At 66.4% G+C, this 57,671-nt stretch carries 44 protein-coding genes and 1 other RNA gene (2 of these 45 running past the window's edge); 32 read left to right on the top strand and 13 right to left on the bottom strand.

What is annotated here, in order from left to right; genetic code table 11:
- The 9 genes from IAE24_RS10190 to IAE24_RS10150 all read left to right on the top strand — a co-directional run.
- A protein-coding gene (locus tag IAE24_RS10190; protein WP_199960749.1) for a hemagglutinin repeat-containing protein crosses the window boundary here: on the top strand, window positions 1–7,845 show its 3' portion. Its footprint begins 2,529 nt before the window's first position; 7,845 of the gene's 10,374 nt are visible here — the last part of the coding sequence; its start codon lies off the left edge, out of view; the stop codon is at window positions 7,843–7,845.
- A gap of 3 nt (window positions 7,846–7,848) precedes the next feature.
- Complete coding sequence (locus tag IAE24_RS10185; protein ID WP_199960748.1) at window positions 7,849–8,238, top strand: hypothetical protein; 390 nt, start codon at window positions 7,849–7,851, stop codon at window positions 8,236–8,238.
- Window positions 8,239–8,272: 34 nt separating this feature from the next.
- Window positions 8,273–8,803: a hypothetical protein gene (locus tag IAE24_RS10180; protein ID WP_199960746.1), complete on the top strand. Its 531-nt coding sequence runs from the start codon at window positions 8,273–8,275 to the stop codon at window positions 8,801–8,803.
- 188 nt (window positions 8,804–8,991) lie between these two features.
- Window positions 8,992–9,393 (top strand): hypothetical protein, encoded by a 402-nt coding sequence (locus tag IAE24_RS10175; protein WP_199960745.1) that lies wholly within the window; start codon window positions 8,992–8,994, stop codon window positions 9,391–9,393.
- 257 nt (window positions 9,394–9,650) lie between these two features.
- A complete protein-coding gene (locus IAE24_RS10170; protein WP_199960743.1) occupies window positions 9,651–10,133 on the top strand; it encodes a hypothetical protein in 483 nt (160 codons plus the stop codon).
- A gap of 28 nt (window positions 10,134–10,161) precedes the next feature.
- Window positions 10,162–10,467 carry a hypothetical protein gene (locus IAE24_RS10165; protein WP_155294176.1) on the top strand — a complete coding sequence of 102 codons (306 nt, stop codon included), beginning with the start codon at window positions 10,162–10,164 and terminating at the stop codon, window positions 10,465–10,467.
- A gap of 64 nt (window positions 10,468–10,531) precedes the next feature.
- Window positions 10,532–10,753 carry a hypothetical protein gene (locus IAE24_RS10160; RefSeq protein WP_199960741.1) on the top strand — a complete coding sequence of 74 codons (222 nt, stop codon included), beginning with the start codon at window positions 10,532–10,534 and terminating at the stop codon, window positions 10,751–10,753.
- A gap of 233 nt (window positions 10,754–10,986) precedes the next feature.
- A complete protein-coding gene (gene ggt / locus IAE24_RS10155) occupies window positions 10,987–12,975 on the top strand; it encodes a gamma-glutamyltransferase (protein ID WP_199960740.1) in 1,989 nt (662 codons plus the stop codon).
- Window positions 12,976–13,358: 383 nt separating this feature from the next.
- A complete protein-coding gene (locus IAE24_RS10150; protein WP_012203366.1) occupies window positions 13,359–14,315 on the top strand; it encodes a tripartite tricarboxylate transporter substrate binding protein in 957 nt (318 codons plus the stop codon).
- 5 nt (window positions 14,316–14,320) lie between these two features.
- Here IAE24_RS10150 and IAE24_RS10145 read toward each other — a convergent pair whose 3' ends face one another.
- Genes IAE24_RS10145 through pcaB form a run of 3 tightly spaced genes read right to left on the bottom strand, consistent with a single transcriptional unit; the run spans window position 14,321 to window position 18,178 of the window.
- Window positions 14,321–15,754, bottom strand: a complete 1,434-nt coding sequence (locus IAE24_RS10145) for a class II fumarate hydratase (RefSeq protein WP_199960739.1) — start codon at window positions 15,752–15,754, stop codon at window positions 14,321–14,323.
- Window positions 15,755–15,758: 4 nt separating this feature from the next.
- The gene (locus IAE24_RS10140; RefSeq protein WP_099752211.1) at window positions 15,759–16,751 is read right to left on the bottom strand and encodes a tripartite tricarboxylate transporter substrate-binding protein; all 993 of its coding nucleotides are present in this window, start codon (window positions 16,749–16,751) and stop codon (window positions 15,759–15,761) included.
- A gap of 44 nt (window positions 16,752–16,795) precedes the next feature.
- Window positions 16,796–18,178, bottom strand: a complete 1,383-nt coding sequence (gene pcaB, locus IAE24_RS10135; protein ID WP_199960737.1) for a 3-carboxy-cis,cis-muconate cycloisomerase — start codon at window positions 18,176–18,178, stop codon at window positions 16,796–16,798.
- Window positions 18,179–18,275: 97 nt separating this feature from the next.
- On the opposite strand from pcaB, the gene IAE24_RS10130 reads away from it, so the two are divergent.
- Complete coding sequence (locus tag IAE24_RS10130; RefSeq protein ID WP_199960736.1) at window positions 18,276–19,022, top strand: GntR family transcriptional regulator; 747 nt, start codon at window positions 18,276–18,278, stop codon at window positions 19,020–19,022.
- Here IAE24_RS10130 and IAE24_RS10125 read toward each other — a convergent pair.
- Both IAE24_RS10125 and cysK read right to left on the bottom strand, forming a co-directional pair.
- Entirely contained in the window at window positions 19,019–20,875 is a 1,857-nt protein-coding gene (locus tag IAE24_RS10125; RefSeq protein WP_013804128.1) for an ABC transporter ATP-binding protein, read from the bottom strand. The genes IAE24_RS10130 and IAE24_RS10125 overlap by 4 nt on opposite strands.
- Window positions 20,876–21,188: 313 nt before the next feature.
- Window positions 21,189–22,106, bottom strand: coding sequence for a cysteine synthase A (gene cysK / locus IAE24_RS10120; RefSeq protein ID WP_043822008.1), 918 nt, complete (start codon window positions 22,104–22,106; stop codon window positions 21,189–21,191).
- 141 nt (window positions 22,107–22,247) lie between these two features.
- On the opposite strand from cysK, the gene IAE24_RS10115 reads away from it, so the two are divergent.
- Window positions 22,248–23,183 (top strand): LysR family transcriptional regulator, encoded by a 936-nt coding sequence (locus IAE24_RS10115; RefSeq protein WP_043822010.1) that lies wholly within the window; start codon window positions 22,248–22,250, stop codon window positions 23,181–23,183.
- Between the two features lie 20 nt (window positions 23,184–23,203).
- On the opposite strand, the gene IAE24_RS10110 is transcribed toward IAE24_RS10115, so the two are convergent.
- The 4 genes from IAE24_RS10110 to IAE24_RS10095 all read right to left on the bottom strand — a co-directional run bounded on the left by IAE24_RS10110 (window position 23,204) and on the right by IAE24_RS10095 (window position 27,882).
- Window positions 23,204–24,574, bottom strand: coding sequence for an amidase (locus IAE24_RS10110; RefSeq protein WP_199960733.1), 1,371 nt, complete (start codon window positions 24,572–24,574; stop codon window positions 23,204–23,206).
- Between the two features lie 50 nt (window positions 24,575–24,624).
- Window positions 24,625–25,302: a DUF2848 domain-containing protein gene (locus IAE24_RS10105; protein WP_199960731.1), complete on the bottom strand. Its 678-nt coding sequence runs from the start codon at window positions 25,300–25,302 to the stop codon at window positions 24,625–24,627.
- An 87-nt stretch (window positions 25,303–25,389) separates the two neighbouring features.
- Entirely contained in the window at window positions 25,390–26,709 is a 1,320-nt protein-coding gene (locus IAE24_RS10100) for an MFS transporter (protein ID WP_034390465.1), read from the bottom strand.
- Window positions 26,710–26,982: 273 nt separating this feature from the next.
- Window positions 26,983–27,882, bottom strand: coding sequence for a DMT family transporter (locus tag IAE24_RS10095; RefSeq protein ID WP_012203377.1), 900 nt, complete (start codon window positions 27,880–27,882; stop codon window positions 26,983–26,985).
- 96 nt (window positions 27,883–27,978) lie between these two features.
- Here IAE24_RS10095 and IAE24_RS10090 point away from each other — a divergent pair, with 96 nt between their 5' ends.
- Entirely contained in the window at window positions 27,979–28,773 is a 795-nt protein-coding gene (locus tag IAE24_RS10090; protein WP_043780839.1) for an AraC family transcriptional regulator, read from the top strand.
- A gap of 56 nt (window positions 28,774–28,829) precedes the next feature.
- Window positions 28,830–29,255, top strand: an RNA gene (gene rnpB / locus IAE24_RS10085) — RNase P RNA component class A.
- Window positions 29,256–29,299: 44 nt separating this feature from the next.
- Here rnpB and IAE24_RS10080 read toward each other — a convergent pair.
- The 4 genes from IAE24_RS10080 to IAE24_RS10065 form a co-directional block, all read right to left on the bottom strand.
- Complete coding sequence (locus IAE24_RS10080; protein ID WP_199960729.1) at window positions 29,300–31,774, bottom strand: TonB-dependent siderophore receptor; 2,475 nt, start codon at window positions 31,772–31,774, stop codon at window positions 29,300–29,302.
- Window positions 31,775–31,928: 154 nt separating this feature from the next.
- Window positions 31,929–33,251: a sigma-70 family RNA polymerase sigma factor gene (locus IAE24_RS10075; RefSeq protein WP_199960727.1), complete on the bottom strand. Its 1,323-nt coding sequence runs from the start codon at window positions 33,249–33,251 to the stop codon at window positions 31,929–31,931.
- 95 nt (window positions 33,252–33,346) lie between these two features.
- A complete protein-coding gene (locus IAE24_RS10070; protein WP_012203381.1) occupies window positions 33,347–34,090 on the bottom strand; it encodes a pseudouridine synthase in 744 nt (247 codons plus the stop codon).
- A gap of 43 nt (window positions 34,091–34,133) precedes the next feature.
- On the bottom strand, window positions 34,134–35,804 hold the full coding sequence (locus IAE24_RS10065; RefSeq protein ID WP_199960726.1) for an MBL fold metallo-hydrolase: 1,671 nt from the start codon (window positions 35,802–35,804) through the stop codon (window positions 34,134–34,136).
- A 115-nt stretch (window positions 35,805–35,919) separates the two neighbouring features.
- On the opposite strand from IAE24_RS10065, the gene dapF reads away from it, so the two are divergent.
- The 19 genes from dapF to murC form a co-directional block, all read left to right on the top strand.
- Complete coding sequence (gene dapF, locus IAE24_RS10060; protein WP_180318073.1) at window positions 35,920–36,780, top strand: diaminopimelate epimerase; 861 nt, start codon at window positions 35,920–35,922, stop codon at window positions 36,778–36,780.
- On the top strand, window positions 36,777–37,490 hold the full coding sequence (locus IAE24_RS10055) for a DUF484 family protein (protein ID WP_012203384.1): 714 nt from the start codon (window positions 36,777–36,779) through the stop codon (window positions 37,488–37,490). Before dapF ends, IAE24_RS10055 begins: the two co-directional genes overlap by 4 nt.
- A 14-nt stretch (window positions 37,491–37,504) precedes the next feature.
- Window positions 37,505–38,596, top strand: a complete 1,092-nt coding sequence (locus tag IAE24_RS10050; RefSeq protein WP_199960724.1) for a tyrosine recombinase XerC — start codon at window positions 37,505–37,507, stop codon at window positions 38,594–38,596.
- Window positions 38,597–38,730: 134 nt separating this feature from the next.
- Window positions 38,731–39,846, top strand: a complete 1,116-nt coding sequence (locus IAE24_RS10045) for a CobW family GTP-binding protein (RefSeq protein WP_013804115.1) — start codon at window positions 38,731–38,733, stop codon at window positions 39,844–39,846.
- Between the two features lie 531 nt (window positions 39,847–40,377).
- The gene (gene dksA / locus IAE24_RS10040; protein WP_012203387.1) at window positions 40,378–40,872 is read left to right on the top strand and encodes an RNA polymerase-binding protein DksA; all 495 of its coding nucleotides are present in this window, start codon (window positions 40,378–40,380) and stop codon (window positions 40,870–40,872) included.
- 45 nt (window positions 40,873–40,917) lie between these two features.
- Complete coding sequence (locus IAE24_RS10035) at window positions 40,918–42,699, top strand: STAS domain-containing protein (RefSeq protein WP_199960723.1); 1,782 nt, start codon at window positions 40,918–40,920, stop codon at window positions 42,697–42,699.
- 124 nt (window positions 42,700–42,823) lie between these two features.
- Complete coding sequence (gene hslV, locus IAE24_RS10030; protein WP_012203389.1) at window positions 42,824–43,369, top strand: ATP-dependent protease subunit HslV; 546 nt, start codon at window positions 42,824–42,826, stop codon at window positions 43,367–43,369.
- A 117-nt stretch (window positions 43,370–43,486) separates the two neighbouring features.
- Window positions 43,487–44,806 carry an ATP-dependent protease ATPase subunit HslU gene (gene hslU, locus IAE24_RS10025; RefSeq protein WP_199960721.1) on the top strand — a complete coding sequence of 440 codons (1,320 nt, stop codon included), beginning with the start codon at window positions 43,487–43,489 and terminating at the stop codon, window positions 44,804–44,806.
- A 368-nt stretch (window positions 44,807–45,174) separates the two neighbouring features.
- Complete coding sequence (mraZ, locus tag IAE24_RS10020; protein ID WP_012203391.1) at window positions 45,175–45,603, top strand: division/cell wall cluster transcriptional repressor MraZ; 429 nt, start codon at window positions 45,175–45,177, stop codon at window positions 45,601–45,603.
- A 15-nt stretch (window positions 45,604–45,618) separates the two neighbouring features.
- Window positions 45,619–46,548 (top strand): 16S rRNA (cytosine(1402)-N(4))-methyltransferase RsmH, encoded by a 930-nt coding sequence (gene rsmH, locus IAE24_RS10015; protein WP_012203392.1) that lies wholly within the window; start codon window positions 45,619–45,621, stop codon window positions 46,546–46,548.
- 37 nt (window positions 46,549–46,585) lie between these two features.
- Entirely contained in the window at window positions 46,586–46,870 is a 285-nt protein-coding gene (ftsL, locus tag IAE24_RS10010) for a cell division protein FtsL (RefSeq protein ID WP_012203393.1), read from the top strand.
- Window positions 46,867–48,615, top strand: coding sequence for a peptidoglycan D,D-transpeptidase FtsI family protein (locus tag IAE24_RS10005; protein WP_013804112.1), 1,749 nt, complete (start codon window positions 46,867–46,869; stop codon window positions 48,613–48,615). The genes ftsL and IAE24_RS10005 overlap by 4 nt, the downstream gene beginning before the upstream one ends.
- Window positions 48,612–50,141, top strand: a complete 1,530-nt coding sequence (locus IAE24_RS10000; RefSeq protein WP_096915172.1) for a UDP-N-acetylmuramoyl-L-alanyl-D-glutamate--2,6-diaminopimelate ligase — start codon at window positions 48,612–48,614, stop codon at window positions 50,139–50,141. The genes IAE24_RS10005 and IAE24_RS10000 overlap by 4 nt, the downstream gene beginning before the upstream one ends.
- Window positions 50,138–51,553, top strand: a complete 1,416-nt coding sequence (locus IAE24_RS09995) for a UDP-N-acetylmuramoyl-tripeptide--D-alanyl-D-alanine ligase (RefSeq protein ID WP_199960719.1) — start codon at window positions 50,138–50,140, stop codon at window positions 51,551–51,553. The genes IAE24_RS10000 and IAE24_RS09995 overlap by 4 nt, the downstream gene beginning before the upstream one ends.
- On the top strand, window positions 51,544–52,722 hold the full coding sequence (mraY, locus tag IAE24_RS09990) for a phospho-N-acetylmuramoyl-pentapeptide-transferase (protein WP_012203397.1): 1,179 nt from the start codon (window positions 51,544–51,546) through the stop codon (window positions 52,720–52,722). Before IAE24_RS09995 ends, mraY begins: the two co-directional genes overlap by 10 nt.
- Window positions 52,723–52,726: 4 nt before the next feature.
- The gene (gene murD, locus IAE24_RS09985) at window positions 52,727–54,679 is read left to right on the top strand and encodes a UDP-N-acetylmuramoyl-L-alanine--D-glutamate ligase (protein WP_199960717.1); all 1,953 of its coding nucleotides are present in this window, start codon (window positions 52,727–52,729) and stop codon (window positions 54,677–54,679) included.
- Window positions 54,676–55,941 (top strand): putative lipid II flippase FtsW, encoded by a 1,266-nt coding sequence (gene ftsW / locus IAE24_RS09980; RefSeq protein ID WP_013804108.1) that lies wholly within the window; start codon window positions 54,676–54,678, stop codon window positions 55,939–55,941. The genes murD and ftsW overlap by 4 nt, the downstream gene beginning before the upstream one ends.
- Complete coding sequence (gene murG, locus IAE24_RS09975; protein WP_199960715.1) at window positions 55,938–57,032, top strand: undecaprenyldiphospho-muramoylpentapeptide beta-N-acetylglucosaminyltransferase; 1,095 nt, start codon at window positions 55,938–55,940, stop codon at window positions 57,030–57,032. Before ftsW ends, murG begins: the two co-directional genes overlap by 4 nt.
- Window positions 57,029–57,671, top strand: the start of a protein-coding gene (murC, locus tag IAE24_RS09970; RefSeq protein WP_034390494.1) for a UDP-N-acetylmuramate--L-alanine ligase. It continues 791 nt past the right edge of the window; 643 of the gene's 1,434 nt are visible here — the first part of the coding sequence; it begins with the start codon at window positions 57,029–57,031; its stop codon lies off the right edge, out of view. The genes murG and murC overlap by 4 nt, the downstream gene beginning before the upstream one ends.

Genomic DNA, 57,671 nt, shown 5'->3' with positions numbered 1-57,671 from the left:
CAGATCGACGTCCAGGGGCCCGTGCTTTCCGGCGAGAACCTGCAACTGCGCGCAGGCCGTGACATCACGGTGGCGGGCGACATCGCGGCCATGGGCACCATGGACATCCGGTCGGCACAGGCCCTCAAGGCCGAACGCCTGCAGGCCGGCGCCGATCTTGACGTTGCGGCCGCATCCGTCCACACCCGCAGCGTCCTGGCGCAGGGCCAGGCCACGCTGCGCGCCGACGATGCCCTGCGCATCCAGGGCGACCTGATGGGCGCCGGCATCGACGCCGCGGCGCGCACGGGCGCCATCACCATCAGCGGCACGATCGCCACGCCGGGGGCGCTGAGCCTCAAGGCCGGCACCGATGCCGAGGCCGGCAAGGTGGTGGCCGGCACGGCCGACGGCCAGGCTGCAGTGATCGACGCGGGCGGCAACATCCGCCTGCAAAGCCTGGAGACCGGCGGCGCCTACCAGGCCCGTGCGGGAGGCAGCCACGAGGTGGCAGGCGCGGCCACCGTCCAGGGACCGGCCGACATCGCCGCTGGCGCGGACATCACCGTGGGTGCAGATGCAGCCTTCGGCCAGGGCCTGGCCGCGAATGCCGGCGGACGCATTGCCGTGGCCGGCGACACCCTGGTGCTGGGCGATGCACGCCTGCAAAGCGGTGCGGGCCAAAGCTACGGCGAGACTTCGGGCGGCAAGGCGGGCGGGCAGATGCGCGTCACCGGCAGGCTCGATGCCAGCGCCGGCCAGGGCTTCGCCGTGGGCAAGGAGCTGCGCGTCAACGACGGCATGGACATCGAGGCCAAGGCCGGTGCCATCGACGTGGGCGGCGGCCTCGCCACGCTGGGCGATGCGCGCCTGCAGGGCTCGGACGGCGTGCGCGTGGGCGGCGACCTGCAACTGCGCAAGGGTGAGCTTGCCAGCTCCGGCGGCGCCATCGCCATCGCAGGCAAGGTCTCTGCCGAACAGGACCTGGGACTGAAGTCCCGGGGTGACATTGCCATTGGCGGTGCCACCGTCGCGCAAGGCCGGCTCACCGCCCGCAGCGAGGCTGGCAGCATCGGCTTTGGCGGCAACCTCGACGTGGCCGGCGACTTCGACGCCCATGCGGCGCAGAACCTGGGCTTTGAAGGCAACAGCCTCTTCCTGGGCGAGGCCCGGCTCAAGGCGGACAACGGTGCCATCCGCAACCGGGGCGACATGACCTTCGCCAAGGCGGTGGACATCGACACCGGCGGCGATCTCTCCAACGAAGGCCTGATCCAGTCGCAGCAGGACATCTCCATCCGTGCGCGCAACATCGACAGCAACCTGGCCAGAGCCGGCGGCATCGTCACACCGGGCCAACTCACCGTCCAGGCCGGGGGCGCCACGCGCCTGGGCAGCCAGGGCAAACTCAGTGCCGGGCAGGACATGGCGCTGCAGGCGGCAGGCGGCACCAGCAGCCAGGGCACCATCCAGGCGGGCGGCAAGCTCACCCACACCGGCACCCTGTCGAGCAGCGGCAGCGTCGTGGCCGACGACATCACCATCAACGGCGCGCTGGGCAACCAGGGCGGCAGCGTCTATGCCCAGGGCAGCCTGGGCGTCTCGGGCAGCACCAGCAACAGCGGCAACATTGCCGCCAGCACCATCACCATGGCCGCCGTGGACAACAGCGGCCAGATCGGTGCGCAGGGCATCTCCCTGGGCGCCACCGGCAACTCGGGCAGCATCTCCGGCTCCAGCGTGGGCATAGATGGCAGCCTGAGCAACAGCGGCAGCATAGGCGCCAGCGGCTCGCTCGGCGTCTATGGCGGCTCCATCTCCAACAGCGGCTCCCTGGCGGGCGGCGACGTCACCCTCAGCGGCAGCAGCATAGGCAACGATGGACAGATCCAGTCCTCGGGCTCCCTCAGCATCTCGGGCGGCAGCTTCGACAACGGGCTGACCGAATCGCGCGGCTGTGTCTCGGCCAGCGGCTGCGGCGCGGGCTCCGCCCCCGAAGACTGGCGCTACAGCCAGGACCCGGGCACCGTGCATGCGGGCGGTGCGCTCACCGTCAACGTCGGCAGCATGACCAACAAGGGCGTGGTCAGCGCAGGCAGCAGCGTCAATATCCAGGGCAGCCTCAACAACACGCGCAGCGTCAACGACCCCTACACTTCCGCAGGCGCCAGTGGTGGCGCCAGCACCGGCATCATCTCGGCCGGTGGCGACCTCACCATCTCGGGCCCCTCCGTGCAGAACGCGGGCGGGCAGATGCAGGCAGGCGGCGCCGTCAACATCACCTCGACCGGTGCCTTCAGCAATGGCGCCCCTGCCGAAGGGGTGACCGGCCAGATCCAGGGCAGCAGCGTCACCATCAACGCCGCCAGCATCGACAACCAGGGCACGCTGCTGGCCAAGAGCGGCGATGCGAAGCTCACCGCCAGCTCCGGCGGCATTGCCAACACCGGCACGGTGGCCGCCAGCGGCGGCCTGCAACTGCAGGCCAGCGGCGCGGTCAGCAACGGCGACGGTGCCAACCTGCTGGGCCAGGACATCCGCATCAAGGGCTCGGGTTTCAGCAACCAGGGCACGGTCTATGGCCAGGGCGGCGCGCCCGGCGAGATCGACATCAACACCACGGGCGGCTTCAGCAACAGCGGCGGCACCCTTGTCGCGGGCGGAAAGCTCAACATCCAGTCCGGCGGCTACAGCAACAGCGGCGGCACCGTGGGCAGCCTGGGCGACGTCACCCTCACCATGGCCGGCGCCTATGGAGCCACCGGCAACGAACTGCTGGCCCTGGGCCACCTTCAGCTCAACGTGGGCGGCATCAACGTGGGCGCCTCGGAAAGCTGGTCCTATGGCGGCAACTCCGTGGCCTGGACCGGCACCCTGCGCAACCAGGGCAGCGTTGCCATCGCCGGCAGCGCCAGCGGCTCCATCCACAACGAAGCCACGGGCACCCGCAGCGGCAGTGGCGAGCCCGATGTGCGCGACGGCACCTACGAGGTGCCCGACTACCCGGCCGCGCTGGCCGACCTCAAGGACGTGCGCGTCGTCGGCTACACCGACGTGGCGCAGCGCGCGCAGCTGTACATCGGCGGCGGCTTCGACGGCTCCCTGGTCAATGAGGCCTCGGATGCCAGCGTGGGTGGCGGCAGCATCGAGCAGCGCAAGAAGAACCAGACCATCACCTGGGAGGGCAAGAACGCCGACGGGGACATCGTCACCGTCGAAGGCCTGGCCCGCAGCGTGCCGCGCCTGAACACCGGCAGCGGCAGCTCCACCATCACTCTGGTCGGGCCCGATACCGGCACCATCGTCGGCGATGCCATCACCGTCAATGGCGGCACCATCACCGTACGGCCCGGCATTGATCCCGCCACGGGCCTGCCCCTGGTCGTGGAAGCCCGCAACCGCGAGGTCAAGCCCGGTGACGTGGCCAAGGGCCCCGACGGCCAAGCCGTCAAGGGCGACGTCAAGACCGGCGATGCCGACAAGGCCGACGCACCCAAGGAATTCAAGGTCCTGGGCGGCGACCCCGGCAGCATCGGCGCCGGCGACACCAAGGGCCAGGGCAGCGACATCAATGGCCCGGGCGACGAAGGCCTGCCGCCCCGGACCTCCAGGCCGCTGGACCTCTCGCGCCCTGAACTGGCCACGCCAGAAGGCGGCGTGGCCGCCCTGCTGGGCGGCGGCAAGAGCGTGGCCTGGCCCGACTGGAAGCAGATGCAGATCGTGCCGGGCGGCATCAGCGCCAATGATCTGGAACTCAACCTCAACGGCCAGTTCATCAACCGGGGCCAGCTCGAAGTCACCAACAACCTGGCCATACGCGCCGCCGAAGGCATAGACAACTTCGGCGCCAGCATCCGTGCGGGCGGCTACACCAGCCTCAGCGGCGGCGGCCTCGACAACCGGGACGGCAAGATAGAGACCGGCACCCTGCTGACCTCCCTCAAGGGCGACATCGACAACAGCCGCGGCAGCATCGTCGCGCATGACGGCGGCTACCTGCAGGCCAGCGGCAATATCGCCGCCACCGATGGCCGCTTCGTCAGCGACGCGGGCAAGACCGTGCTGGACGCGGGCGGCAACATCGACCTGGTCGCCAGCAAGGTCGAGGGCAAGAAGGGCGCGGGCCTGTATGCCGACGGCGACATCCGCCTGGGCGCCACCGCCAAGGCCGAAAGCACGCACACCAAAGAGGACCAGATCCTCATCGCCCAGCACTACGACGCGGACAACAACCTCACCAACCCCGAGATCCGCATCAAGATCGGCGAAACCCAGCGGCGCACCGACACCCTGACCCACACCGGCACCACCATCGATGGCGGCGAAGGCGGTGTCACGCTGCGGGCCAAGGGCGACGTGGTGGCCCTGGGCTCGCACATAAAGGCCGGTGAGGACGTTCTGGTGCAAGGCGCCAGCGTGCGCGTCGAAGCCCTGGTGGACAAGTCCAGCAGCCTGGAGGAAGAGCACCGCAAGAACTACGACCATGCGCTGTTCCAGCGCAGCGAATCCCTGTCGGGCGGAGAAATCGAGGCAGGCCGCAACCTGAGCATCGTGGCGAACGGCAAGGCCGACGCAGGCAAGGGCGACATCACCCTCAAGGGCGCCACCGTCACCGCCAAGGGCGACGCCAGCCTCATCGCCAGCCGCGACGTCAACCTGCAGGACAAGCAGACCGAACACGGCCGCTTCGAGGAAACCTACAGCAAGAAAAGCGGCTTCCTGAGCAAGAAGAGCACGCACACCGTGGAGGAAGGCGCCAGCAGCCTCAGCGAAGGCAGCGTGCTCAGTGCCAACAACATCTACCTGCAGGCCGGGCGCGACATCAGTGTGACCGGCTCGCACGTGGTGGGCCAGGGCGACGTGGGCCTGGTGGCCGGGCGCGACGTGCAACTGCTGGCGGGCCAGGACAGCGCCGCCGCCACCAGCCACAGCCAGACCAAGAAATCGGGCCTGTTCAGCGGCGGCGGCTTCGGCATCACGCTGGGCTCCAAGTCCGTCACCATCGACCGCAGCAACGAAAGCGTGCGCGCGGCCGGCTCCAGCGTGCAGGCGCAGGGCGGCAACGCCTCCATCGTGGCCGGCAACCAGTACCGCCAGACGGGCTCGGCCGTGCTGGCGCAGGGTGATGTGAACATCGTCGGCAAGAGCGTTGAGATCAACGAGGCGCGCGAGCTCGAGCGCGACAAGTTCGAGATGCGGGCCAAACAGAGCGGGCTGAGCGTCAGCATCAGCAACCCCGTGGTCAATGTCGTGCAAGGCGGCGAGACGGTCGCCCGCATTGCCGGGGCGACCGGCAAGACCAGCGATGCCCGGATGCAGGCCCTGGGTGCGGCCGCTGCCGGCATGGCGGCCTATGAAACCTATGGCAAGGCCAGCCAGCTCATCGCAGACCCCAGCAGTGCCACCAGCGTAGGCATCAGCCTCAGCCTGGGCAAAAGCTCCAGCCGCAGCACCAGCGAATACCAGGTCAACAGCGCCGTAGGCTCCCTGGTCAAGGCCGACGGCAACGTCAGCATCACGGCCACCCAGGGTGACGTCCATGTGCGCGGCAGCAGCGTGGAAGCCGCCAAGGACGTACGCCTGGCTGCGGACAAGGGCAACATCGTCCTGGAAGCGGCAGAAAACCGCTTTGCCGAGCAAAACAGCCAAAGCAGCAGCTCGGCCAGCGTGGGCGTGGCCTTCACCCTGGGCAGCAAGAACGGCTTCAGCGTCAATGTGGGGCTCAGCCAGGGCAAGGGCAGTGGCAGCGGTGAAAGCCTCAGCCACACCAACACCCACATCAAGGCAGGTGGCACGGCCAGCGTGCAAAGCGGCGGCGACACCACGCTCAAGGGCGCCACCATCGTGGCCGACACGGTCAAGGCCGACATAGGCGGCAACCTCGCCATCGAAAGCCTGCAGGACAAGAGCACCTACAACGAGAAAAGCAGCAGCGCAGGCCTCAACGTCAGCCTGTGCGTGCCTCCCCTGTGCTACGGCCCCTCCAGCGTGGGCGGCAGCGCCGGGCGCACGCGCATCGACAGCGACTACCAGAGCGTGGTCGAGCAAAGCGGCATCCGCGCTGGCGACGGTGGCTTTGACGTCAAGGTCAAGGGCGACACCACGCTCAAGGGCGGCGCCATCACCAGCACCCAGGTGGCGATGGACGACGGCAAGAACCGCTTTGAAACCGGCGGCAAGCTGACCACCAGCGACATTGAAAACCACGCGGCCTATGACGCCAGCGGCTGGAGCGCAGGCGGCAGCGTGGGCTTCCAGGCAGGCGACCAGAGCACAGCCAAGACGGAAGAACAAAAAAAGGCCGCACTCGACACAGGCAAGGGCCTGACGGGCGGCAGTGCCGGCGTGGGCAGCGACAGCGGCAATGCCAGCAGCACCACCAAGGCAGGCATCAGCGGCGTGGCGGGTGACAGCGGTGCGCGCACGGGGGACAAGGAGACGGGCCTCAAGCCCATCTTCGACAAGGACAAGGTGCGCGAGAGCGTCAGTGCGCAGATTGAGATCACGCGGGAGTTTGGTTCACGTGCGAGCAAGGCGGTGGGGGACTTTGCCGACAGCAAGCTCAAGGAGGCGATGGCCAACGGTGATGAGGCGGAAATCGAGAAATGGAAAGAAGGTGGGGCTGGCCGAGTCGCGCTGCACGCATTGGTTGGTGCGGCGGGCGGTGGATTGGCAGGAGCTGCCGGCGCGGGTCTGAGCCAGGTGGCTGTCGCGCATCTGGACGAAACCTTGAAGGAGTTGGGCGTTGACGAAGGTGCGCGAAACACCCTGGTTGCCGTGGCTGGAACGGCCGTGGGGGTCGTGGCCGGTGGAGCAGCAGGGGCAGCGGCTTCGACCAATGCCACGCTGAACAACTTCCTCAACCACAAGGAGCTCACGGAACGGGCCAACAGCGAGAGCGCCTGCCAGAAGGGCGACAAGGCAGCGTGCGGCCGTGTGAGCGAGCTGGACAAGCTCTCCGCCGAGCGCAATGAGGTCATCCGTGATGGCTTGGCCCCAGCGACGGTGGATCAGAACCTGGTGATTCAAGAAGACCTTGGCAAAGTCGTGACGGGGCTTGCCGAGCACAAGGATCAGCTATATCAGCAACTGGGAGCGACTACTGATCCCCAGCGCAGAGCTGACCTGATGGCGCAGATCAACGCAGCAGACAACAATATCAAGCAGTTGGCTGTGCTGGGTCAGGATAATTTGCTGTACTTGTATGGCAAAACCGATGATCCAAAGTATTGGAGTGCGTACAAGCAACTGCAGGCGGCATCAAACGGAAATGAGTTTGCTGATGTTCTGATGAGCGGTACCGCCCTTATCGGAAAATTGAGAAGAACATCTGTTACCAACGGAACGGAAGGTACTGGAAATCTAGGAGGAAATGGGCAGGCTCGTAATCCTTTACTGGACGATGCACTTCCAAGAAATGGAGATCGGGCAGTATATGGTCAAGGTGAAGGAACTGTGACATGTGGGCATAACTCATGTGGTATGGTTTTGGATACCATGGGGAAGCCGGTTGATATTGATTCTGTTATCAAGGCGCATCCCCCCAAGGCCGATGGAATTGTTCCAGATGAGGTCGCTAAAATTCTTAAATCAAAAGGAGTCGAAGCAGTTTCTTTGAGAGGTAGAGATTCGGATGATTTGTCGCGGTATACCAATAATGGTACTCCGGTAATAGTGCGAATGGAGGACAAGTCTACTGGATTTTCACATTTCGTGGTAGTTGATGGGGTGACAACTACTAGTGCTGGAGCGAGAGTGGTTGCTATCAGAGATCCGATGTCAAATGGGAAGCAATATTTCAGTCCCATTGAGACTTTTAATAGATATTTTTCTGGAGATGTCGTTGTTTCGAGAAATAAGAGGTGAAATATGAAGCTATGTATTAAATTTGAGAAAAATGGTTGGTTTGAGTATTTTATTAAAAATAAAAATATTCCTTGCATTTGTAAAATAAAAGGCAATGATTTTTCTGTGGAATTTTTATCTCCATTACCTGAGGCAGTAGGTACTGTGAAAGATTTCTCTAAAGAGGAAATAAATCTTAGGGCTCCATCATATGGAGGTGGGGTACATACACATAATTCTTTTGCGGAGATTAGTTTGATAGAGGTATCGCAAGATATTTATGAAATATCTGATCTTAGATTTTTTTATCAAACATCTGGATGGCACCAAATATTGGAGAATTTTTCTTTAGTGGAGGTTGTTGATGAGGATTTGCCAGATTGGGTCAAAGATTTGGATAAAGGCAAGATTTGATTTAATTTGCTTTGAGTAAATTCGAATTAATCTCATGAAAGACGACCGTTCTTTTTTGATCCTATGTCTTTCCGTTGCGCTGGCCGGTTGCGCCATCGAACCTCGCCGCAACTACACGCCACAGCCCAAAGACGCCACATTGCATTTCCGTTCTACCGGTATGCCCATGTCGGCAGGCTTTTCCATCAGCTCCGCCAGCACGGCGTGCGAAGGCTTTGAATTCGCAGGATCGGTGCGCGATGGAGGCGAGGGCGTGCTGCTGCCCTGGATTGCAGCGTTGAGCAACAAACTCAGCGGCGTTCCCACTGTGCGAGAGGCTGCGGTGCCCGCAGATGCGCCAGTGCAGGTCAAAGGCTTTTCCTCCTGGCAAGACCAGTACAGCAGAGGTTCCTGTGGGCCGGTAACCAAGCGGTTCACTCCCACTGCCGATGGCGTCTACCGTGTGGATTTTGTCTGGGCTGGCATGCGCAAGTGCGGGTTGCGTATTGTGGATATCAGCAGGCCTGATGAGCCAAGGGAAGTACCCGGCGCGCCGCTGATCTGTCCTCGTCCGCCGGGGCTGTAGTTCATACGGTGTTCATAAGCCTTCTTCATTCCATTGTTGTAAATGGTGTGACTACTAAAGGTGCCAGGCAAAAGGTGGTGGAAATACTGGATCAGTTGTCTTCTGGATGGCAATATTTTAGCCAGATTTGTAGCTTTAATAAAATATTGTCTGGCGATTTTATTGCTGCTAGAAAAGAGTGGAGTTAAATGATTTTAAATATTGAATTTGAGGAAAATTTCTTCATGGAAAGTATTATTAAGAATAAATTTATTCCATGTGTTTGTAGGGTGAAAGGGCTTAATTTTACCGTGGAATTCTCCCGGCCGTTGAAAATGATGGCTACAGGATATATCCCAAATTTTAATCTGCAAGATATATGCGATAGATATTCTGCGGCTGCAGGTGGAGAGTATACTCACTATTGTTTTGGTGAGATTAGTTTGAATTATTTATCTGATAGTTCATTTGAGGTAATTGATCTGAAATTCTTCGATGAAATCTATGGCTGGATAAATATTATTGAGAATTCGGTGTTGGCTGAGAAATTTAAAGAAGAGGATAGATATTATCCTGATTGGGCTAGAGAGCTGGATAAAGATAGGAAATGATTATTGTGTAAATATTTTGGATCGCAGTAAATACTAAAGAATTTTTTTGATGAAAATTCTCCAGTATTTAATGCAGATCTAGATAAATATTGGATTTGGTGTGTCAAAGACGTCCAGACCACTTGGCGGTGCGGAGCGATATTTTCCAGTACCAGGGCCATCGTTTGCTAACAGAAGTCATTCTTGGCGGAAGTGGTCGTTAATCCGGTAATTGCTGTGTAATAATTTGGATTAAATGATAAATTAATGGAGGGTTTATGTTTTTCTGGAAAATAAAAGATCTCAAGAATGCTTTAATTCATCGCGAGCTATCAGAAAAACAGGTATTTATTTATATCCTGATTTTCGTGCTGCTGAGCATTGTTGCGATGGAGATTACTCGCTATCTTCATCCTGATCGAGTGGGATTTTGGGACTATGTAGACTCTTTTTTGAGTATTTCTATTGTCCTTTGTGGAACTGTTTTTTCTTACCGTGCCAATGGAGGGTCGTCTGGTGTGGATTTTTCTGCAAGATTCTTTAGTATCAGCCTTGTGGTAACTCTTAGGCACATGTTTTTTCTGATTCCCATTGCATTGATTTTCTATGCGTATACTACTTATTCATACATTAAAGGAATGGGGATAAATGCAGGGCAGGTGGTGATGACAGGAGGGGTTGAGGTTGTTTTGCTTGGAATCTGGTGTATTAATATATACCAGTCCATTGTCAAAAATATCAGCGACGTGTCTAGAGCTTGAAGTGATCTGAAAATGGGAGTGTTGATCGATGTTTGATTTAGATATTCTTGTGCCTATCGCTTTGGGTGTTTTGTATTATTCGTGGTTCCATGGGTTTCATGTAGCTTCGGAATATATGGATATCGTCCACAATTCTTCGGGCTGGAAATGCGTGTTGGTCGGTGTGATGGCTGGATTATTGCCGGGAGCCATTGTGCTTTGTATTTTTCTCTTGATTAGTTCAAAAGGAGATTCTGGCTTCCTGGCATTTGTAGTTCTCTCATGTATCTGGTTTTATTTGAGAGCGGCAATGCTCACGGCCACCAAGAAAAGTAGTGCTTCACCAAACGAGTGACTTGCGTAATGTTGGTGTGGGAGTTCGGGGAGACTGCATAACGAGCTTCGTTTGCTGCGGGCCTGTGTATCTGAGGTTTCAGCCTGAAGCAGGCAGGCGCTACCGCGTGCAGTTCGAGCAGGAGGACCGGGTCTGCGATGCCCGCGTGCTGGACGTGACCGCTGCCGGTAGTACCGCCGAGGCGGCCATGCTCGCCGGTGTTGCTTACAGCCGGTGGCTGTGCATCGAGGGCTTCACGGGCATCGGCATGAACGAGGTCATCGGCTACCGCGAGTTTGCGAGTTGACCCCAAGGGCGTTGTCATGCCCTTGCCCAGATAAATCGAAAACAGTGCACACGCTTGGTATGAAGTTTGCATGCATGCCGGGTCGCTCGGTGCTGGACGGACGTCCCGAACCCCGTGGCTGCATCTGCGCGAAGTGGTGGTGGAACGGATGTAAGCTCGCGGCAAGCCTGCGGGCGGGTGCTGCCCCAGGTGAACAAGATCAACGCATTCCACGCACCACAAGGAGACATTTCATGAAGCAACCCCCTTCCAGGCAACGCCTGCCTGCATGGCAGTGGATTGGCCTTGCGGCCGCCACGCCGCTGTTCTTCGCATCGTGCGGAGGCGGCGGCAATGGCGGATTGGGCCAGGACGACTTGGCCGCCTGTGCCATCACCTCGGGCGATGGCAGCGTGGTCGTGGGCTCGGGCCTGCCCGGTGATCCGGCCGCACCCGAACCCTCGTCGGGCTACCGCCTCGGCAAGAAGGCCCTGCACACCTCCAAGTACATGGTGGTCACGGCCAACCCGCTGGCGTCCAAGGCGGGCTGCGAGGTGCTCAAGTCCGGCGGCTCGGCCGTGGATGCGGCCGTGGCCGTGCAGATGGTGCTGGGCCTGGTGGAGCCGCAGTCCAGCGGCATCGGCGGTGGCGCCTTCATGCTCTACCGCGATGCAGCCACGGGCAAGGTCGTGGCCTATGACGGCCGCGAGACCGCGCCGGCCGCCGCCACGGAAAACTACCTGCGCTACGTGGACGACACCGCCGACCAGACCGCTCCCAAGCCCTCGGCGCGCGCCAGCGGCCGCTCCATCGGCACGCCGGGCGTGGTGCGCATGCTGGAACTCGCGCACAAGGACTACGGCAAGACCGCGTGGCCCCAACTGTTCAATTCGGGCATCGACCTGGCCAGCAAGGGCTTTCCCATCAGCGGCCGCATGGCTGCGGCGCTGGACGGCTCCAAGGTGGAACTGGCGCGCGACGCCGATGCCGCCAAGCTGTACTTCGATGCCCAGGGCAAGCCGCTGGCGCTGGGCGCCAAGTTCGTCAACCAGCCCTATGCCGACACGCTGCGCAGCATCGCCAATGGCGGCGCCGACGCCTTCTACCGTGGCGACCTGGCCCAGGCCATCGTCAGCAAGGTGGGCGTGACGCAGACCGTCTCGGACGGCGCACCCATCACCCCCGGCAAGACCACGCTGCAGGATCTGGCCAGCTACGAGGCCAAGCGCCGCGAGGCCGTCTGCACCACCTACCGCGCGCGCTACATGGTCTGCAGCATGCCGCCGCCGTCGTCGGGCGGCATCGCCGTGGCACAGGCCATGGGCATTCTGGAAAACTTCGACCTCAAGGCCTATGCGCCCACGGCCATCGATGGCGAAGGCGGCAAGCCTTCGGTGATGGGCGTGCACCTGGTCAGCGAAGCCCTGCGCCTGGCCTATGCCGACCGTGACAAGTACGTGGCCGACACCGACTTCGTGCCCCTGCCCGGCGGCTCGCCGGCGCTGATGCTGGACAAGAGCTACCTGCGCCAGCGCGCCGCCCTGATCTCCACCACCAAGAGCATGGGCACGGCCCAGGCAGGCAACTTCGGCACGCCTTCGCAGGGCGTGGTCGATGTCAAGGAGGCCGGCACCACGCACATGAGCATCGTCGATGCCAAGGGCAACGCACTGAGCATGACGACCACGGTGGAGTCCAGCATGGGCTCCTTCCACGTCACGCGCGGCTTCGTGCTCAACAACCAGCTGACCGACTTCGCGGCCATCCCCAGCACCACCGACGGACCGGTCGCCAACCGCGTGCAGCCGGGCAAGCGTCCGCGCAGCTCCATGGCGCCAACGCTGGTGTTCGACCTGAAGACCGACGGCACCGCCGGCGACTTCAAGATGGCCACCGGCTCGCCGGGCGGCAGCACCATCATCCAGTACGTGACCAAGACCCTGGTCGGCGCGCTGGACTGGGGTCTGGATGCCCAGCAGGCCACGTCGCTGGTGGACTTCGGCGCGGCCAACAGCCCGACCACCAACGTGGGCGGCGAGCACCCCAACATCAACACGGCCAATGGCGGCAACGACGATCCGCTGGTCAGCGGCCTGCGTGCCCTGGGCCATGTGGTGTCCATCAGTGCGCAGTCCAGCGGCATCGGCACCATCTTGCGGGTGCAGCGCAATGGGCAGGCGCAGCTTGAAGGTGGGGCTGATCCGCGCCGTGAAGGGCTTGTTCTGGGCGATACCGTTCGCTGATTTCGGTCTGATGATTGGCTGAGGAAGGCGCTGCTGGCAGGGATGCTGGTGGCGCTTTTCTTTTATGGGGTCCATAGCCTGCCCCCCGGCAGGGACAAAAAAACATCCCTGAATGGCAGCCGCTCTGAAGGCATACGCCCCGTAGCTGTCACGTCAAAGACATGCCCCAATCACCGCGATGCGCACAAAAAGCAGCCCACAAACTCTGCAAACCAAGTAACCACGTCACCCTCCGCTATAGAGTTCCACTCCCCGCACCCACGCTGCGCGTTTTCCCCACAAGCCCCAACGCTACGGGCTTGCCCGAATCCATGGTTGGCATGCATCCATCTAAATTGAACAGCAGCAAGTTCGATGGTCGTGAGCCTCTGAGGAAGATGGAAATGCAAAGACGAGTGTTTGGCGCATGGATGTGCGCATCGGTCCTGATGACGGGCGCAGCATGGGCGCAGGACAGCTATCCCAGCCGCCCCATCAGCCTGGTCGTGCCCTACGGCGCGGGCGGCGTGACCGACGTGGTGGCGCGTGCGCTGGCCCAGGGCATGGGCAAGCAGCTGGGGCAGACCGTGGTGATCGAGAACAAGCCCGGCGCAGGCGCGTCCATGGGCGTGATGGAGATGCGCACGGCCAAGCCCGATGGCTACCGCCTGACGCTGGCGCCCGTGAGCATCTTCCGCCAGCCCCACATCCAGAAGGTGCAGTACGACCCGGTGCGCGATCTCAGCTACATCGCCACGTACATGACCTATGACTTCGTGCTGGCCGTGCCCCAGGACTCGCCGTTCAAGACGGTGCAGGATCTGGTCGAGTTCGCCAAGAAGAATCCGGGCGCCGTGGACTACGGCACGCCGGGCAAGTTCACGGCCAACCACGTGGTGATGGCGCTGCTGGAGCAGGCCACGGGCGCACGCTTCACGCATGCGCCCTTCAAGGGCGATGCCGAGGCGCTGAACTCGTTGATGGCCGGCCACATCAAATCCGGCGTATACGCCAACACGGTGCTGCCGTACCTGAGCTCGGGCAAGCTGCGCGCGCTGGCCTCGGCCTCCGAGGTGCGGCCCGAGGCCTTTGCCAACGTGCCCACGTTCCGCGAGGCCGGTTATGCCTTCGATGTGCCCTCGCCCCTGGGCATCGCCGGGCCGCGCGGCCTGCCGCCCGAGATCGTGCGCAAGCTCGAAGCCGCCATCAAGGCCGCCATGGACGACCCGGCCTTCCGCCAGGTCGTCGGCAACTACGGCGTGCGCACGCAGTTCCGCGGCAGCCAGGAGTACACGGCGTTCGCCAGGAAGGCGTTCGAGGACGAGAAGAAGATCGTGCAGAACATAGGCCTGGAGGATTGAGGCCGCTACGCGGGCGGCAGCCCGGCCATGGCCCGCAGGTCCACCAGCCGGTCGTACTCGGCCGCCGTAACCAGCCCCAGCTCCACGGCCGCCTCGCGCGGCGCAATGCCGCGCGCCATGGCCTCGCGCGTGATGCGTGCCACGGCGTCATAGCCCAGCACCGGGTTGAGCGCGGTGGCCTGCAGCAGCGAGTGGCTGACCTGCTGCTCCAGCCGCTCGGTGTGTGCCTGCAGGCCTGCCACCAGCTTCTCGGCAAACACGCGGCTGACGTCGCCCAGCGCGCGCATGGCACGCAGCAGGTGGTGGATCAGCACGGGCTTGGCCACGTTGAGCTCGAAGTGCCCGGCCGAGCCCGCCAGCGTGACGGTGAGGTGGTGGCCCATGGCCTGGTAGGCGGCCTGCACCACGACCTCGGCCACGGTCGGGTTGCGCTTGCCCGGCATGATGGAGGAGCTCAGCCCATCGTCGGGAAACACCAGCTCCCCCAGGCCGCAGCGCGGGCCTGAACCCAGCAGGCGGATGTCATTGGCCATCTTGGCCAGCGAACCGGCCACCACGTTGAGCGCGCCCGAGACCTCGATGAGCGCATCGTGCGCGGCCATGCCTTCGAACTTGCAGGGATTGGGCGTGACCGCCAGGCCCGTGAGCGCCTGTATCTCCTCGCAGAAGACCCGGTCGAATCCGGCCGGCGCGTTGAGCCCCGTGCCTGCCGCCGTGCCGCCCTGGGCCAGGCTCCACAGCCGGGGCTGGGTGGCCTGCAGCCGGTGGATGCCGTGGCCCACCTGGTGGGCGAATGTCTCGAAGCTCTGGCCCAGCGTCATGGGCACGGCGTCCATCAGGTGCGTGCGCGCCACCTTGAGCACGCCGGCAAAGGCCAGGGCGCGTTCCTGCAGGCGCTGCTGCAGCTGTTCCAGGGCGGGCAGCAGGTGGTCGCGCAGCTCCAGCGCCGTGGCCAGGTGCATCACCGTGGGAAAGCTGTCGTTGGACGACTGCGATGCATTGGCATGGTCGTTGGGGTGGACCGGGCTGCGCGTGCCCGGGGGCTGGCCCAGCATCTGGTTGGCGCGGTTGGCGATGACCTCGTTGGCATTCATGTTGGTCTGCGTGCCCGAGCCCGTCTGCCAGATGGTCAGCGGGAAATGCGCGTCCAGCAGGCCGTCGCGCAGTTCGGTGGCCGCGGCCTCGATGGCCGCGCCGCGCTCGTCGTCCAGCACGCCCAGGCGCCGGTTGGCACGCGCTGCCGCCAGCTTCTGCAGCCCGAATGCGCGGTACAGGCCCTGCGGAAAGCGCTCCTCGCCAATGGTGAACAGCTCCAGCGCGCGCTGGGTCTGCGCGCCCCAGAGTCGGTCGGCAGGGATGTGGACGGGGCCGAAGGCATCGTGCTCGATGCGGGTATGAGCTTGGGTCGGTGCCTGGGCCTGGGTGCGTGTCTGGTCCATGGGCTCAGTCCAGCGAGATCCTCGCGTCGGCCGCCACCTTGCGCCAGCGCTCCACCTCGGCGGCCGTGTGGCGGGCCAGGGCTTCGGGGGCGTATTGATCTGCGGGCAGCAGGCGTATGCCCTGGGCGGCCATCCTGTCGGTCCAGGCCTTGTCGGCCAGCGCCTTGGTATAGGCCTGGTAGACCTTTTGCACCACGTCACGCGGCGTGCCCTTGGGCGCGTAGATGCCGTACCAGGTGGCGGTCTCGAAGCCCGGCAGCAGCTTCTGGCCCAGCGCTGCCGCGCCCGGGAACTGGGGCATGGGCTTGTCCGAGGTGAGCGCGATGGCGCGGATGCGCTCGCCCGCCAGCTGGGGCAGGGCGGTGTTGGTCTGGTCGAACATGGCATCGACCTGGCCCGAGATCACATCGGTCATGGCCGGCGCCGCGCCCTTGTAGGCCACCTGGGTGATCTCCATCTGCGCGCGGCTGGCGAACAGCGCCGCCACCAGGTGCGAGGTCGATCCCACGCCCGCGTTGCCGAAGTTCAGCCGGCCCGGGTTCTGCTTGCCGAAGGCCACCAGCTCCTCGGCCGTCTTGTACGGGGAGTTCTTGCCCACCAGCAGCACCAGCGGCGTGTCGGGGAAGCGGAACACCGCCTCGAAGTCCTTGACCGGGTCATAGGCCAGCTTCTTGTACAGCGACGGCGCCGCGCCCATGTAGCCCATGTGGCCGACCAGGAAGCTGTAGCCGTCGGGCGCCGAGCGCGCCGCCTTGGCCGCGCCGATGGTGCCGCCCGCGCCCGGAACGTTCTCGATGATGATCTGCTGGCCCAGCTGGGTGCTGGTGCGCTGGGCGATGTCGCGCGCCATGGCGTCCGTGGGGCCGCCGGCCGCGAAGGGCACGATCCAGGTCAGCGGCTTGGCGGGGTAGCCGCCCTGGGCGTGCGCGGCCAGGGCGAAGGTGGTGGCGGCCAGGGCAAGGGCCAGGCGTGGCAGGCGGGGAAGATGGAAAGGCATGGTGTTGTCTCCTGTAGTGCTGTGTTCTGTCCTGGGCCGGGGTGTCAGCGGCCGCTGGCTGTATGGGCGCGCGACAGCGCAAGGGCGCGGTCCACCATCTGCGGGGCCTCGCCCAGGTAGTTGCGCGGGTCGGTGAGGCGCTGCAGCGCCGCGCGGTCGAAATGGGCCGTGACTTCGGGCAGGCGGGCCAGCGCATCGGCCAGCGTGCCGCCCTCGGCGTTGACGCTGCGGCAGGCGGCATAGACGATGTCGTGCGCCTGCTGGCGGCCCGTGTGCGGGGCCAGGCCCATCATCACGGCCTCGGCCACGATCAGGCCGTCGGTCATGTCCAGGTTGCGGGCCATGCGTTCGGGATCGACGATGAGGCCGCCCAGCATGAAGCGCGCCTGGTGCAGGGCGCCGGCCGAGAGCACGAAGCTCTCGGGCAGGGCCACCCATTCGGCGTGCCAGGGGCCGGTGGCGCGCTCCAGGTCCTGGACCATGGCGTCCAGCATCAGGCCCGCATGCTGGCGCACGGCCTTGGAGGCGGCCAGCATCAGCTCGCTGGAGATGGCGTTGCGCTTTTGCGGCATGGTGCTGCTGGCGCCGCGCCCCGTGACGAAGGGCTCGAACACCTCGCCGAACTCGGTGGAGGACAGCAGGATCACGTCGTAGGCGATCTTGCCCAGCGAGCCGGTGACCAGTGCCAGGAAATTCACGGCCTCGGCCAGGCCGTCGCGCGCCACATGCCAGGTGGTGGCGGGCACGCCCAGGCCCAGTTCTTCCATGAGCAATTGCTGCACTTCCAGGCCCCGGCCGCTCAGTGAGGCCAGCGTGCCTGCCGCCCCCGCGAACTGGCCCACCAGCACGCGCGGGCGCAGTTCCTGCAGGCGCTGGGCATGGCGGTCGAACATGGCCAGCCAGATGGCGGCCTTGTAGCCAAAGGTGATGGGCAAAGCGTGCTGCAGGTGCGTGCGGCCGGCCATGGGCGTGTCGCGGTGGCGTTCTGCCAGGTCGGCCAGGATGGTGCGCAGCGCGGCGATGTCGGCATCGACCAGGTCCAGCGCATCGCGCACCTGCAGCACGGTGGCCGTGTCCATGATGTCCTGGGTGGTGGCGCCCCAGTGGATGTAGCGGCCTGCGTCGCCGCACTGTTTCACCAGCTGGTGCACCAGCGGCAGGATGGGGTAGCCGACAATGTCGGTTTCCTTGCGCAGCAGCTCGAAGTCCAGCGCGTCGAGGCTGCAGCGCTGCGCGATCTCGTGTGCGGCCTCGGCCGGAATCACGCCGCAGCGGCCCTGGGCGCGCGCCAGCGCGACCTCGACCTCGATGTAGCGCGACACCAGCGCGCTGTCGGCGAAGATGGCGCGCATGGCCGGGGTGCCGAAGGCGTCGCGGAACAGCAGCGAATCGATGGCGGTGCTGGAGGTGAAGGACGGAAGGGTCATGGTGCGCAATTGCGATTAAGTTCGGACATATCGATATTTTTATTTATGTACGTACATTACGAACATCCGGGTTTGCCTGGGGTGAGGGCCTGCGCCCATGGCTGAGACACGCTATGCCCAGGTGGCGCGCGACCTGTCCGAGCGCATTGCCTCGGGCGAATACGCCGTGGGCGCCCTGCTGCCCACCGAGCTGGAGCTGTGCGACCGCTATGGCGTGAGCCGCCACACCGTGCGCGCGGCGATTTCCGAGTTGCAGCAGTCGGGGCTGGTATCGCGGCGCAAGAAGGTGGGCACGCGCGTGGAGGCGGCGCAGCCCCATGCGCACTACCGCCAGGCGCTGACCTCGCTGGAGGACCTGGTGCAGTTCGGCGCCACCCATGTGCGCGAAGTGCGGCGCATCGAGGAGGTGGTGCTGGACCAGGACCTGGCCGCCGAGCTGGACTGCCCGGCCGGCAGCCGCTGGCTGGCCATCTGCAGCCTGCGCCGCGACGGCGCCGCGCCGCACCTGCCCATTGCCTGGACCGTGGTCTATGTGGATGCGCAGCGCTTTGACACGCAGGAACTGGCCGAGCGCGTGCGCGCTGCGCCCGAGTTGCTGGTCAGCAGCCTGCTGGAGCAGCAATACGGCCTGCGCATCGCGCGGGTGCGGCAGGCCGTGGTGGGAGCGCTCATTCCCGAGGCGCTGTCGGAGGAATTGCAGGCCCCGGCCGGGTCAGCGGCGCTGAAGATCGTGCGCCGCTACCTGGATACCGATGGGGAGTTGATGGACCTCAGCGTGACCTTGCACCCGGCCAGCCGCTATACCTTGCATACGCAGCTGGACCGGGATCTGGCGAGCGTCTAGCCGTTGGCGTTGGCAGCTTCCGAGCCCTGCTCTGCGAGGAAGCCGCCGCTCTGGTGCGACCACAGCTTGGCGTAGATGCCGCCCAGCTCCAGCAGTTGCTGGTGCGTGCCCTGCTCGACGATGTGGCCCTGGTCCATCACGATCAGGCGGTCCATGGCCGCGATGGTCGAGAGCCGGTGGGCGATGGCGATCACGGTCTTGCCGTGCATGAGGCTGTCCAGGCTTTGCTGGATGGCCGCCTCGACCTCGCTGTCCAGCGCGCTGGTGGCCTCGTCCAGCAGCAGGATGGGCGCGTCCTTGAGCATGACGCGCGCAATCGCCACGCGCTGGCGCTGGCCGCCCGACAGCTTGACGCCGCGCTCGCCCACCTGGGCGTCGTAGCCGCCACGGCCCTTGAGGTCGGTCAGCGTGGCGATGAAGTCCGAGGCCTCGGCCTTCTGCGCGGCGGCCAGCATCTCCTGCTCGGTCGCGTCGGGGCGGCCGTAGAGGATGTTGTCGCGCATGGAGCGGTGCAGCAGCGAGGTGTCCTGCGTGACCATGCCCACCGCGCCGCGCAGGCTGTCCTGCGTGACGGTGCGGATGTCCTGGCCGTCGATGGTGATGCGCCCGCCCTGGGCTTCATGGAAGCGCAGCAGCAGGTTCACCAGCGTGGACTTGCCCGCGCCCGAGCGGCCGATCAGGCCGATGCGCTCGCCGGCGCGGATGTGCAGGTTCAGGTGGTCGATCACCTGCTTGCCGCCGTCCTTGTAGGCAAAGCTCAGGTCCTCGAAGGCGATGGCGCCGTGCGTGACCTGCAGAGGCCTGGCGTCGGGCGCGTCCACGATGGTGCGCGGCTTGGTCAGCGTGAGGATGCCGTCCTGGATGGTGCCCACGTTCTCGAACAGGCCCGTCATCTGCCACATCACCCAGTGCGAATAGCCCATCAGGCGCAGCGCCATGGCGATGATGGCCGCCACCACGCCTGCGCTGGCCTGTCCGGCCGACCACAGGTACAGCGCCGTGCCCGCCGATCCCACCAGCAGCATCGTGATCATCAGGTGGTTGACGATCTCGAACTGGCTGACCAGCCGCATCTGCGCATAGCCCGTGGACTTGAAGGCCTCCATGGCGTTGCGCGCGTATTCGGCCTCGCGGCGCGTGTGGGCGAACAGCTTGACGGTGGCGATGTTGGTGTAGGCATCGGTCACGCGGCCCGTCATCATGGAGCGTGCATCGGCCTGCTCCTTGCCGATCTTGCCCAGGCGCGGAACGAAGTAGCAGCAGGCGCCGATATAGGCGGCCAGCCACAGCGCAAACGGAATCATCAGCCGCCACTCGAAGCTGGCCGCCAGGATCAGGATGCCGATCATGTAGACGCTCACGCCCACCAGCACATCGACCACCATGAACACCACTTCGCGCACGGAAAGCGCGGTCTGCATGATCTTGGTGGTGATGCGGCCCGCGAACTCGTCGGCATAGAACGACATGCTCTGGCCCAGCATCAGCCGGTGGAACACCCAGCGCAGCCGCATCGGGAAGTTGATGGCCAGCACCTGGTGCATCACCGCCGTGTGAAAGGCCAGCAACAGCACGCTGGACAGCAGGACGGCGGCAATGCCCCACACCGTGCCGCGCTGCTCTGCCCAGAAACCGGCTGGCGACACCGTGGACAACCAGTCCACCACATGGCCCATGAGGGCGAACAGCGCCGCCTCGTAGACGGCCAGCAGCGCCGAGGTGCAGGTCAGCAGCGCGATCCAGCCGCGCATGCCTTGCGTGCAGGCCCAGATGAAGGCAAAAAAGCCCTTGGGCGGGACCGTGGGCTCGACGCTGGGATAGGGCGGAACGCGTTTTTCAAAGAAACCGAACAAGATTTTTTTACTCCTTGGTCAGACCATCGTAGGCCAGAGTCGGGTTTGCCCGATGCGCGTTCAGCATGACCTTGGGCCGCAACATGTTTTGTAAGAAATCTCCACACAACTGTCATACGCGTGGGTTCGCGCCCGGATTTCAGTGCAGGGGGAACACGGCGCCGTGGGGAAGATTGTCCGCGTCCGGGGCCGCTTCGTTGTGCGCGAATGGGGAATGCAGCATGCCGCTGGCGGCAACAAAAAAGGCCTCTTGCGAGGCCTTGTGTTTCATGCCGCAGTGCAGTGCACTGCAGCGGGCGGGGCTTGCCGCCGGTCAGGCAGGCAGAAAGCCTTCCACCGACAGGTAGCGCTCGCCCGTGTCGTAGTTGAAGCCCAGCACCTTGGCGCCTGCGGGCAGCTCGGGCAGCTTTTGCGCAATGGCGGCCAGGGTGGCACCCGAGGAGATGCCGACCAGGATGCCTTCCTCGCGGGCTGAGCGGCGTGCGTACTCGCGCGCGGGTTCGGCCTCGACCTGGATCACGCCGTCCAGCAGGCTGGTGTCCAGGTTCTTGGGCACGAAGCCTGCGCCAATGCCCTGGATGGGGTGGGGCGAGGGCTGGCCGCCCGAGATCACGGGCGAGGCGGCAGGCTCCACGGCAAAGACCTTGAGCTGGGGAAACTTGGCCTTGAGCACCTTGGCCACGCCGGTCAGGTGGCCGCCCGTGCCCACGCCGGTGATCAGCACATCCAGGCCTTCGGGGAAGTCGGCCAGGATTTCCTGGGCCGTGGTGCGCACATGCACGTCGATGTTGGCGGGGTTCTCGAACTGCTGGGGAATCCAGGCGCCGGGCGTCTGGCTGGCCAGTTCCTGGGCGCGGGCGATGGCGCCCTTCATGCCCTTTTCCTTGGGCGTGAGGTCGAAACTGGCGCCGTAGGCCAGCATCAGGCGGCGGCGCTCGATGCTCATGCTCTCGGGCATGACCAGCACCAGCTTGTAGCCCTTGACGGCGGCCACCAGGGCCAGGCCCACGCCGGTGTTGCCGCTGGTGGGCTCGATGATGGTGCCGCCGGGCTGCAGGGCGCCGGACTTCTCGGCGTCCTCGACCATGGCCAGGGCGATGCGGTCCTTGATGGAGCCGCCGGGGTTGCCGCGCTCGGACTTGATCCACACATTGGCACCGGCGCCGAACAGGCGGTTGATGCGCACATGGGGCGTGTTGCCAATCGTTTGCAGGATGTTGTCAGCTCTCATCGGACCTCCGCGATTTTGGGGTGGTGGTTGGACAGTCGGGGGTGGCGCGCAGACACTGCGCGAAAACCAAGCATTCATTGTGCACGCAGCTGTTCTATGCATGGGCTATATCGATATGGCCTGGACGGCTAACATCGCCGCATGAATCTACGGTTCCTGGAAACCTTTGTCTTGCTGGCCGAGCTGCGCAATTTCCGCATGACGGCCGAGCGGCTGTACACCACGCAGGCCGCCGTCTCCAGCCGCATCGCCACGCTGGAGCAGGAGTTCGGCGTGCGCCTGTTCGACCGTGGCGTGCGCGAGGTCACGCTGACGGCCGACGGCGCCAAGGCCCTGGTCCATGCCGAGCGCATGCTGCGCCTCATGCGCGAGATGCGAGAGGACATGCTGGACAAGCAGGCCTATGCCGGCGTGATCCGCATCGGCGCCATCGAGTCCATCGTGCACAGCTGGTTTCCCGACTTTCTGGCGCTGCTGCAGCAGCGCTATCCGCGCTTGCAGGTGGAGATCGCCTGCGACACCACGCTGCACATGTCCGAGCAATTGGTGAAGGGCCAGCTGGACCTGTCGCTGCAGGCCAAGCCCGTGACGGCGGCCGGCGTGGGCCATCTGTCGCTGGGTGAATTTCCCATGGCCTGGGTGGGCAGCCCCAAGCTGGGCATTGGCGACGAGACCCTGAGCCTGGCCGAGCTGGCGGCCTTTCCCATCATGTGCTTTGCGCGCGGCTCCGAGCCGTATGCGGTGATCGAGCAGTTGTTCTCCACCGAAAGCAGCGCCTCGGTGCACCTGAACTGCATCGCCTCGGTGGCCACCATGATCCGCGTGGTCTGCGACGGCCTGGGCGTGGCCGCCGTGCCGCCGGCCATCATCCAGCGCGAGCTGGCCGAGCAGCGCCTGCGCCTGCTGCGCGTGGACCGTGAGTTCCCCTCGCTGCCGCTGGTGGCCTGCTTTCGCAATGACCACCAGAACCCGCTGACCGAAGTGGTGGCGCGCGCGGCCGAGGAGACCGCCGCCGCCTTTGCGCTGAACCACGGCCAGGCCGTGGCGCGGCTGCCGGGCAGCGGCCTGGGCGGCTAGGCCCGAGGCCGCCTGGTCGATCAGCCCTGCGCCGAAGCCAGCAGCTGCTCCACGGCCAGGGCCACGGACAGCAGTCGCCGGTCCTGCCCGCCGAGGCCGGCCAGGCTCAGGCCCACGGGCGCCTCGCCTGCGCGGTGGCAGGGCAGGGAGATGGCGCAGCCGTCGAGGAAGTTGATCAGCGTGGGGTTGCGCAGGATCAGGCCGTTGGCGCCGAAGTAGGCTTCGTCGCTCTGCGTGAGGTCGGCGATCTTCGGGGCGACCAAGGGCACGGTGGGCATGACGATCAGGTCATGGTCGGCCATCTGGGCGCTGACTGCGGCAATCCACTGCCTGCGGCGTGCCAGCAGGTCGATGTAGTCGGCCGCGCTGATGTCCTTGCCGCGCAGGATGCGCGTGCCCACGCGCGGGTCGTACTCGGACAGGCGCGTGGCGATGTGGTGGCGGTGCCAGGCCCAGGCCTCGGCGGCCGTGAAGCCGCCCTTGGAATTGATGTCGGCCAGCTCGCCGAAGGGCGCGACCACGGCATGGGTGATGTGGGCGCCCGCCTGCGACAGCAGGGTCAGCGTGCGCTCCCAGGCGGCGGCCACGGTGGCGTCCATGCCGTCCAGCACCACGTTGGTGGGTGCCAGCAGGCGCAGGCCCTGCAGCGGCGCGGCATGCAGCTCGCCCAGCGGCTCGCCGGAGAGGATGGCGTCCAGCGTGGCGCAGCAGCGCACGCTGGGGGCCAGCGGGCCGATGGAGTCCAGGTTGGCCGACAGCGGCAGCACGCCTTCCATGCTCACGCGGCGCGCCGTGGGCTTGAAGCCCGTGAGCCCGCACAGCGCCGAAGGAATGCGCACCGAGCCGCCTGTGTCCGAGCCGATGGCCGCCATGGCCATGCCGTCGGTGACCGAGATGGCCGCGCCCGAGGACGAGCCGCCCGGAATGCGGCCGCCGCCCTCGTCACGCTGCCAGGGATTGCGCGGCGTGCCGTAGTGCGGATTGATGCCCAGGCCCGAGTAGGCGAACTCGGTCATGTTGGTCGTGCCCACGATGACGGCGCCGGCCTGGCGCAGGCGCTGCACCACTTCGGCCGTGCGCTGTGCGGGCGGTGCGTCGGCCAGCAGGCGCGAGCCGCCCAGCGTGGGAAAGCCGGCGATGTCGAACAGGTCCTTGACCGAGACCGGCAGGCCCTCGATGGGCGAGCGCGCCAGGCCGGCCGCACGCAGCACGTCGCTGGCACGGGCCTCGGCCAGGGCCGCGCCCTGGAACACGCGCGTGAACACCTTGGGGCCTTCCCCCGACATGGTGCGGGCCAGGGCCTGCTCGGTCAGCTGCACCGAGGTGGTTTCGCCGCCATGCAGGCGCTGTGATGCCAGTTCCAGGCTGGGCAGGGGGAGGGCTTGGGTCATGTGGGAAGTCCTGTGGGTGAAGGCGGGCGTGGGCGGATCGGATTCGTGGCTCAGGCCACGACGTCCAGCAGTTCGCTGCGGTAGCTGTGGCGGATGGAACGCTGGCTGCGGGGATCGTACAGCTCCATGGAGAACTGCGTCGAGGGGCGGATGCCGCCGATGGCGCCCACCGTGCCGCAGGTCATGCCGCAGCCTGCGGGCAGCAGACCCTTGCCGCCCGTGAAGCCTGCGATCAGGTCCTGGGGCGTGCGCAGGCTGGCCAGCGTGCCTTCCTGGTAGAGCACCTCGCGGCCGTCTTCCACGATCCACGAGCGCACGACCAGCTCATCCCAGTGGCCGGCCACGTCGGCAAAGCGCCAGGCCTGGGTGGCCACGGGCTTGACGCAGGCCTGCTTGGAAAAGGCCACGCTGTAGGCCTCGAGCTTGCGGTCCGTGTGGTCGGAGGCCAGGCTCACGAACATCTCGCCTTCGTGCGTGAACACGAAGACCTCGACCTCGCCGGAGGAGTCCGGGCCCAGCACCTGCAGCGCGCTGCGCTGGCTCAGCTGGTTGCTGGAGATACGGTAGTACAGCGGCACGGCGCTGGGGCGCGGGATGCCGATGGCGGCGAGCTCCTCGATGTGGTGCTCGATGGCCTCGCGGTCGCGGCCGGCCCAGCCGGCGACGATCAGGGTGTCGAATTCAGGGGCGAAGGTCTGGCCCTCGGGGGTGGTGAACTGCAGTTGCATGGCAGGCGATCCAGGGAAAAGGCGGGGCCGCAGGCCCCGGTGGGAAAGAGGAGGGGGCAGTGGCGCGCGCGGTGCGGCGCGCAGGCATCACTGCTTCTTGACGAAGAGCACGACCAGGAAGGCGGCCATGAATTCCAGCGCGGCCACGAAGTACAGGCCCGAGGACAGCGACCCCGTGCTGGTCTTGAGCGCGCCGATCATGTAGGGCGCCACGAAGCCGGCCAGGTTGCCGATGGAGTTGATCAGCGCAATGCCGCCGGCCGCCGCCGTGCCGGCCAGGAAGGCGGCAGGAATCGACCAGAACACGGGAAAGGCCGCGAGGATGCCGATGGAGGCCAGCGTCAGCGCGCACAGGGCGAGCACGGCGTTGTGCAGGAACAGGCCCGTGAGGATCAGGCCCGCCGCCGCGATCAGCGCGGACAGGGCGCAGTGCATGCGGCGCTCGCCGGTCTTGTCCGAATGCATGCCGTTCCAGACCATGGCCAGGGTGCCGGCCAGGAAGGGAATGGCCGAGATCAGGCCGATCTGCAGCGTGTTCTGGATGCCGATCTCCTTGATGATGGACGGCGACCAGAAGGCAATGGTGGCGTTGCCGCTGACGATGCAGAAGTACACGGCAGCGCACAGCCAGACGCGGTAGTTGCGGCAGGCGTCCAGGAAGGACACATGCTTGTGGCCGCCCTGGTTCTCTGCCTCCACGGCGGCGGTCACGGCGCGCTGCTCGGACGCGCTCAGCCACTTGGCGTTGGCGGGCTTCTCGGGCAGGTACAGCAGCACGAAGAAGCCGGCGATCACCGAAGGAATGCCTTCCAGGATGAACAGCCACTGCCAGTTGGACAGATGGCCCACGCCCTGCATGCCATTCATGATGGCGCCCGCAATGGGGCCGCCCACGGCGCCTGCAATGGCGAACGAGGTCATGAACAGGCCGTTGACGCGCGCCCGATGGCGGGCCGGGAACCAGTAGGTCAGGTACAGCACCACGCCGGGGAAGAAGCCGGCCTCCACCACGCCCAAGATGAAGCGCAGCACGTAGAACATGGTGGGCGTGGTCACATAGGCCATGGCCATGGAGGCCGCGCCCCACAGGATGGTGATGCGCGCCAGCGTCTTGCGTGCGCCGATCTTCTCCAGCAGCAGGTTGCTGGGCACTTCGAACAGGAAGTAGCCGATGAAGAAGATGCCGGCACCCAGGCCGTAGATGGCCTCGCTGAACTGCAGGTCGTCCAGCATCTGCAGCTTGGCGAAGCCGACGTTGACGCGGTCTATCCACGCCAGGATGAAGAGCAGCACCAGAAAGGGAATCAGGCGCCAGGCGATCTTGCGGTAGGTGGCGTCCATGTCGGGCGGCGATGCCTGGCCGGCGCCGTGGGCGGGGGAATGTGCGGCGGATGCCGGACTGCTCATGGGGTGTCTCCTGTCTTCGACGGTGCAGCGGGCACACGGACCGGGGCGGGGCCCGTGTGTCTCAGGGGCTTCAGGCGCTGGCGGGTCTGCAGTGGGACCGGCCGGGCGTCTGGAGCTGTTCCTGTGGCGGCAGTATCGAAAGGCGGGACAGGGCTGTCCAACAAGAAATTATGAGCAGGCCTGAATGCAAATTCTTATGGGCAGAGCTGGTGCGGGCGCTGCACCGGCATGCAGCATGCGTGCACCATTTGCGCTCGGGAAAACCCTGATTTTTCAGGCGGTGGCGGCGGCACGCGGTGCGCGCAAAGGCTGCTTCCACAGCTCGGCCAGCAGCAGGCCGCCAATGGTCAGCACGCCGCCCACGGCGTGGTAGGCCGCCAGGGGCTCACCCAATGCCATGAAGGCGATCACGGCCGTGAAGATGGGCACCAGGTTGAAGAACATGCTGGAGCGGCCCGGGCCGATGCGCGCCACCGACATCATCCACAGCAGCGGCGCGGCGATGGAAGCCATGATGCCCGCAAAGCCCACCAGCGGCAGGTTGGTCGCGTTCAGCCCCGTGCGCGGCGCCATCAGGAACAGCGGCAGCTGCGCGATCACGGCCACCAGGATCTGCAGGTACAGCAGTTGCACCGTGGCCAGGCGCGGCATGGGCCAGCGCTTGAGCAGGATGTTGTAGACCGCATAAGCCAGCATGGCCACGAACATCAGCGCATCGCCGCCATTGAGGCCCTGGGTGAGCAAGGTGGCAGGCTGCCCCGAAGACACCACCAGGGCTACGCCCGCAATCGCCAGCACGCAGCCCAGCACGGCGCCCCGGCTCAACGCCTGGCCCAGCATGGCGGTGGACAGGCCCAGCACCATCATGGGCGTGAGCGAGCCGATCAGGCCCATGTGCGTGGCCGATGTCATATGGGCCGCGTAATAGGCCAGGCTCTGGTAGATCACCATGCCCAGCATCCCCAGCACGATGAGGCGCGGCAGCAGCGGCCGGATGTCGGCGCGCTGGCGCCAGATGGAGGGCAAAAGGAACGGCGTGAACAGCACGGCTGCCACCAGCCAGCGGTAGAAACCGATCTCGGCCGCGCCGATGCTGTCGGCCGCCATCTTGCTGACCACGGTATTGACCGACCAGATGAGCACGGCGATCAAAGGGAAAAGGTAAGACCCCATTGGAAGACTCCTAAGACTGGTCCTATGATCGTTCTGTCCGACTTGGAGTGCATCCCTGGTTTCGGACAATCGATAGCGCAACCCGGACCATCCGCCATGCCCCGTCCCAGCAAGCCCATGCACATCCAGAACGTCGAGGATGTGCCGGGCGAGTACTACTTCCGCTACGACGAATTCGGCGCCGACACCGAGGTGCCGCCGCACAGCCACAGCTGGGGTCACCTGAACTACACGCCCCACGGCAGCATGTGCATGGACACGGCAGGCCAGCACTGGGTCTCGCCGCCGCAGTACGGCGTCTGGGTGCCGCCCGGCGTGGTGCACAGCTGCCACGTGGCGCACGCCGTGGTCTACCGCTCGGTCTACCTGGCGCCTGCGTTGTGCAGGGAGCTGCCGGCGCAGCCGTGCTCCATGCGCATCGGCGCCATCGTCAAGGCCATCCTGGCCGACTTTGCCGTGCGCGACGTGCACATTCCCGCCACGGATGCCGACCTGCGCCTGGCCCGTGTGCTCTACGACCAGTTGCGGGCCGTTCCCGTGGAGCCCGGCTATCTGCCGGCCGCCGAACACCCGGCCCTGGTCGAAGTGCTGACCCGCATGCGCGCTGCGCCCGAGGACCACCGCAGCCTGGCCCAATGGGCCGCCAGCGTGCACATGACCGAGCGCACCCTGGCGCGCCACTGCCAGCGCGAGCTGGGCATGGGCCTGGGCGAATGGCGCCAGCGCATGCGCTACCTGCTGGCCATCGACGCGCTGGAGGCCGGCCTGAGCGTGCAGCAGATCGCCTATGACCTGGGCTACAGCACGCCCTCGGCCTTCATCGCCATGTTCCAGCGCGAGGCCGGCACCTCACCCGAACAATTCCGCCGCGAGTTCTGCATGCCGCCGTGAGGCTGTTGCGCCATCTGCCTGCAGCCCGGCCCAAGCCGCGAGATAATGCCGCCCGTGAAGCACGCCAGACCGCCGCTGGTGCAATCGTGGAAACACGGCACTGGAGGAACGTCCGGACTGCACAGGGCAGCGTAGCAGCTAACGGCTGTCCACCGTGAGGTGAGGATCAGAGCAACAGAGACGAGTTTGGACGGAACAATTCCCCCCGGGTGTTCTGTGGGTCGGCGAAAGCCGAACCGGATGGCGCAAGCCATACGGTCCATGCGCAAGCATGGAACCCACAGCCACCTTGGACGGGAACCGTCCAAGGTGAAACGGGCAATCTCTACGCGCAGCAATACCAAGTAGGCACACGTTGACGGGGCCCCCGGAGTGTGCGGGTAGGTAGCACCGAGCCGGGCGGCGACGCCCGGCCCAGATTAATGGCGGTCACATGCGGGCAACCGCGTGCACAGAATCCGGCTTATCGGCGCGCTTCACACTTTCTTCCATGCCCCGCCACCGGCGGGGCATTTTCATGGGCGGTTCAGAACTGGTATTTGGCCGTCAGCAGCAGCCTGCGCGGCACGCCGAAATAGTTGCCGCCGTTGTTCGTGCCCAGGGTCTCGAAATAGCGGCGGTCGAACAGGTTGCTGATGTTCATCTGCAGGTCCAGCTGCCGGTTCACCCGATAGCCGATGACCAGGTCGGCCACGGCATAGGCGGACTGGCGGATTGCATAGCCTTCGGCGCTGGTCAGCGACTCGGACGTGGTGCGGCTCTGGTAGCGCAGGCCACCGCCCACGCGCCATGCGCCCAGCTCGCCGCCCAGGTGGTACATGGCCGACAGCTTGAGCTGGTGGCGCGGCGTGTAGCTGGCATAGGGCGCGCCCTTGGCGCCTTCGGTGCTGTCGCTGGCGATCTTGGCCTGGGTGAAGGTATAGCCAAGGCCGGCGTTCAGGCGCGGCAGGATCTCGCCGCTGATGTCCACGTCCAGCCCCTTGCTCCTGACCTTGCCCACCGAGCGGTAGCAATTGGTCTTCACCGTGCAGGAGTTGATGTCCGCGATGGCCTGGGGCAGGTTGTCCTGCGTGGTGTTGAATACGGCAACGGCCAGGTTCACGCGCTCGTCCAGGTAGCTGCCCTTGAGGCCCAGCTCGAAGTTGCGGCCCTCCACCGGCGCCAGCATGCTGCCCGAGACATCCAGAAAATCCTGCGGCCGAAAGATGCTGGTGTAGCTGGCATAGGCCGAGTAGGTCTTGTTGATGTCATAGGTCAGCGCGGCATAGGGCGTGGCATGGGCTTTCTCGCTGAATTCGCGCTCCCGGCTCCAGCTGCCCTGGCGCTGGACGTTGGTGAAGTCGTACCAGTCCAGGCGCGCGCCGGCGATCAGGTTCAGTGGCTCGGCCAGCAGGAAGCGGCCCGTGGCGTAGGCCGAGGTCAGCGTGGTCTTCTGGCGGCGCGTCCACAGGTCTTCGGCCAGCAGGCCGGAGCGGTCCAGCGAGTCGGGGTTCCAGGTATAGGGATCGACGCCATTGGCGATCAGCCATTCCCCGGTGGGCGACAGGTAGCTGTAGCCCTGGTCGCTCCAGCGGATGGTGCGGCGGCTGAGGCCGAAGGCCAGGTCATGCTCGCGGCCGAACAGGCGCACGGGGCCCTGGGCCGAGGCATCGAGGCTGAGCTGGCGCTTGTCGTAGTCGTACAGGCCGCCGGCCACGTCGTAGCGCGTGCGGCCCTGGTCGTCCAGGCCGCCCGAGACCAGGTAGGCGCCGTCCAGCGCGGACTTGGCCTGCAGGGCGCGCGCGGCCAGCCTGGCCTTCCAGCCGTTGTCGAAGCGGTGCTCCAGGTCGGCGAACAGGCTGACCTCCTTCTTGTCCCATTTGCTCCAGGAGGGCGAGAAACGCCTGGATCGCGCAATGTCAAGGAAGGAGCCATCGAAGCCCATGGGCACGCCCATCCATTGCGAGCCGGGGTTGTCTTCGTTCACATAGGAGCCGCCCACGCTCAGCGTGGTGTCGCGGCCCAGGTCGAACTCGGCGGTGCCGTACAGCAGCTGGCGGCGGCTGCTGTAGCCATCGATGAAGTGGTCACGCGACTGGGCCGAGGCCACCACACGCCCGCGCGCCGAGCCGTCCTCGTTGAGGGCGCCGCCCACATCGACCTCGCCCACGGCCTGGTTCCAGCTGCCGCCGCGCAGGGTGACCGAGCGCTGGGTGGTGCGCGGCGCGCGCTTGCGCACGAAGTTGATGGTGCCCGAAGGGTCGCCCACGCCCGTCATCAGCCCCGTGGGGCCGCGCACCACTTCCACGTGGTCGTACATGGCCATGGTGTCGTAGGTGGAGGTGTCGGTTTCATACGAGACGGGCACGCCGTCCTGCAGGAACGAACCGATCACGAACCCGCGCGAGAAATAGCGCGCCCGGTCGTCGCTCCAGCGGTTGATGGTGATGCCGGTGGTGCTGTTGGCCACGTCGTCGATGGACAGCATGCCCTGGTCGTCCATCTTCTGGCGGGTGACCACGGTGAGGGACTGGGGCGTCTCGCGGATGGACAGCGGCAGCTTGGTCGAGGTGCTCATCAGCCCCGTGGTGTAGGAGCCCGAGCCCTCGGTGGTCGTGGTCTCGCCCACGGCGGAGACCGTGACTTCGGGCAGGGCCACGGTGCCGGCGGGCTTTTCCACCACCAGCGTGCCCTGGCTCACATGGCCTTCCAGCCCGCTGCCGCGCAGCAGCCGGGCCACGGCGGCGGCGGTGCTCAGGCGCCCTTCCACGGCGGGCGCACGGCGGCCCTGCACCAGTTCAGGCGCGGCCAGCAGCTGCAGGCCAGCCTGGCGGGCCAGTTGGGCCAGCGCCTGGTCCAGCGGCTGGGCGGGAATGTGGAAGTCGGTGCTGGCGGCCGTGGCTGTGGCCGGTGCCGCCTGGGCCAGAGCGGCTGGAGACAGCTGCAGGGCCAGCAGCGCGATGCCCGCGGCAACGGCATGGTGGCGGGCAAGGCGGGAAGGCTTGGAGGGGAAGGAAGACATGGAAGGTCCCGTGGCGGATCTGGGCAATGGCGATTTCCGGGCTGCGAATGCGTCGCGTTCCCGGGTCCTCATGCCTATACGAACGGGCGCAGACATTCCCTCACGCCTGGTGTGCATGTGCCGTGCATTCCGGGGCCATGGGCGCATCGGCGCATCAGCTGCGGCGGCGGATGACCAGGGTGCGCCCGGTTCCCGGGCCCTGCTCCTTTTCCTGCACCTCTTCCTGCACGCTGACCGGCAGGGTGCGCGGGAGCATGCGCAGCCAGCCCTGGGCGGCCGCAATGCGCACGCGCCCCAGCACGGGCAGGGCGGCGGCGTCGGGCTCCACGCGCAGTGGCTGCAGGCTGTAGCGCTCCAGGCGGCGAGCGACCTCGGCCAGCGGCGTGTTCTGGAAGTCCAGCCAGCCTTCGCGCCAGGCGGCCACAGCCGCAACCGTTTGCACGGCGGCCGTCTGGCCTGGCGCCAGGCGCAGCATCTGGCCTGCACCCAGTTCATGCCGGGCGCCGCTGCCGTCGCGCACCTGCACGCGGCCCGCATCGACGGCGACCAGCACCGCATCGTCCTCCAGCGCCACCTCGAAGCGCGTGCCCAGCACGGTGACCTGTACGTCCGCCGCCTGGACCATGAAGGGCCGTTCCGTGTCGCGCGCCACGGCGAAGAAGGCGCTGCCGGCCAGCAGCCGCACCTGGCGGCGCGTGGCGTAGAAGTCCACCTCGGCGCGGCTGGCGGCGTCCAGCGTCAAGCTGCTGCCGTCGGGCAGGGGCTGGTTCAGCAGGCGGCCGGTGGCCGTGGCCAGTCGCACCTGGTACTGCGGCATCCACTGGCGCCAGGCCAGCCAGATCGCCGGGCTGCCGACACCCAGGCCCGCCATCCCCAGCAGGGTGGACAGGGCGCGGCGGCGGCCCGTGCGTGGTGCGGGTGCGGCGGTGTCTCCGCGCCAGCGGCGCAGCGAGGCTTCCACGCTGTCCATGGCGCGCATGACCTCGCGTTCCACGGTTTTGACCGAGACGCCGTGGCGCTCGGCCAGCTCGGCATGCGAGGCGCCCTCGATGCGGTCGGCCAGGAAGATGTCGCGGCAGCGCGCGGGCAACTGCGCCAGGGCGCCTTCGACCCCGGCCAGGGCCTGGCGGTAGGAATGGGTGTCGGCCACATCGGGGCTGAGGAGGGAGGGCGGCTCGCCTTCCCTCGCGCTGGTGTCAAAGCGCTCGGCCGTGCGCTGGCCATGGCGCAGGTGGTCGATGGCGATGTTCTCCATCACCGCGTAGAGATAGGCGCGGCTGGCGCCTGGCGGACTGTCCGAAGCGGCGGGCGCATCGCTTTCGCCGCGCTGGCGTTCGGCCAGGCGTATCCAGGCGTCATGCACCAGGTCACGCGCGGCCTGCGGGCCGGCGCGGCGCGCCACGAAGCGCACCAGCTCGTGGTAGCTGTCCTGGAAGGTGCTCAGCAGGGAAGAAGAGGAAGAGGCGGGCGCAGGCATGCGGGAGGCCCGAAGGCAGCACGGGAATCCCGCATTCTATGAAATGATTCTCATTTGCCGAATGTGCTGCCCGCCGCGCACCCGGCAATGCCGGCCTAGAACCGCTCCCAGGGCATCAGGTAGCGCCACTGGCCTTCGGGCACCTTGGCCAGAGAGAGGCGGCCAATGCGCAGGCGGCGCAGGCTGACCACGCGCAGGCCCACTTCGGTGCACATGGCGTCGATCTCGTCGGGGGCGATGCCCTTGAGCGCAAAGCGCAGATGGTTCTCGTTCTGCCAGCTCACGCGGCAGGGCGGCAACTGGCGCTTGCCGATCGGCAGGCCGGCCTTCATCAGCTCCAGGCCGTCCTCGTGGATCTGGCCCTCGACGCCGACGATGCATTCCTGCTCCAGCCACATGCCTTCCTCGCCCAGCTTGCGCGCCACGCGCTTGTCCTGGGTGTAGACGATGAGGCCGCTGGCCGGCAGCGGCAGGGGCAGGAAGGATTCCAGGTTCTTGAAGTGCTGGGCCAGCACCAGCAGCGGCATGGGCGTGTCCACCTGGGCCATGCTGGCTTCGCCCAGCAGGGAGTGGGCGCTGCGCACCCGGCCATAGGGCCGGCCCTGGGTGTAGCCCGCAGGCTTGTTCATCAGCAGGGTGACGGGCGGCACGGCCTCGGGCTGGGCGCCGCTGCGCAGCGTGACCTGCTGCTCGGGGCGCACGCGCGTCTCGGGCAGTTGCACGACCTTGCCGTCCACCTGGACGTTGCCGGCGGTGATATGCAGTTCGGCCTCGCGGCGCGAGCATTGTTCCTGTTCGGCCAGGCGCTTGGCCAGGCGAACGCTTTCAGATTCAGACATGCGCGCAGCTTAACCAGATACCAGGCCCCGCGCGCGTCGTCGGTCATTGCCGCCCGCACAGCGCACGGATGCGCTCCACATGCGCCAGCAGCGAGCGCTCGGCAATCGGCCACAGCTGGGGCGGGGCGTCGTCATAGGCCAGCCGCACCCAGTCCTGCACGCTGCCGTCAGGCTGTTTTTGCATGGCGGCCAGCACCTTGGCCTCGCGCGCCAGCCGGTGGGCCTTGAGCTTGGCGATCGCCTGGCGCGCAAAGCCCAGCACATAGCCATGGGCCGGCAGGATGAAGCGCGCATCGTGCGCGGCGCACAGCGCGTCGAGCCTGTCCAGCGAATCGATGTAGTCGCGCATGTTGCCGTCAGGCGGATCAATGATGGTGGTGCTGCCATTGAGGATGTGGTCGCCGCTGAACAGCAGGGCGTCTTCCTCCAGCACAAAGCACACATGGTTGGCCGCATGGCCGGGCGTGAACACGGCCTGCAGGGTGTGGGTGGTGCCGCCTTGCGCATCCTGCAGCACGATGCGCTGGCCGTCGGTCAGTGCGTAGTCGGGCGTGAAGCGGCTGGCCGGCCGGGCCGTGGGCGCCGAGGGCAGGCCGCCAATGGCGGGCCTGGGCCTGCCGGCCTGCACCGCCAGCGCCTGCAGCAGCGCGGCGCCCGGCGAGTGGTCGGCATGGGAGTGCGTGCACAGGATGTGGCGTATGTCGCCGCCCGCCGCATCGAACAGGCGCTGCACATGGGCGGCATCGGCCGGGCCGGGGTCGATGGCGGCGTAGCCCGTGGCGGCATCGCCCACCAGATAGCTGTTGGTGCCGGGGCCGGTCATCACGCCGGGGTTGGGTGCCGTCAGGCGCAGCAGGTTCTTGCGCAGTGGCACGGCGCGCTCGCTCTGCCAGTCCAGCGTGTGCAGGATCTGGCCGTCCGGGCAGACCATTTCCAGCTCGCCGAAGGGGGCCTCGTCTTCCATGTGGCGGGCTTCCTTGCCATTGAGAAAGCCGGTGCGCGGGCAGCACTGCCACAGCGGCTGCTCGCCTTGCAGGGCGGCGAACACGGCATCGGTGCCCGCGAAGCGGCTGAGCCGGTCCAGCGTGCGGATGGTGGGGAAGATCATGGGGAAGCTGCCCGCGCGGTGGCGCTCCAGCGCTTCCTGCGGGCGCACCCAGATGGGCTCGAACTGTTCCGACCCGTCGGCGTCGGGTTCCTGGTCTTCGGGCATGCGCGCCACGAAGAAGGGCACATCGAAGCGCCGGGGCTGGTCGCGGTCGGCCGTCCAGTGGGCCAGGTACCACAGCGCATCCACGGCCAGGCGCAGGCCGCGTGCCTCGCACTGGGGCACCAGCGGCGCCTTGCGGTCCAGCGTGGCCAGCTCGGCGGCAGATACCGGTCGGCCCTGGACGTCGTGGGCCAGCAAAATGCCGAGCTCCTCGAAGGTCTCGCGCAGGCCGGCGATGGCCTGGGTGATTCGCAGTGCGTTGCCGGCCTGGGCCGGACGGGTGCTGGCGCAGGCATGGGCGGCCTCGGCCGCGTCCTGGGCCTCGATGCCGCCGCCCGGGAAGACATAGGCGCTGGGCACGAAGCTGGCCTTGGGCGAGCGCCTTGTCATCAGCACCTCCAGCCCCTGGCCATCGGCGCGGTCGCGCAGCAGCAGGACGGTGGAGGCCTTGAGCGTGTCTACGGGCTGGCGCTGGGGGTGCAGGAGCTGGCTGGGGCGGGTCATGGGGGCATTATGCGGATTGGCCCGCCCGCCGCTGTTGCGCAAGAGACGCAAGTACTGCTGCGGGGCATGGCCCCGGATTGCGCCATGAGGCTGCCGTGCAGGGGATAATCGCCGGATGCAGATCCGCTTTACCAAGATGCAGGGCGCTGGCAACGATTTCGTGGTTCTCGACGAAACCGCCGGCCCGCTGGGCCTGAGCGCAGCCCAGTACCGCTTCCTCGCCCATCGCCAATTCGGCGTGGGCGCCGACCAGATCCTCACGGTGCGGCCCTCGCCCGCCGAAGGCATCGATTTCGAATATGTGATCCACAACGCCGACGGCGGCGAGGTCGAGCAGTGCGGCAACGGCGCGCGCTGCTTTGCGCGCTATGTGCACGACAAGGGCCTGACCGGCAAGTCCGTCATCCGCGTGCAGACTCTGGCCGGCCTCATCGCCCCCGAGCTGCATGCCGATGGCCGCGTCACCGTGGACATGGGCCAGCCCGTGCTGGAGCCCTCCCTGGTGCCCTTCAATAGTGCAGACCTTGTGCCTCGCCCGCTGGGTGCGGCGCAGCAATGGCCCCTGCAGCTGGGCGACGAGGCCACGGTCTGGATCGCCCCCGTTTCCATGGGCAACCCGCATGCGGTGCAACTGGTGGACGATGTGGACCACGCCCCCGTGGCCACCTGGGGCCCGCTGATCGAGCGCCATGTGCGCTTTCCCCAGCGCGTCAATGCGGGATTCATGCAGATCGTCGATCGCGGCCAGATCCGGCTGCGTGTTTACGAGCGCGGTGCCGGCGAGACGCTGGCCTGCGGCACGGGCGCCTGCGCGGCCGTGGTGGCCGGCATTCGCTGGGGGCTGCTCGACGCGCGCGTCGATGTGCACACCCGCGGCGGCCGGCTGACCATCGAGTGGGACGGCGGCGCAGTGCGCATGACCGGCCCCGCAGAGTTTGTTTTTGAAGGACAGATCGAGGTTCCCGACCAGCCATGAACAGCACTACCGATATCGCCGTCACCGAAGAGACGATTGCCGACTACCTGCTGAACCATCCGGAATTCTTCGAGCGCCACGCCGAGATGCTCGCGCGTGTGCAGCTGGTCAGCAGCCACAGCCCGCGCACCGTCAGCCTGCAGGAACGCCAGGCCGAGATGCTGCGCGAGAAGATCAAGGGCCTGGAGCACCGCATCATGGACATGATGCGCCACAGCAGCGAGAACGCCTCCATCGGCGACAAGCTGCATGCCTGGAGCTGCGCCCTGGCCAAGGTCCAGGACCTGCGCGAGCTGCCCCACGCGCTCACGGCCAGCCTGCAGCATGTCTTCGAGGTGCCCCAGGTGGCCCTGCGCCTGTGGAACGTCTCCGGCGCCCAGACCAGCAGCATCTACACCATGGGCGTCAGCGAGGACGCCAAGTCCTTCGCGGCATCGCTGACCATGCCGTTTTGCGGCCCCAACATGGGCTTCGAGCCCGGCGGCTGGCTGGTCGATCCCGATGCGGCCCAGTCCCTGGCCCTGCTCACGCTGCATGACGGCGACAGCATCAACCCGGCCAATGCCTTCGGCATGCTGGTGCTGGGGTCTCCCGATCCGCTGCGCTTTGAGGCCACCATGGGCACGGAATTCCTCTCGCGCATCTCGGCCCTGGCCAGCGCGGCCCTGTCGCGCATGCGGCCCGTGCCGCTGACCCTGGCGCGCGGCTGACCGGCTGAAAGCCCATGCCGGGAGCATCGGACAGGGACGGGCTCCCGGAAGGCGATCTTCCGGCAGAGGATCTGGCGGCAGAAAACCTGGCGATGCTCCCCGCCGCCGTCCATGCCTATCTGGAACATGTGCGCGTGCAAAAGCGCCTGGCCGACCGCACCTGCGCACTCTATGCGCTGGACATGGCCCGGCTTTGCACCATGGCCCGCGACGCCGGCCAGGAGCTACTGGCGCTGCAGCCCGCCCACATCCGCCGCTTCGTGGCCCAGATGCATTCCCGGGGCCGCAGTCCGCGCGGCATTGCGCTCATCCTGTCTGGCTGGCGCAGCTTCTTCCGCTGGGCGGCCCAGCAATCGCTGGTGCCCTTCAATCCCGTCGAGGGCGTGCGCGGTCCCAAGGCCCCCAAACCCCTGCCCAAGGCATTGGGCGTGGATGACGCCGTGCAGCTGGCCGCCTTCAGCAACGCCCACGCCGACCCCTGGATCGAGGCACGTGACGCCGCCATCACCGAACTGCTCTACAGCTGCGGCCTGCGCGTGGGCGAGCTGGTGGGCCTGGACGTGGCGCCCGGCCAGGACACGCAGCGCCAGGGCCGTGGCTGGATAGATTTGCAGGCCGCCGACGCCCATGTGCAGGGCAAGGGCGGCAAGCGGCGCACCGTGCCCGTGGGCGCCGCCGCGCTGCAGGCGCTGCAGCGCTGGCTGGCCTTGCGGGACACGGGCCTGGCTGGCGCGGCGGCCCAGGCGGCGCGGCAGGAGCCGGCGCTGTTCATTGGCCGGCGCGGCGAACGCCTGGGCGCGCAGTCGGTCTGGGCGCGGCTGCGCCAGCGCGGCCAGCAGGCCGGGCTGTCGGCCGGTGTCCATCCCCATGTGCTGCGGCATTCGTTTGCCAGCCACATGCTGCAGTCCAGCGGCGACCTGCGCGCCGTGCAGGAATTGCTGGGCCACGCCAGCATCTCGACCACGCAGATCTACACGCGCCTGGATTTCCAGCATCTGGCCCAGGCCTACGAGAGCGCCCATCCGCGCGCGCGGCGCCAGAGTGGGGACGGCAGCGACAGTGGCAATGGCAATGGCGATAGCGATGAAAAGGGCGGCCTCCGATAAAAAAGGCCAAGCCCTCTGTCAAAACGGCACTTGACAGGCTCGCTAAACTTATTCGGAACGTCTTTTCGACAAGGCCCGTCCGTGGTGGACGGGCCTTGCCGCTTCCCCTTGCTGAATTTTCTGAAAGCAATCCCATGGCACTGATTCCCGTCACCATCCTCACCGGCTTCCTGGGCTCGGGCAAGACCACGCTGCTCAAGCGCGTGCTCAGCGAGTCCCACGGCATGAAGATCGCCGTGATCGAGAACGAGTTCGGCGAAGAGAACATCGACACCGACATCCTCAGGACGGAGTCCAAGGAGCAGATCCTGCAGATGAGCAACGGCTGCATCTGCTGCACCATCCGCGAAGACCTGCGCGAAACCCTGCAGCTGCTGGCCGCCAAGCGCCGCAAGGGCCTGGTGGAGTTCGACCGCATCGTGATCGAGACCACGGGCCTGGCCGATCCCGGCCCCGTCGCCCAGACCTTCTTCATGGACGACGAGATCGCCGAGACCTATCTGATCGACTCCATCCTCACCCTGGTCGATGCCAAGCACGCCAACCAGCAGCTGGATGATCGCCAGGAGGCGCGCCGCCAGGTCGGCTTTGCCGACCAGCTGTTCCTGTCCAAGACCGACCTGGTCAGCGAGGACGAGAAGAACGCGCTCATCCACCGCCTCAAGCACATGAACCCGCGCGCGCCCATCCGCGCCGTGCATTTCGGCGAAGTGCCCCTGAACGAAGTCTTCGACCTGCGCGGCTTCAACCTCAATGCCAAGCTGGACATCGATCCAGACTTCCTCAAGGAAGACGACCACGACCACGGACATGACCATGGCCACAAGCATGAGCATGACGAGCACTGCGGCCACGACCATGGCCATGAGCACGACGAGAACTGCGGGCACGACCACGCCCATGACCACGAGCACGGCGAGCACTGCAAGCATCCGCACCACCATCACCACGATGACGACGTCAAGAGCTTCGTCTACCGTGCCGACCGTGCCTTTGACCCTGCCCGCCTGGAGGACTTCCTGGGCGCCATCGTCAACATCTACGGCCCGCGCATGCTGCGCTACAAGGGCGTGCTGAACATGCAGGGCACGGAGCGCAAGGTCATTTTCCAGGGCGTGCACCAGCTCATGGGCAGCGACCTGGGACCGCAGTGGGCCGAGGGCGAAAAGCGCCAGAGCAAGATGGTCTTCATTGGCATTGACCTGCCCCAGGACATCTTCCTGCAGGGCCTGGAGCAGTGCCTGGTCTGAGTTTTTTGTGAACCTTTGTGGGCAATCGGATGGCTTTTTGCTGACATCTGAATGACACAGGGGCCGCCCGCATGCGTGGGCGGCCCCTTTGCATTCCTGTGGGGTATGTGCAACGGCTTGCGCTCCTGTAGAGCATCGATACAATCGCGCCCCTGAAGAGAGCCCCCAAGCCCAATGGACTGCCCCGCAGGGGTCGCCCATACCGTGAGGAGACAGCAAGTGAGCGCCGAATCCAGCAAGAAGCCGTCAGTGGCCGCACCGGCCCCGGCTGCAAGCCAGAAGGCCGCGGTCCGCACTGCGGTCGGCGTTGCCGACCTGGTGTCCCTTGCTGACCGCAAAAGGGCTCTTTGCACGCACGGCCGCCGCACGGCCTGGATTGCCGCACCCCGCCGCACGGGGAAGCCGGCAGGTTCCGCAACTGCGGCGATCGGCTGTCCTACACGGCATTCGACCCGGGCGCCCCGATTGACAGTACCATCCATGGCCCCGTCCGAAGCCCTCGGCGCGGACTAAGTTAGCGAAACCAACACTATGCCTACCACTACGCAAACGCCTTCGTCGGGATCGACGAAACGAGACCCCAAGCTGGCCAATGCCTGGAAGACCAAGTCGGTGGAAGAACTGACGGATGCCGAAGTGCTGGCCATGTCGGATGACGAATACATGAATGAGAAGCAGATGGCGTTCTTCCGCCTCAAGCTGCTCACTCTCAAGCACGACATGCACACCAACGCGGGTGAGACGGCAGAGAACCTGCGCGAGGACACCGTGGTGGTTCCCGATCCGGCCGACCGCGCCACCATCGAGGAAGAGCATGCGCTGGAACTGCGCACGCGCGACCGCGAACGCAAGCTGCTCAAGAAGATCGAGCAATCCATTGCACGCATCGACGCAGGCGACTACGGCTACTGCGACGAGACCGGCGAGCCCATCGGCGTGGGCCGCCTGCTGGCCCGCCCCACGGCCACGCTGTCGCTGGAAGCCCAGCAGCGCCGCGAGCTCAAGCAGAAGATGTATGGGGATTGAGTTGCAGCAACGGCCTGCAGGCCGTCGGTGCTAATCTGACTCGCCATGGCAAAAGAAGAGAGCAGCAAATCGGGGGGGTTGTTGTCCAAGGTGGTGCGCTTTGTGCGCCACCCTACGGTCAATTGGTCCGACCTCGACGGCCTGGACGGGGAGCAGGAAAGCCAGTACAGCAAGCAGGCGCTCAAGGAAATGATCGAGCGCAAGCGCCGCAACGATTTCGTGCGCAAGCGCGAGTTCGACCAGCTGCGCCGCCTGCGCCAGGCCGAGCTGCAACAGGCCTCCAGGCCGGGCAGCGCACCGGTCGGTGTGCCCGGCCCCGCTGCGCAGGGCTCGCAATTTCTCAGCAGCTTGCTGAGCTCCAAATCCTCCGGTGAACGCGCCGTCACGCTCAAGAAGATCGACGAGATCGAGGCCCAGATGTCCCAGCAATGGTGGCGGGGCAAGCAGGCGGCCGATGCAACCACCATTCCCATGGCGCTGCCTGCGGGCGGCAATCCCGCTCCGGCCTCGTTTCGCAAGCAGCCGCCGCCGTCTGGGCAGATTCCCATGCTCAGCGACGTGGTGCCGCCGGCCATTGCCTCGCCCGGCGACGTGGCGGCCTTTGCCACCACCTTGCCCATGAGCCTGGCACCTGCGCCGCAGGTGCCCTCCGTCTCGACGGCCCCCATCATTGACCCCATGCCCATGGCTCGCCCCCTGCGGCCATTGGAGGGGGCGACCGATTTCCTGCCCGCCTTCGCGGCCACCGAGGTCTCTCCGCCGCAGCCCATGGACATGGTGCCGCCCTGCTTCGTGGTGTTCGAGCATGATCCTGACCTGGAAGAGCCGGCCATCCTCTTTGCCAATGGCGATGTGGATGGTGCCGAGCAGGGCATGCTGGAGCTGATCGACCGGCGCGATGTTCCCGCGCAGCTGCCGGTCTGGCTGGCCTTGCTGGACCTGTACCGTGCGGCCGACCGCCCGCTGCAGTTCGACAAGGCGGGCATCGAATTCGCGGCGCGCTTCGGCCGCTCCGCTCCCCAATGGTTTGCGATGCCGCAACAGCGCACCGCCCCCGTGATGCCCATGCCGGGCGCAGCGGCCGGGCGTGGCTGGCGCTGGAGCGCACCTGCACAGATCACGCCGAGTGCCGTGACGGCGCTGAAGGCCTCCCAGGCCAAGGCTTCCAGCCCCTGGAGCCTGGACTGGGCTGCAGTGGCCGGCATCGACGATGCGGCGGCCACGCCCCTGGAGGCGCTGCTGCAGCAATGGGCGGGCTCGCAGGGCGTGTTCGTGCTGCTCAATGCGGACCGGCTGCTGGCGCTGCTGGGCACGCTGGCTCCCTCGGGCGATTCCAGCGTGGATACGCTGTGGTGGCGGTTGCGCATGGCGGTGCTGCGTTTGATGAACCGGCAGGATGATTTCGAACTGGTGGCGCTGGACTACTGCGTCACCTATGAGGTCTCGCCTCCCTCGTGGGTGGACCCGGTCTGCCAGTGCCTGACGCAAGCCATCGAAACCGAGGGCGCGGATGCGCCCCTGTCGGCAGGCGTTGCTGCCACGGCGGACGCCGTGCGATTTGCGCTGGCCGGCACCATTGAAGGCGATGCCTCCACCTGGCTGGACCCGGTGCAGGAGGGGGCCAGCCTGGGCGAGCCCGTGTTCATCGACTGCACCCAACTGGTGCGCATGGACTTTGCGGCAGCCGGCTCCGTGCTCAACTGGGCTGCCCACATGCAGTCGCTGGGCCATGTGCTGCAGTTCGGCCAGCTGCACCAGCTGGTGGCGGTGTTCTTCAATGTGATAGGCATCCAGGAGCACGCGCAGGTCACTCCACGGCGGGACTGATCCTGCCGCGCGGCGGCTGCGCCACATCCCTTGCGGCAGGACGGCGCGCTCGCCGCGAAGAGCGCGTGGGCATTCTTTGAGCAGACCCTTGAGAAGGCCGCCTTCGCCCTCATCTGGCACCGCTATGGAACAGTATCACGGCACCACCATCATCAGCGTGCGCCGGCAGACCCCCGAAGGCGTGCAGGTCGCCATCGGTGGCGATGGCCAGGTCACATTGGGCAACATCGTCGTCAAGGGCACGGCACGCAAGGTGCGCAAGCTCTACCACGGCAAGGTGCTTGCCGGCTTTGCCGGCGCCACGGCAGACGCCTTCACGCTGTTCGAGCGCTTCGAGGCCAAGCTGGAAAAGCACCAGGGCCACCTGACGCGCGCAGCCATCGAGCTGACCAAGGACTGGCGCACCGACCGCGTGCTGCGCCGTCTGGAGGCCATGCTGGCGGTGGCCGACGCATCGGCCTCGCTGATCATCACCGGCAACGGCGACGTGCTGGAGCCCGAGCAGGGCATCGTGTCCATCGGCTCGGGCGGCGCCTATGCGCACTCGGCGGCCAAGGCGCTGCTGACCAATACCGAGCTGTCGGCCGAGGAGATCGTGCGCAAGTCGCTGGCCATCGCCGGCGAGCTGTGCATCTACACCAACATGCACCACACGGTCGAGACGCTCTGACACCCGCGCGGCGCCGGCTTGCCCAGCAGGCCGGCGATCGAAACGCACGGCATTGAAACTCACAGTCGCCAGCGGCCAGGCAATGGGGCTGGCGGCGCAATGCATCGAATACACACCATGTCCTCTGCCATGACCCCCCAGGAGATCGTCTCCGAACTGGACCGCCACATCGTCGGCCAGGCTGGCGCCAAGCGCGCCGTGGCCATCGCGCTGCGCAACCGCTGGCGCCGCCAGAACGTGGCCGACGGCCTGCGCCAGGAGATCACGCCCAAGAACATCCTCATGATCGGCCCCACAGGCGTGGGCAAGACCGAGATCGCGCGCCGCCTGGCGCGGCTGGCCGATGCGCCCTTCATCAAGGTCGAGGCCACCAAGTTCACCGAAGTGGGCTACGTGGGCAAGGACGTGGATGCCATCATCCGCGACCTGGCCGAGGTGGCCGTCAAGCAGACGCGCGAGGCCGACATGAAGAAGCTGCGCCTGCGCGCCGAAGACGCGGCCGAGGACCGCATCCTCGACGTGCTCGTGCCCCAGGCCCGCAGCGGCGAGGTGGCCGCCGACAACACGGCACGCCAGGTTTTCCGCAAGAAGCTGCGCGAGGGCCAGCTCGACGACAAGGAAATCGAGATCGATGTCGCCGACGCGCCGCCCCAGGTGCAGATCATGGGTCCCCAGGGCATGGAAGAGATGGCCGAGCAGCTGCGCGGCATGTTCAGCCACATGGGCCAGGAAAAGCGCAAGACGCGCAAGCTGCGCATTGCCGAGGCCATGAAGCTGCTGACCGACGAGGAAGCGGCAAAACTGGTCAACGAGGAAGACGTGCGCACCCGCGCCATCGCCAATGCCGAGCAGAACGGCATCGTCTTCATCGACGAGATCGACAAGGTGGCCACGCGCCAGGAAACCAGCGGCTCCGACATCTCGCGCCAGGGCGTGCAGCGCGACCTGCTGCCCCTGGTCGAAGGCACCAGCGTCTCCACCAAGTACGGCGTGGTCAAGACCGACCACATCCTGTTCATCGCCTCGGGCGCCTTCCACCTGTCCAAGCCCAGCGACCTCATCCCCGAGCTGCAGGGGCGCTTCCCGATCCGCGTGGAGCTGGACTCGCTGTCGGTCCAGGACTTCGAGGCCATCCTCACCCAGACCCATGCCTCCCTGGTCAAGCAATACCAGGCGCTGCTCGCCACCGAAGGCGTCACGCTGGAATTCACGCCCGAAGGCATCACCCGGCTCGCCGGCATCGCCTTCGATGTCAACGAGCGCACCGAGAACATCGGCGCGCGCCGCCTGTCCACCGTGCTCGAGCGCCTGCTGGACGAGGTCAGCTTCGACGCGGCCAATCTGTCCGGCCAGACCCTCTCCATCGACGCGGCCTACGTGGACCAGCGTCTGCAGTCCCTGAGCCAGGACGAAGACCTCTCGCGCTTCATCCTCTGAAATGGGCCGGCTGCCGCGCAGCCGCCACCGAAGTGACTGCCCGCATTGCCGGGCAGTCACTTTTTGTAGGAGGGTTGCCCGAGTTGCAACCGGTCGCCAGCGAATTGAATCGTTGCAATTGCGTGCAGGCTTTGAGAGATCACTTGCAGTCAGTCCTCTAAGTACTTGTAAAGCCAGGGATTTTTGTCACCACTCACATTGCATTCGGCTTCTAAGTTGTTGATTTCATTGCAAATAATTGTCCATTCCCGGGTTGTGAAACACCAAATTGCTGCTACAGTGCAAAAAAGTGCAATTAAGTGGTGAAAGTTGCCTTTGTGCCCCGATTTCCGGGACGCGATGGCTCCAACCGACCGGGGTGACTGACCGTGTTTCAAGGGGCGTCCTCGCTGAATCTCGATGGAAAGGGGCGGCTGTCTGTGCCGACCCGGCATCGTGACGCCCTTGTGGCCATGGCCCAGGGCCAGGTCACCCTCACCAAACATCCCCACGGTTGCCTGATGCTGTTCCCGCGCACGGAGTGGCTGCAGTTTCGCGAGCGGATCGCGCAGCTGCCCATGTCGGCGCAGTGGTGGAAGCGCATCTTCCTGGGTAACGCCATGGACGTGGACATGGATGCCACCGGCCGCGTGCTGGTGTCGCCCGAGCTGCGTGAAGCCGTGGGTCTGACCAAGGAGGTCGTGCTGCTGGGCATGGGCAACCATTTCGAGCTGTGGGACAAGGCCACTTATGAGGCACATGAAGCGAAGGCCATGCAGGAGGAAATGCCTGCGGCCTTCCAGGATTTTGCTTTCTAGGAAAGAGGCGTTTTCTTGAATCAGCCGTTGCAACACATCACCGTTTTGCTCGACGAGGCCGTCGATGCGCTGCTGGACGGCGCCGCACAGCCCGTTGCCGGGCAATGGGTGGACGCGACCTTCGGGCGAGGCGGGCATTCCCGGCGCATCCTGCAGCGGCTGGGGCCGGATGGGGCCTTGCTGGCGTTCGACAAGGACCCGGACGCGATCGAAGAGGCAGCGCGCATCACCGATGCGCGTTTTTCGATTCGGCACGAAGGGTTTCGCCACCTCAGCGAGCTGCCGGCCGGCAGCGTGCAGGGCGTGCTGATGGACCTGGGCGTGAGCTCTCCCCAGATCGACAACCCCGAGCGTGGCTTCAGCTTCCGCTTCGAGGGTCCGCTGGACATGCGCATGGACACCACGCGCGGCCAGAGCGTGGCGGACTGGCTGGCGGAAGCCGATGCCCAGCAGATTGCGGAGGTGATACGTGACTACGGCGAAGAACGGTTTGCTGGCCCCATTGCAAAGGCGATTGTTGCTCGGCGCGAAAGCCAGGGGCCCCTTCGCAACACCGCGGAGCTTGCCGAGCTCGTGGCTGGCGCGGTCCGGACCCGCGAGGCTGGGCAGAACCCAGCGACACGCACATTCCAGGCTCTTCGGATTTTCATCAATGCCGAGCTTGAAGAGCTCGAACAGGCGCTAGAGGCCAGCCTGCGCGTGCTGGCGCCGGGCGGACGCCTGGTGGTGATCAGCTTCCACTCGCTGGAGGACCGCATCGTCAAGCAGTTCATCGCCAAGCACTCCAAGGAAGTCTATGACCGGCGCGCACCCTTTGCCGTGCCCACGCCCATGCGCCTTGAAGCGCTGGGCCGCATCAAGCCCAGCGAGGCCGAGGTCGCCGCCAATGCGCGCTCGCGCTCGGCCGTGATGCGCGTGGCCCGCCGCACCGGGGTGCCTGCATGAAGCGCATGCACCGTCTGGCGCAAGAGGAGGGCGTGGCATGCTGCGCCTGAACCTCGTGCTGCTGCTGGCGGTGATGGCCAGCGCCATCTTCCTGGTGCACAACCAGTACGAATCGCGCCGCCTGTTCACCGAACTGGACCGCGCCGTGGCCGAATCGCGCCGCCTGGCCACCGAGCAGCAGCGCCTGCAGGTGGAAAAGCGCGCCCAGGCCACGCCGCAGCGCATCGAGGTCATGGCGCGCGAGCGCCTGCAGATGAAGCCGGCCACGCCGGCCATCGCCCAGTACGTCAATGACGATGCGCGCACCGGAGTGGCTCCATGACGCGCAGCGTGCTCTACACCTCCAGCCCCTTGCTGGCGTCCAAGACTCCCCTGTGGCGCAGCAAGATGATCGTGGCCATGCTGGGCCTGGGCTTTGTCGGCCTGGGCGCGCGCGCAGCCTACGTGCAGGTGTTCGGCAACGACTTCTTCCAGCGCCAGGGCCAGGTGCGCTTTGCGCGCACGCTGGAGCTGCCGGCCAACCGCGGCCGCCTGCTGGACCGCAATGGACTGATCCTGGCCTCCAGCGTGCCGGCCGCCAGCATCTGGGCCATTCCCGAAGATGTCGAGCAGGACGACCCCGAGGTCAAGGCCAAGCTCAAGCAGCTGGCCGCGCTCATGGAGATGCCGCTGCCCGCGCTGATGGAAAAGCTGGCCGACGAGGACAAGACCTTCGTCTGGATCAAGCGCCAGCTCGACTGGGACGTTGGCCAGCAGATCCATGCCCTCAACATCAAGGGCATCTACCAGCGCAAGGAATACAAGCGCCAGTACCCGGAAGGCGAATCGGCCGCCCACATCGTGGGCTTCACCAATGTGGAAGACCATGGCCAGGAAGGCATGGAGCTGGCCTTCGACAAGGAGCTGGGCGGCAAGCCCGGCTCGCGCCGCGTGATCAAGGACCGCCTGGGCCGCGTGGTCGAGGGCGTGGGCGAGGAAGTGCCCCCTCAGGACGGCCGCGACATCCAGCTGTCCGTGGACAGCAAGGTCCAGTACTTCGCCTACCAGAAGCTCAAGGAGCAGGTCATCGCGCACAAGGCCAAGGCGGGCAGCGTGGTGGTCATGGATGCGCACACCGGCGAGTTGCTGGCCCTGGCCAACTACCCCAGCTACGTGCCCGACAAGCGCAAGAACCTGACGGGCGAGCAGCTGCGCAACCGCGCCATCACCGACACCTTCGAGCCCGGCTCGACCATGAAGCCCATCACCATCGGCCTGGCGCTGGAGTCGGGCCGCTTCAAGCCGGAAACGCCCATCGACACCACGCCGGGCCGCGTCAACGTCACGGGCTCGACGATTTCCGACACCCACAACTACGGCCTGCTCACCGTGGCCGGCGTGATCCAGAAGTCCAGCAACGTGGGCACGACCAAGATCGCGCTGCAGATGCCGGCCAAGGAAATGTGGGAAACCTTCTCGGCCGTGGGCTTCGGCCAGAAGCCGCAGATCTCCTTCCCCGGCGCCGCCAGCGGTCGCCTGCGTCCCTACAAGACCTGGAGGCCGGTGGAGCAGGCCACCATGGGCTATGGCTACGGCCTGTCCGCCAGCCTGCTGCAGATGACGCGCAGCTACACCGTCTTTGCCAACGGCGGGCGCGTGATCCCGGCCACCATGGTCAAGACCGACGAGCCGCCCGTGGGCGTGCCCGTGTTCTCCCCGCGCACGGCCAACGAGGTGCGCAAGATGCTGGCGCTGGCGGCCGGCCCCGGCGGCACGGGCCAGCGCGCCCAGACCATCGGCTACTCGGTGGGCGGCAAGTCGGGCACGGCCCGCAAGCAGCAGGGCAAGGGCTATGCCGCCGGCAAGTACCGCGCCTGGTTCACGGGTATGGCGCCCATCGAGAACCCGCGCATCATCGTCGCCGTGATGGTGGACGAGCCCAGTGCAGGCACCATCTACGGCGGCACCGTGGCGGCACCCGTGTTCAGCGAAGTGGTGCAGCAGACGCTGCGCCTGATGGGCGTGCAGCCCGATATGGAAGTCAAGCCCTTGATCGTCGCCAACCCCGTGGAGGAGCCCTCGCTATGAGCTCCTCCCAAGCCCTGCGGGTGCTGTCCACGGCCACCGAGGCTGTCCAATGGCTGGCCGCCCGCCTGCAAGGCAGCGGCACGCTGCAGACCGACAGCCGCAAGGTCCGGCCCGGCGACGCCTTCATCGCCTGGCCCGGCGCGGCCACCGATGGCCGCGCCCATGTGGCCTCGGCCCTGGAGCGCGGTGCCATGGCCTGCCTGGTCGAAGCGCAGGGTGTCGAAGCCTTCGGTTTTTCCGGCGAGCACATCGCGGCGCTGCCCGGCCTCAAGGCCGCCACGGGCCTGATCGCCGACCAGTGGTTCCAGCATCCCAGCGCCCAGATCGACGTGCTGGCCGTGACCGGCACCAATGGCAAGACCACCACTGCCTGGTGGCTGGCGCACGCGCTGGCCCAGGTGAAGCTGCAGGAACGCAGCGGCTGTGCCCTGGTGGGCACGCTGGGCGTGGGCATCCCGCCCGCCATGGAATCCACGGGCATGACCACGCCCGACCCGGTGCGGCTGCAGCGCGCGTTCCGCGAGTACGCCGATGCGGGCCTGGCGGCCTGCGCCATCGAGGCGTCGTCCATCGGCATCGTCGAGCACCGGCTGGACGGCACGCGCATCCGCGTGGCGCTGTTCACCAATTTCACGCAGGACCACCTCGACTACCACGGCAGCATGCAGGCCTACTGGGATGCCAAGGCCGCGCTGTTCGACTGGCCCGGCCTGCAGGCCGCCGTCGTCAACGTGGACGACGCGCATGGCGCACGCCTGTGGGCCACGCTGCAGTCGCGCAAGCAGCCTGCCGCGCTCGACGTCTGGAGCATTTCCATCGAAGGCGCGGCGCGCCTGCAGGCCAAGGACATTGCGCTGGGTGCCGAGGGCCTGAGTTTCACAGTGATAGAGGCAGGCCACAGCCTGCGCATGCACACGCGCATGGTGGGCCAGTACAACGTATCCAACCTGCTGGGCGTGCTGGCCGCGCTGCGCTGCCTGGGCCTGACCCTGGACCAGGCCGTCGCCGCCTGCGCTCACCTGGAGCCCGTGCCCGGCCGCATGCAGCAGATCGTCCAGCCCGGCCAGCCGCTGGTGGCCGTGGACTACGCCCACACGCCCGATGCGCTGGACAAGGCCCTGCGCGCCCTGCGCCCGGCCGCCGAGCAGCGCCGTGGCCGGCTGTGGTGCGTGTTCGGCTGCGGCGGCGACCGCGATGCCACCAAGCGGCCGCTCATGGGGCAGGCCGCCCAGAAGAATGCCGACTGTGTGCTGGTCACCAGCGACAACCCGCGCAGCGAAGTGCCCGACCGCATCATCGACCAGATCCTGGCCGGCATGCAGCCGGGCGAGAACCTGCAGTCCCAGGCCGATCGCGCAGCGGCCATCGCCCAGGCGATTGCGCACGCCAGCGAACGCGACGTGGTGCTGATCGCCGGCAAGGGACATGAGGACTACCAGGAGACGGCGGGCCAGCGCCATCCGTTCTCCGACATGGCCGAGGCGCACAAGGCGCTGGCGGCCCGCGAAGGAAAGAAGCGGTCATGATGACCTTGCAACAAGCGCTGGAGCTGATCCAGTCGCATATCCCCCAGGCACGGCTGGTCGGCGACGGCCAGGCCGTGCTCACGCGCGTGCACACCGACACCCGCACGCTGCAGGCCGGGGATCTGTTCGTCGCCTTGAAGGGCGAGCGTTTCGATGCCAACCAGTTCCTGGCCCAGGCCCGCGAGGCCGGCGCTGCCGCAGCCCTGGCCCATGGCGGCCTGGAGGCCGCAGGCCTGTCCGGCATCGAGGTGCCCGATTCGCTGGCCGCCCTGGGCGCGCTGGCCACGGCCTGGCGCGCGCGCTTTGCGCTGCCGCTGATTGCCGTCACCGGCAGCAACGGCAAGACCACGGTCACGCAGATGGTGGCCTCCATCCTGCGCGCCCATGCGGGCGAGGCGGCCCTGGCCACGCGCGGCAACTTCAACAACTCCATCGGCCTGCCGCTGAGCCTGATGCGCATGACCGCCCAGCACCGCGTGGCCGTGCTGGAGATGGGCATGAACCATCCCGGCGAGATTGCCGAGCTGGCCGCCATCGGCCAGCCCACGGTGGCCCTGGTCAACAACGCGCAGCGCGAGCACCAGGAATTCATGCACACGGTCGAGGCCGTGGCGCGCGAGAACGGCAGCGTGCTGCTGTCACTGCCCGCCGATGGCGTGGCCGTGTTCCCGGCCGGCGACACCTACACGCCGCTGTGGCGCGAGCTGGCCGCTGCGCGCCAGTGCCTGCTGTTCGGCGAATCTGCCGATGGCGCCCAGGTCCATGCGCGCGATGCGCTGTGGCTGGGCGATGCCTGGCAGTTCACCCTGGTCACGCCCGAGGGCGAGGCCTCGGTGCGCCTGCACATTGCCGGCCGCCACAACGTGCGCAATGCGCTGGCCGCTGCGGCCTGCGCCCAGGCAGCCGGTGTGCCGCTGGCCGACATTGCACGCGGCCTGAGCGTGTTCGAGCCCGTGCAGGGCCGCTCGCGCGCACTGGGCGTTTCGTTGCAGGGCCGCACGGTCACCGTGATCGACGACAGCTACAACGCCAATCCCGACTCGGTGGCCGCAGCCATCGAGGTGCTGCGCGAACTGCCCGCTCCCCAGCTGCTGGTGCTGGGCGACATGGGCGAGGTCGGCGACCAGGGGCCGCAATTCCATGCCGAGGCGGGCGCGCTGGCGCGCAGCCTGGGCATTGCCCGGCTGTTCACGCTGGGCGCGCAAAGCACATCCGCCGCCACCGCATTCGGTGCAGGTGCGCGGCATTTCGAAGACATGGCCTCGCTGCAGCAGGCAGCCTGTGCCGCGCTGCCCGAGGTGGGCAGCATTCTGGTCAAGGGTTCGAGGTTCATGAAGATGGAGCAGGTGGTTCAGGCGGTCGAGGCGGCCGGCAAGGATGACGGTTGCAAGAAGGAGGCCGCATGCTGCTGATGCTGTCCCAATGGCTGCAGGGCCTGTCCCCCGAGTTCGGCTTTCTGCGCGTCTTCCAGTACCTCACGATGCGCGCCGTGATGGCCGCGCTCACGGCCCTGGTCATCGGACTGCTGGCCGGGCCGCGCCTGATCCGCATGCTGACCTCGCTCAAGATCGGCCAGCCCGTGCGCGGCTACGGCATGGAGACCCATCTGGCCAAGAGCGGCACGCCCACCATGGGCGGGGCGCTGATCCTGCTGTCCATTGCCGTTTCCACGCTGCTGTGGTTCGACCTGTCCAACCGCTTCGTCTGGATCGTGCTGCTGGTCACGCTGGGCTTTGGCACCATCGGCTGGGTGGACGACTGGCGCAAGGTGGTCAACAAGGACCCCGAAGGCATGCGCTCGGGCGAGAAGTATTTCTGGCAGTCCGTCATCGGCCTGCTGGCCGCGCTGTACCTGGTGTTCTGCATTTCCGAGAACTCCAATGCCCAGGTCTTCGAGCTGTTCGTCACCTGGGTGCAGTCCGGCTTTGCGCTGGACCTGCCGCCCAAGGCGGGCCTGCTCGTGCCTTTCTTCAAGGAAGTCAGCTACCCGCTGGGCGTGCTGGGCTTCGTGATCATGACCTACCTGGTCATCGTGGGCGCCAGCAATGCCGTGAACCTGACCGACGGGCTGGACGGCCTGGCGATCATGCCCGTGATCATGGTGGGCTCGGCCCTGGGCATCTTCGCCTACGTCACCGGCAATGCCGGCTACGCCAAGTACCTGCTGTTTCCGCACATCCCGGGTTCGGGCGAGCTGCTGGTGTACTGCGCGGCCATGGCCGGCGCGGGCCTGGCCTTCCTCTGGTTCAACGCCCACCCGGCCCAGGTGTTCATGGGCGACGTGGGGGCGCTGGCGTTGGGCGCCTCGCTGGGCACCATTGCCGTCATCGTGCGCCAGGAAATCGTGCTGGCCATCATGGGCGGCATCTTCGTGGTGGAGGCGCTGTCGGTGATGCTGCAGGTCACCTGGTTCAAGTTCACCAAGAAGCGCTATGGCCAGGGACGCCGCCTGCTCAAGATGGCGCCGCTGCACCACCACTTCGAAAAGAGTGGCTGGAAGGAGACCCAGGTCGTGATCCGCTTCTGGATCATCACCATGCTGCTGTGCCTGCTGGGCCTGTCCACGCTGAAGCTGAGGTGAGTGCATGAACACCGAAGACTTCAAGACCGACCTCCACGCACTGCCGGCCACCGAGCCCGTCGTGCCGGCGTCCCCTGCCGAGCTTGTCGAGCTGGCGGACCCGGCCGGAATGCCGGGCCTCCCTCCCGAGGGGCAGGTGGTTGCGGACCCGGTCCTGGACGATTCACTGGCTCCCGTGCCAGCCGGCGACGGCGAGGCGGAGCTTCCGGCCGCCGAGGTGCCGCAGGTGCCGCAGGTGTCTGTGGCCCTGACCGAGCCCGTGCCCGACATCGCCACGCTGACGGCAGCCAAGGATGCTGCCGCCTTCGTGGCCCAGATCTTTGCGGACCCCAGCATCTCCGACTCGTCCGACGCCGAGGTCACGCCCCTTGCCGCCGAAGAGGCGGTTGAATCCGAACAGGTGCTGCCGCCCGTGGCTGCCGGCTGGCCCGGCGAGCAGGTCCAGCACCTGCAGGGCCAGCGCGTGCTCGTGCTGGGTCTGGGCGCCTCGGGCCTGGCCATGGCACGCTGGTGCGTGCGCTGCGGCGCCGAAGTCATCGTGGCCGATACGCGCCAGGCACCGCCCCAGCTGCAGCAGCTGTCCACCGAATTGCCCCAGGTGCGCTTCGTGCCCGGCGAGTTCACGGCGCAGCTGGTGGACGGCCAGAGCCTGGGCCTGGTCTACCGCTCACCCGGCCTGAGCCCGGCCGCCGTGGCGCCCGTGGTCGATACGGCGCGCGCTCAGGGCCTGCCCGTGGGCGGCGAGCTCGATCTCTTCGCCATGGCGCTCAAGGCCCTGGCCGCAGCCCATGGCTACCGTCCCACGGTGCTGGGCATCACCGGGACCAATGGCAAGACCACGGTCACCTCGCTGACTGGCCAACTGCTGGAGCATGCGGGCCTGCGCGTGGCCGTGGCCGGCAATATCGGCCCCACGCTGCTGGACACGCTGACCCAGGCCATCGATGCCGAAACGCTGCCCCAGGCCTGGGTGCTGGAGCTGTCCAGCTTCCAGCTCGATGGCGTGCAGATGTTCGAGCCCACGGCCGCCGCCGTGCTCAACATCACCCAGGACCATCTGGACTGGCACGGCAGCCTGCGCGCCTATGCCGATGCCAAGGCTTGCATCTTTGGCAGCAGCGGCACCATGGTGCTCAACCGCGAAGACCCCGAGGTCATGCGCATGCTGCCGGCGCCCGTGGTGCCGCCGGGCAAGCGCCAAAAGCCCCAGCAGCGCGCCCACATCACCTTCGGCGGCGACATGCCGCGCCGCCCCGGCGACTTCGGCCTGGAAGTGGTCAGCGGCATGACGTGGCTGGTGCGCGCCCATGAGGCCGACGAAACCGCCAAGGGCAAGAACGCCGAAGACCTGTACATCCAGCGCCTCATGCCTGCCGACGCACTGCGCATCCGCGGCCGGCACAACGCCATCAACGCCCTGTCCGCCCTGGCCCTGGCCAGCGCGGGTGGCTGCACGCTGGCGCCGCTGCTCTATGGACTGCGTGAGTACCGGGGCGAGCCGCACCGCGTCCAGCCCATTGGCCGCGTCAACGGCGTGGAGTACTACGACGACAGCAAGGGCACGAACGTGGGCGCCACCGTGGCCGCGCTGTCCGGCCTGGGACCTGACCACCGCATCGTGGTCATCCTGGGTGGCGATGGCAAGGGCCAGGATTTCTCTCCGCTGGTCGCGCCCGTGTCGCGCCATGTGCGCACGGCCGTGCTGATCGGCCGCGACGCCGGCCGCATCCGCGCCGCCCTGCAGGACTGCGGCGTGCCCCTGGTCGATGCCACCACCATGGCCGACGCCGTGGAGCTGGCCGCCTCGCGCGCCCATGAGGGCGATGCCGTGCTGCTGTCGCCCGCCTGTGCCAGCCTGGACATGTTCCGCAACTACGAGGACCGGGCCCACCAGTTCGTCGATGCCGTGCGCGCGCTGGCGCTGGATGCCGGGCATGAACTCGGAGGTGCTGCATGACCGCCGTATCGCAGGCCCTGGGCCGCATGCGCTCCTGGTTCGGAGGTGCGCAGGAGAAGGCCATCGACGTGCTGCCCGTGCGCCTGGGCGGTCCCCAGTACCACCGGCCCACGCAGACGCCTGCCAGCGTGCTCGGCCTGGACCAGGCCCTGATCTGGGTGGTCATAGGCCTGCTGGCCTGGAGCCTGATCATGGTGTATTCGGCGTCGATCGCCATGCCGGACAACCCGCGCTTCGGCAAGATCGCGCCCACCCATTTCCTGATGCGCCATGCCATGTCCATCGGCATGGCCTTCGTCGGCGCGCTGCTGGCCTTCCAGGTGTCCATGGCCACCTGGGAGCGCATGGCGCGCAAGCTCTTCCTGGTGTCCCTGGTCCTGCTGGTGGCCGTGCTGATCCCGCACGTGGGCACCGTGGTCAACGGCGCGCGGCGCTGGCTGTCGCTGGGCATCATGAATTTCCAGCCGTCCGAACTGGCCAAGTTCGCCGTGCTCATCTATGCGGCCGACTACATGGTGCGCAAGATGGAGGTCAAGGAGCGCTTCTTCCGCGCCGTGCTGCCCATGGGGCTGGCCGTGGTGCTGGTTGGGGTGCTGCTGCTGGCCGAGCCCGACATGGGCGCCTTCATGGTGATCGTGGTGATCGCCATGGGCATCCTGTTCCTGGGCGGCGTGAACGCGCGCATGTTCTTCCTGATCGCGGCCCTGGTGGTGCTGGCCTTCGTGCTGATCATCGCCACCTCCGAATGGCGGCGTGAGCGCATCTTTGCCTACCTCAATCCCTGGGATGAAAAGCACGCCCTGGGCAAGGGCTACCAGCTGTCGCATGCGCTGATCGCCATCGGGCGCGGCGAGATCTTCGGCGTGGGCCTGGGCCGCAGCGTCGAGAAGCTGCACTGGCTGCCCGAGGCGCACACCGACTTCCTGCTGGCCGTGATCGGCGAGGAATTCGGCCTGGTCGGCGTGCTCTTGATCGCCGTCACCTTCTTGTGGCTGACGCGCCGCATCATGCTCATAGGGCGGCAGGCCATTGCGCTGGACCGGGTGTTCTCCGGCCTGGTGGCCGAGGGCATTGCGATCTGGATGGGTTTCCAGGCCTTCATCAACATGGGCGTGAACCTGGGCGCGCTGCCGACCAAGGGGCTGACGCTGCCCCTGATGAGTTTCGGCGGCTCGGCCATTTTGATGAATCTGATAGCGATAGCGGTGGTGTTAAGGGTGGACTACGAGAACAAGTTGCTGATGAAGGGAGGGCATGCATGACACAGCAGCCCACCTCCCAAGGCACGCAACGCCAGCGCACGGCCCTGATCATGGCCGGCGGCACGGGCGGACATATCTTCCCGGGCCTGGCCGTGGCCCAGGCCCTGCGCGAGCGCGGCTGGAACGTGCGCTGGCTGGGCGCGCCCGGCTCCATGGAGTCGCGCATCGTGCCGGCCCAGGGCTTCCCGCTGGAGACCATCGAGTTCTCGGGCGTGCGCGGCAAGGGCATCATGACCCTGGCCTTTTTGCCCATGCGCCTGCTGCGTGCCTTCTGGCAGGCGCTGGCCGTGGTGCGCCGCGTCAAGCCCGACGTGGTGGTCGGTCTGGGTGGCTACATCAGCTTCCCCGGTGGAATGATGGCCGTGCTGGCCGGCAAGCCCCTGGTGCTGCATGAGCAGAACTCCGTGGCCGGCATGGCCAACAAGGTGCTGGCCAACGTCTCCCACCGCATCTTCACCGCCTTCCCCAACGTGTTCCCCAAGGGCCGCTGGGTCGGCAATCCTCTGCGCCAGGCCTTCACCGAGCAGCCCGCGCCCGAGCAGCGTTTCGCAGGCCGCAGCGGCCCGCTGCGCCTGCTGGTGGTGGGTGGCAGCCTGGGCGCCAAGGCGCTCAATGAGATCGTGCCCCAGGCGCTGGCCCTAATTCCTGCCGATGTGCGGCCCGTCGTGCTGCACCAAAGCGGCGCCGCGCAGATCGATGCCCTGCGCGCCAACTATGCCGCCGCAGGCGTGCAGGCCGAGCTCACGCCCTTCATCGACGACACGGCGCGCGCCTTTGCCGAGGCCGATGTCATCGTCTGCCGCGCTGGCGCCAGCACGGTCACCGAGATCGCGGCCGTGGGCGCCGCAGCCATCTATGTGCCCTTCCCGTCCGCTGTGGACGACCACCAGACCACGAACGCGCGTTTCCTGGTCGATGCCGGTGGTGGATGGTTGATGCAACAAAGCGCACTGACTGCCCAAAGCCTGGCCGAAATGCTACAAAATATGCAGCGTGCGACGCTGCTGGAGCGCGCTGGAAAAGCCAAGAAAATGCAAAAGACCGATGCCACCGCCGAGGTGGTCGCCGCCTGTGAGGAACTGGCCGCATGAAGCACGCCATTCATCACATCCATTTCGTCGGCATCGGCGGCGCCGGAATGAGCGGCATCGCCGAGGTGCTGCACAACCTGGGTTACGCCATCTCGGGCTCGGACCTGTCCGACAGCGCCACGCTGCGCCGGCTCGCCGGCCTGGGCATCGCCACCCACGTCGGCCATGCGGCCGCGCACATCGAAGGGGCTGACGCCGTCGTCACCTCCACCGCCGTGCAGTCCGACAATCCCGAGGTGCTGGCCGCGCGCGAGCGCAAGATTCCCGTCGTGCCGCGTGCGCTCATGCTGGCCGAGCTCATGCGCTTCAAGCAGGGCATCGCCATCGCGGGTGCCCATGGCAAGACCACGACCACCAGCCTGGTGACCAGCGTGCTGGCCGAGGCCGGGCTGGACCCGACCTTCGTCATCGGCGGCAAGCTCAACAGCGCGGGCGCCAACGCCAAGCTCGGCCAGGGCGACTACATCGTGGTCGAGGCCGACGAGTCCGATGCCTCCTTCCTGAACCTGCTGCCCGTGATGGCCGTCGTCACCAACATCGACGCCGACCACATGGAAACCTACGGCCATGACTTCGGCCGGCTCAAGGGCGCCTTCGTCGATTTCCTGCACCGCATGCCGTTCTACGGCCGCGCCATCG

Origin of the sequence: Delftia sp. S65 (genome assembly GCF_016516495.1) — a bacterium.
GTDB lineage: Bacteria > Pseudomonadota > Gammaproteobacteria > Burkholderiales > Burkholderiaceae_C > Comamonas > Comamonas acidovorans.
This window is presented reverse-complemented; position numbering and strand designations above follow the sequence as displayed.

Excerpts from the sequence above, each read along its gene's own strand:
- IAE24_RS10185 (WP_199960748.1), top strand. The coding sequence starts at position 7,849 with ATGAAGCTATGTATTAAATTTGAGAAAAATGGTTGGTTTGAGTATTTT.
- IAE24_RS10180 (WP_199960746.1), top strand. The coding sequence starts at position 8,273 with ATGAAAGACGACCGTTCTTTTTTGATCCTATGTCTTTCCGTTGCGCTG.
- IAE24_RS10175 (WP_199960745.1), top strand. The coding sequence starts at position 8,992 with ATGATTTTAAATATTGAATTTGAGGAAAATTTCTTCATGGAAAGTATT.
- IAE24_RS10170 (WP_199960743.1), top strand. The coding sequence starts at position 9,651 with ATGTTTTTCTGGAAAATAAAAGATCTCAAGAATGCTTTAATTCATCGC.
- IAE24_RS10165 (WP_155294176.1), top strand. The coding sequence starts at position 10,162 with ATGTTTGATTTAGATATTCTTGTGCCTATCGCTTTGGGTGTTTTGTAT.
- ggt (WP_199960740.1), top strand. The coding sequence starts at position 10,987 with ATGAAGCAACCCCCTTCCAGGCAACGCCTGCCTGCATGGCAGTGGATT.
- IAE24_RS10150 (WP_012203366.1), top strand. The coding sequence starts at position 13,359 with ATGCAAAGACGAGTGTTTGGCGCATGGATGTGCGCATCGGTCCTGATG.
- IAE24_RS10145 (WP_199960739.1), bottom strand. The coding sequence starts at position 15,754 with ATGGACCAGACACGCACCCAGGCCCAGGCACCGACCCAAGCTCATACC.
- IAE24_RS10140 (WP_099752211.1), bottom strand. The coding sequence starts at position 16,751 with ATGCCTTTCCATCTTCCCCGCCTGCCACGCCTGGCCCTTGCCCTGGCC.
- pcaB (WP_199960737.1), bottom strand. The coding sequence starts at position 18,178 with ATGACCCTTCCGTCCTTCACCTCCAGCACCGCCATCGATTCGCTGCTG.
- IAE24_RS10130 (WP_199960736.1), top strand. The coding sequence starts at position 18,276 with ATGGCTGAGACACGCTATGCCCAGGTGGCGCGCGACCTGTCCGAGCGC.
- cysK (WP_043822008.1), bottom strand. The coding sequence starts at position 22,106 with ATGAGAGCTGACAACATCCTGCAAACGATTGGCAACACGCCCCATGTG.
- IAE24_RS10115 (WP_043822010.1), top strand. The coding sequence starts at position 22,248 with ATGAATCTACGGTTCCTGGAAACCTTTGTCTTGCTGGCCGAGCTGCGC.
- IAE24_RS10110 (WP_199960733.1), bottom strand. The coding sequence starts at position 24,574 with ATGACCCAAGCCCTCCCCCTGCCCAGCCTGGAACTGGCATCACAGCGC.
- IAE24_RS10105 (WP_199960731.1), bottom strand. The coding sequence starts at position 25,302 with ATGCAACTGCAGTTCACCACCCCCGAGGGCCAGACCTTCGCCCCTGAA.
- IAE24_RS10100 (WP_034390465.1), bottom strand. The coding sequence starts at position 26,709 with ATGAGCAGTCCGGCATCCGCCGCACATTCCCCCGCCCACGGCGCCGGC.
- IAE24_RS10095 (WP_012203377.1), bottom strand. The coding sequence starts at position 27,882 with ATGGGGTCTTACCTTTTCCCTTTGATCGCCGTGCTCATCTGGTCGGTC.
- IAE24_RS10090 (WP_043780839.1), top strand. The coding sequence starts at position 27,979 with ATGCCCCGTCCCAGCAAGCCCATGCACATCCAGAACGTCGAGGATGTG.
- IAE24_RS10080 (WP_199960729.1), bottom strand. The coding sequence starts at position 31,774 with ATGTCTTCCTTCCCCTCCAAGCCTTCCCGCCTTGCCCGCCACCATGCC.
- IAE24_RS10075 (WP_199960727.1), bottom strand. The coding sequence starts at position 33,251 with ATGCCTGCGCCCGCCTCTTCCTCTTCTTCCCTGCTGAGCACCTTCCAG.
- IAE24_RS10070 (WP_012203381.1), bottom strand. The coding sequence starts at position 34,090 with ATGTCTGAATCTGAAAGCGTTCGCCTGGCCAAGCGCCTGGCCGAACAG.
- IAE24_RS10065 (WP_199960726.1), bottom strand. The coding sequence starts at position 35,804 with ATGACCCGCCCCAGCCAGCTCCTGCACCCCCAGCGCCAGCCCGTAGAC.
- dapF (WP_180318073.1), top strand. The coding sequence starts at position 35,920 with ATGCAGATCCGCTTTACCAAGATGCAGGGCGCTGGCAACGATTTCGTG.
- IAE24_RS10055 (WP_012203384.1), top strand. The coding sequence starts at position 36,777 with ATGAACAGCACTACCGATATCGCCGTCACCGAAGAGACGATTGCCGAC.
- IAE24_RS10050 (WP_199960724.1), top strand. The coding sequence starts at position 37,505 with ATGCCGGGAGCATCGGACAGGGACGGGCTCCCGGAAGGCGATCTTCCG.
- IAE24_RS10045 (WP_013804115.1), top strand. The coding sequence starts at position 38,731 with ATGGCACTGATTCCCGTCACCATCCTCACCGGCTTCCTGGGCTCGGGC.
- dksA (WP_012203387.1), top strand. The coding sequence starts at position 40,378 with ATGCCTACCACTACGCAAACGCCTTCGTCGGGATCGACGAAACGAGAC.
- IAE24_RS10035 (WP_199960723.1), top strand. The coding sequence starts at position 40,918 with ATGGCAAAAGAAGAGAGCAGCAAATCGGGGGGGTTGTTGTCCAAGGTG.
- hslV (WP_012203389.1), top strand. The coding sequence starts at position 42,824 with ATGGAACAGTATCACGGCACCACCATCATCAGCGTGCGCCGGCAGACC.
- hslU (WP_199960721.1), top strand. The coding sequence starts at position 43,487 with ATGTCCTCTGCCATGACCCCCCAGGAGATCGTCTCCGAACTGGACCGC.
- ftsL (WP_012203393.1), top strand. The coding sequence starts at position 46,586 with ATGCTGCGCCTGAACCTCGTGCTGCTGCTGGCGGTGATGGCCAGCGCC.
- IAE24_RS10005 (WP_013804112.1), top strand. The coding sequence starts at position 46,867 with ATGACGCGCAGCGTGCTCTACACCTCCAGCCCCTTGCTGGCGTCCAAG.
- IAE24_RS10000 (WP_096915172.1), top strand. The coding sequence starts at position 48,612 with ATGAGCTCCTCCCAAGCCCTGCGGGTGCTGTCCACGGCCACCGAGGCT.
- IAE24_RS09995 (WP_199960719.1), top strand. The coding sequence starts at position 50,138 with ATGATGACCTTGCAACAAGCGCTGGAGCTGATCCAGTCGCATATCCCC.
- mraY (WP_012203397.1), top strand. The coding sequence starts at position 51,544 with ATGCTGCTGATGCTGTCCCAATGGCTGCAGGGCCTGTCCCCCGAGTTC.
- murD (WP_199960717.1), top strand. The coding sequence starts at position 52,727 with ATGAACACCGAAGACTTCAAGACCGACCTCCACGCACTGCCGGCCACC.
- ftsW (WP_013804108.1), top strand. The coding sequence starts at position 54,676 with ATGACCGCCGTATCGCAGGCCCTGGGCCGCATGCGCTCCTGGTTCGGA.
- murG (WP_199960715.1), top strand. The coding sequence starts at position 55,938 with ATGACACAGCAGCCCACCTCCCAAGGCACGCAACGCCAGCGCACGGCC.